General features: G+C 68.1%; 50 protein-coding genes (2 of these 50 running past the window's edge). 27 read left to right on the top strand and 23 right to left on the bottom strand.

Annotated elements, in window-relative coordinates; genetic code table 11:
- The 4 genes from JKL49_RS17900 to JKL49_RS17885 all read right to left on the bottom strand — a co-directional run.
- Positions 1-554 carry the 5' portion of an ABC transporter ATP-binding protein gene (locus JKL49_RS17900; RefSeq protein WP_215342314.1) on the bottom strand. The gene continues 202 nt to the left of window position 1, outside the view, so the window shows 554 of its 756 coding nt (coding positions 1-554); the start codon lies at positions 552-554; the stop codon falls past the left edge of the window.
- The gene (locus tag JKL49_RS17895; RefSeq protein WP_215342312.1) at positions 551-1,390 is read right to left on the bottom strand and encodes an ABC transporter permease; all 840 of its coding nucleotides are present in this window, start codon (positions 1,388-1,390) and stop codon (positions 551-553) included. Before JKL49_RS17895 ends, JKL49_RS17900 begins: the two co-directional genes overlap by 4 nt.
- Before the next feature lie 104 nt (positions 1,391-1,494).
- Positions 1,495-2,220 (bottom strand): methyltransferase domain-containing protein, encoded by a 726-nt coding sequence (locus JKL49_RS17890; RefSeq protein WP_215342310.1) that lies wholly within the window; start codon positions 2,218-2,220, stop codon positions 1,495-1,497.
- A gap of 26 nt (positions 2,221-2,246) precedes the next feature.
- Entirely contained in the window at positions 2,247-3,284 is a 1,038-nt protein-coding gene (locus JKL49_RS17885; protein WP_215342308.1) for a GHMP family kinase ATP-binding protein, read from the bottom strand.
- 104 nt (positions 3,285-3,388) lie between these two features.
- Between JKL49_RS17885 and JKL49_RS17880 the strand changes: the two genes are divergently transcribed.
- Positions 3,389-4,465 carry a glycosyltransferase family 2 protein gene (locus tag JKL49_RS17880; RefSeq protein WP_249778111.1) on the top strand — a complete coding sequence of 359 codons (1,077 nt, stop codon included), beginning with the start codon at positions 3,389-3,391 and terminating at the stop codon, positions 4,463-4,465.
- Positions 4,462-4,824, top strand: coding sequence for a DMT family transporter (locus JKL49_RS17875; RefSeq protein ID WP_215342306.1), 363 nt, complete (start codon positions 4,462-4,464; stop codon positions 4,822-4,824). Before JKL49_RS17880 ends, JKL49_RS17875 begins: the two co-directional genes overlap by 4 nt.
- Here the strand turns inward: JKL49_RS17875 and JKL49_RS17870 are convergent.
- Together JKL49_RS17870 and JKL49_RS17865 are read right to left on the bottom strand one after the other, a co-directional pair.
- Positions 4,778-5,527 (bottom strand): PIG-L family deacetylase, encoded by a 750-nt coding sequence (locus JKL49_RS17870; RefSeq protein ID WP_215342303.1) that lies wholly within the window; start codon positions 5,525-5,527, stop codon positions 4,778-4,780. The two genes, JKL49_RS17875 and JKL49_RS17870, sit on opposite strands and share 47 nt — an antisense overlap.
- 2 nt (positions 5,528-5,529) lie before the next feature.
- Entirely contained in the window at positions 5,530-6,381 is an 852-nt protein-coding gene (locus JKL49_RS17865; protein ID WP_215342301.1) for a GNAT family N-acetyltransferase, read from the bottom strand.
- Between the two features lie 109 nt (positions 6,382-6,490).
- On the opposite strand from JKL49_RS17865, the gene JKL49_RS17860 reads away from it, so the two are divergent.
- Both JKL49_RS17860 and JKL49_RS17855 read left to right on the top strand, forming a co-directional pair.
- On the top strand, positions 6,491-7,873 hold the full coding sequence (locus JKL49_RS17860; RefSeq protein WP_215342300.1) for a hypothetical protein: 1,383 nt from the start codon (positions 6,491-6,493) through the stop codon (positions 7,871-7,873).
- A 7-nt stretch (positions 7,874-7,880) separates the two neighbouring features.
- A complete protein-coding gene (locus tag JKL49_RS17855) occupies positions 7,881-8,711 on the top strand; it encodes a hypothetical protein (RefSeq protein ID WP_215342298.1) in 831 nt (276 codons plus the stop codon).
- On the opposite strand, the gene JKL49_RS17850 is transcribed toward JKL49_RS17855, so the two are convergent.
- From JKL49_RS17850 to JKL49_RS17840, 3 genes are read right to left on the bottom strand one after another with little or no spacing between them, the layout of a single operon-like run.
- Positions 8,701-9,831, bottom strand: coding sequence for a glycosyltransferase family 4 protein (locus tag JKL49_RS17850; RefSeq protein ID WP_215342296.1), 1,131 nt, complete (start codon positions 9,829-9,831; stop codon positions 8,701-8,703). The genes JKL49_RS17855 and JKL49_RS17850 overlap by 11 nt on opposite strands.
- Complete coding sequence (locus JKL49_RS21345; protein ID WP_215342294.1) at positions 9,828-13,022, bottom strand: glycoside hydrolase family 99-like domain-containing protein; 3,195 nt, start codon at positions 13,020-13,022, stop codon at positions 9,828-9,830. The genes JKL49_RS17850 and JKL49_RS21345 overlap by 4 nt, the downstream gene beginning before the upstream one ends.
- A 4-nt stretch (positions 13,023-13,026) precedes the next feature.
- A complete protein-coding gene (locus tag JKL49_RS17840; protein WP_215342292.1) occupies positions 13,027-14,058 on the bottom strand; it encodes a sulfotransferase family protein in 1,032 nt (343 codons plus the stop codon).
- Between the two features lie 129 nt (positions 14,059-14,187).
- On the opposite strand from JKL49_RS17840, the gene JKL49_RS17835 reads away from it, so the two are divergent.
- The 4 genes from JKL49_RS17835 (at position 14,188) to JKL49_RS17820 (ending at position 19,211) form a co-directional block, all read left to right on the top strand.
- Positions 14,188-16,080, top strand: coding sequence for a glycosyltransferase family protein (locus JKL49_RS17835; protein ID WP_215342290.1), 1,893 nt, complete (start codon positions 14,188-14,190; stop codon positions 16,078-16,080).
- A complete protein-coding gene (locus tag JKL49_RS17830; protein ID WP_215342288.1) occupies positions 16,077-17,102 on the top strand; it encodes a hypothetical protein in 1,026 nt (341 codons plus the stop codon). The genes JKL49_RS17835 and JKL49_RS17830 overlap by 4 nt, the downstream gene beginning before the upstream one ends.
- A gap of 77 nt (positions 17,103-17,179) precedes the next feature.
- Positions 17,180-18,043: a hypothetical protein gene (locus JKL49_RS17825; protein WP_215342287.1), complete on the top strand. Its 864-nt coding sequence runs from the start codon at positions 17,180-17,182 to the stop codon at positions 18,041-18,043.
- 13 nt (positions 18,044-18,056) lie between these two features.
- Positions 18,057-19,211, top strand: a complete 1,155-nt coding sequence (locus JKL49_RS17820; RefSeq protein WP_215342285.1) for a hypothetical protein — start codon at positions 18,057-18,059, stop codon at positions 19,209-19,211.
- On the opposite strand, the gene JKL49_RS17815 is transcribed toward JKL49_RS17820, so the two are convergent.
- On the bottom strand, positions 19,208-20,035 hold the full coding sequence (locus JKL49_RS17815; RefSeq protein WP_283816717.1) for a DUF6270 domain-containing protein: 828 nt from the start codon (positions 20,033-20,035) through the stop codon (positions 19,208-19,210). The genes JKL49_RS17820 and JKL49_RS17815 overlap by 4 nt on opposite strands.
- 173 nt (positions 20,036-20,208) lie before the next feature.
- Between JKL49_RS17815 and JKL49_RS17810 the strand changes: the two genes are divergently transcribed.
- The 4 genes from JKL49_RS17810 to JKL49_RS17795 all read left to right on the top strand — a co-directional run bounded on the left by JKL49_RS17810 (position 20,209) and on the right by JKL49_RS17795 (position 27,532).
- Positions 20,209-21,939: a type I secretion system permease/ATPase gene (locus tag JKL49_RS17810; protein WP_215342281.1), complete on the top strand. Its 1,731-nt coding sequence runs from the start codon at positions 20,209-20,211 to the stop codon at positions 21,937-21,939.
- The gene (locus JKL49_RS17805) at positions 21,936-23,303 is read left to right on the top strand and encodes an HlyD family type I secretion periplasmic adaptor subunit (protein WP_249778110.1); all 1,368 of its coding nucleotides are present in this window, start codon (positions 21,936-21,938) and stop codon (positions 23,301-23,303) included. Before JKL49_RS17810 ends, JKL49_RS17805 begins: the two co-directional genes overlap by 4 nt.
- Positions 23,304-23,526: 223 nt before the next feature.
- Positions 23,527-25,740: a beta strand repeat-containing protein gene (locus tag JKL49_RS17800; RefSeq protein WP_215342279.1), complete on the top strand. Its 2,214-nt coding sequence runs from the start codon at positions 23,527-23,529 to the stop codon at positions 25,738-25,740.
- Positions 25,741-25,843: 103 nt separating this feature from the next.
- The gene (locus JKL49_RS17795) at positions 25,844-27,532 is read left to right on the top strand and encodes a glycosyltransferase family 4 protein (protein ID WP_215342277.1); all 1,689 of its coding nucleotides are present in this window, start codon (positions 25,844-25,846) and stop codon (positions 27,530-27,532) included.
- Positions 27,533-27,785: 253 nt separating this feature from the next.
- Here the strand turns inward: JKL49_RS17795 and JKL49_RS17790 are convergent, their stop codons facing one another.
- Positions 27,786-28,841, bottom strand: a complete 1,056-nt coding sequence (locus JKL49_RS17790) for a M23 family metallopeptidase (RefSeq protein WP_215342275.1) — start codon at positions 28,839-28,841, stop codon at positions 27,786-27,788.
- A gap of 58 nt (positions 28,842-28,899) precedes the next feature.
- Positions 28,900-29,622, bottom strand: a complete 723-nt coding sequence (locus JKL49_RS17785) for a sulfotransferase domain-containing protein (RefSeq protein ID WP_215342273.1) — start codon at positions 29,620-29,622, stop codon at positions 28,900-28,902.
- Between the two features lie 221 nt (positions 29,623-29,843).
- Between JKL49_RS17785 and rfbF the strand changes: the two genes are divergently transcribed.
- The 5 genes from rfbF to JKL49_RS17760 are packed head-to-tail and all read left to right on the top strand — an operon-like array spanning position 29,844 to position 34,389.
- A complete protein-coding gene (gene rfbF, locus JKL49_RS17780) occupies positions 29,844-30,617 on the top strand; it encodes a glucose-1-phosphate cytidylyltransferase (RefSeq protein ID WP_215342271.1) in 774 nt (257 codons plus the stop codon).
- A complete protein-coding gene (rfbG, locus tag JKL49_RS17775) occupies positions 30,599-31,672 on the top strand; it encodes a CDP-glucose 4,6-dehydratase (RefSeq protein ID WP_347340405.1) in 1,074 nt (357 codons plus the stop codon). Before rfbF ends, rfbG begins: the two co-directional genes overlap by 19 nt.
- Complete coding sequence (locus tag JKL49_RS17770; RefSeq protein WP_215342269.1) at positions 31,672-32,913, top strand: class I SAM-dependent methyltransferase; 1,242 nt, start codon at positions 31,672-31,674, stop codon at positions 32,911-32,913. The genes rfbG and JKL49_RS17770 overlap by 1 nt, the downstream gene beginning before the upstream one ends.
- Positions 32,913-33,443, top strand: coding sequence for a dTDP-4-dehydrorhamnose 3,5-epimerase family protein (locus tag JKL49_RS17765; RefSeq protein ID WP_215342267.1), 531 nt, complete (start codon positions 32,913-32,915; stop codon positions 33,441-33,443). The genes JKL49_RS17770 and JKL49_RS17765 overlap by 1 nt, the downstream gene beginning before the upstream one ends.
- A 1-nt stretch (position 33,444) precedes the next feature.
- Positions 33,445-34,389: an NAD-dependent epimerase/dehydratase family protein gene (locus JKL49_RS17760; RefSeq protein WP_215342266.1), complete on the top strand. Its 945-nt coding sequence runs from the start codon at positions 33,445-33,447 to the stop codon at positions 34,387-34,389.
- Here the strand turns inward: JKL49_RS17760 and JKL49_RS17755 are convergent.
- From JKL49_RS17755 to JKL49_RS17740, 4 genes are all read right to left on the bottom strand, one after another.
- The gene (locus JKL49_RS17755; RefSeq protein ID WP_215342264.1) at positions 34,386-36,662 is read right to left on the bottom strand and encodes an O-linked N-acetylglucosamine transferase, SPINDLY family protein; all 2,277 of its coding nucleotides are present in this window, start codon (positions 36,660-36,662) and stop codon (positions 34,386-34,388) included. The genes JKL49_RS17760 and JKL49_RS17755 overlap by 4 nt on opposite strands.
- Positions 36,663-36,808: 146 nt before the next feature.
- Positions 36,809-37,084 carry a SemiSWEET family sugar transporter gene (locus tag JKL49_RS17750; RefSeq protein ID WP_215342262.1) on the bottom strand — a complete coding sequence of 92 codons (276 nt, stop codon included), beginning with the start codon at positions 37,082-37,084 and terminating at the stop codon, positions 36,809-36,811.
- A 118-nt stretch (positions 37,085-37,202) separates the two neighbouring features.
- Positions 37,203-38,255, bottom strand: a complete 1,053-nt coding sequence (locus JKL49_RS17745; RefSeq protein ID WP_215342260.1) for a sulfate ABC transporter substrate-binding protein — start codon at positions 38,253-38,255, stop codon at positions 37,203-37,205.
- Positions 38,256-38,293: 38 nt separating this feature from the next.
- Positions 38,294-39,721, bottom strand: a complete 1,428-nt coding sequence (locus tag JKL49_RS17740) for an OprO/OprP family phosphate-selective porin (RefSeq protein WP_347340404.1) — start codon at positions 39,719-39,721, stop codon at positions 38,294-38,296.
- Between the two features lie 220 nt (positions 39,722-39,941).
- On the opposite strand from JKL49_RS17740, the gene JKL49_RS17735 reads away from it, so the two are divergent.
- The 6 genes from JKL49_RS17735 to phoB all read left to right on the top strand — a co-directional run bounded on the left by JKL49_RS17735 (position 39,942) and on the right by phoB (position 46,455).
- Entirely contained in the window at positions 39,942-41,345 is a 1,404-nt protein-coding gene (locus tag JKL49_RS17735) for a sensor histidine kinase (RefSeq protein ID WP_249778109.1), read from the top strand.
- Positions 41,346-41,436: 91 nt separating this feature from the next.
- Positions 41,437-42,882, top strand: a complete 1,446-nt coding sequence (gene pstC / locus JKL49_RS17730) for a phosphate ABC transporter permease subunit PstC (protein ID WP_215342256.1) — start codon at positions 41,437-41,439, stop codon at positions 42,880-42,882.
- A complete protein-coding gene (gene pstA, locus JKL49_RS17725) occupies positions 42,875-44,167 on the top strand; it encodes a phosphate ABC transporter permease PstA (protein ID WP_215342254.1) in 1,293 nt (430 codons plus the stop codon). The genes pstC and pstA overlap by 8 nt, the downstream gene beginning before the upstream one ends.
- Before the next feature lie 34 nt (positions 44,168-44,201).
- Positions 44,202-45,047, top strand: a complete 846-nt coding sequence (gene pstB, locus JKL49_RS17720; protein WP_215342252.1) for a phosphate ABC transporter ATP-binding protein PstB — start codon at positions 44,202-44,204, stop codon at positions 45,045-45,047.
- An 11-nt stretch (positions 45,048-45,058) separates the two neighbouring features.
- Positions 45,059-45,760, top strand: coding sequence for a phosphate signaling complex protein PhoU (gene phoU, locus JKL49_RS17715; RefSeq protein WP_215342250.1), 702 nt, complete (start codon positions 45,059-45,061; stop codon positions 45,758-45,760).
- 2 nt (positions 45,761-45,762) lie between these two features.
- Positions 45,763-46,455: a phosphate regulon transcriptional regulator PhoB gene (gene phoB / locus JKL49_RS17710; protein ID WP_215342248.1), complete on the top strand. Its 693-nt coding sequence runs from the start codon at positions 45,763-45,765 to the stop codon at positions 46,453-46,455.
- A 2-nt stretch (positions 46,456-46,457) separates the two neighbouring features.
- On the opposite strand, the gene JKL49_RS17705 is transcribed toward phoB, so the two are convergent.
- Entirely contained in the window at positions 46,458-47,450 is a 993-nt protein-coding gene (locus JKL49_RS17705; RefSeq protein WP_215342246.1) for a class 1 fructose-bisphosphatase, read from the bottom strand.
- A 117-nt stretch (positions 47,451-47,567) separates the two neighbouring features.
- On the opposite strand from JKL49_RS17705, the gene purD reads away from it, so the two are divergent.
- Both purD and JKL49_RS17695 read left to right on the top strand, forming a co-directional pair.
- Positions 47,568-48,845 carry a phosphoribosylamine--glycine ligase gene (gene purD / locus JKL49_RS17700; RefSeq protein ID WP_215342244.1) on the top strand — a complete coding sequence of 426 codons (1,278 nt, stop codon included), beginning with the start codon at positions 47,568-47,570 and terminating at the stop codon, positions 48,843-48,845.
- Between the two features lie 103 nt (positions 48,846-48,948).
- A complete protein-coding gene (locus tag JKL49_RS17695; RefSeq protein WP_215342242.1) occupies positions 48,949-50,022 on the top strand; it encodes a phosphotransferase family protein in 1,074 nt (357 codons plus the stop codon).
- Here the strand turns inward: JKL49_RS17695 and lpxK are convergent.
- Genes lpxK through JKL49_RS17670 form a run of 5 tightly spaced genes read right to left on the bottom strand, consistent with a single transcriptional unit; the run spans position 50,012 to position 55,759 of the window.
- Entirely contained in the window at positions 50,012-51,022 is a 1,011-nt protein-coding gene (lpxK, locus tag JKL49_RS17690; protein WP_215342240.1) for a tetraacyldisaccharide 4'-kinase, read from the bottom strand. The genes JKL49_RS17695 and lpxK overlap by 11 nt on opposite strands.
- Positions 51,019-52,287: a 3-deoxy-D-manno-octulosonic acid transferase gene (locus tag JKL49_RS17685; RefSeq protein ID WP_215342238.1), complete on the bottom strand. Its 1,269-nt coding sequence runs from the start codon at positions 52,285-52,287 to the stop codon at positions 51,019-51,021. The genes lpxK and JKL49_RS17685 overlap by 4 nt, the downstream gene beginning before the upstream one ends.
- Positions 52,284-53,255, bottom strand: a complete 972-nt coding sequence (locus JKL49_RS17680) for a cation diffusion facilitator family transporter (protein WP_215342236.1) — start codon at positions 53,253-53,255, stop codon at positions 52,284-52,286. The genes JKL49_RS17685 and JKL49_RS17680 overlap by 4 nt, the downstream gene beginning before the upstream one ends.
- Positions 53,256-53,285: 30 nt before the next feature.
- Positions 53,286-53,987 (bottom strand): lysophospholipid acyltransferase family protein, encoded by a 702-nt coding sequence (locus JKL49_RS21070; RefSeq protein WP_215342234.1) that lies wholly within the window; start codon positions 53,985-53,987, stop codon positions 53,286-53,288.
- Positions 53,984-55,759 carry an ABC transporter ATP-binding protein gene (locus JKL49_RS17670; protein ID WP_215342231.1) on the bottom strand — a complete coding sequence of 592 codons (1,776 nt, stop codon included), beginning with the start codon at positions 55,757-55,759 and terminating at the stop codon, positions 53,984-53,986. Before JKL49_RS17670 ends, JKL49_RS21070 begins: the two co-directional genes overlap by 4 nt.
- Positions 55,760-55,847: 88 nt before the next feature.
- Here JKL49_RS17670 and JKL49_RS17665 point away from each other — a divergent pair, with 88 nt between their 5' ends.
- Both JKL49_RS17665 and JKL49_RS17660 read left to right on the top strand, forming a co-directional pair.
- Positions 55,848-56,192, top strand: coding sequence for a VOC family protein (locus JKL49_RS17665; protein ID WP_215342229.1), 345 nt, complete (start codon positions 55,848-55,850; stop codon positions 56,190-56,192).
- 72 nt (positions 56,193-56,264) lie between these two features.
- On the top strand, positions 56,265-56,930 hold the full coding sequence (locus JKL49_RS17660; RefSeq protein ID WP_215342227.1) for a fused DSP-PTPase phosphatase/NAD kinase-like protein: 666 nt from the start codon (positions 56,265-56,267) through the stop codon (positions 56,928-56,930).
- Between the two features lie 3 nt (positions 56,931-56,933).
- On the opposite strand, the gene JKL49_RS17655 is transcribed toward JKL49_RS17660, so the two are convergent.
- A protein-coding gene (locus JKL49_RS17655; protein WP_215342226.1) for a hypothetical protein crosses the window boundary here: on the bottom strand, positions 56,934-57,418 show its 3' portion. 583 nt of this gene lie beyond the right edge of the window; only the last 485 of its 1,068 coding nucleotides appear in the window; the start codon falls outside the window, past its right edge; its stop codon occupies positions 56,934-56,936.

Genomic DNA, 57,418 nt, shown 5'->3' with positions numbered 1-57,418 from the left:
ATCCATTCGTCCATCAGCAGCACGTCGGCGTCGACAGCGGTCGCCACGGCGAAGGCCAGGCGCGCCTGCATGCCGGCGGAATAGGTCTTCAGCGGCATGGCCAGGAAGGGGCCGAGGCCAGTGAAGTCGCCGATCTCCTCCAGCTTGCTCTCGATCTCGCGGGCGGTGAGGCCGGCGATGCGGCCCCGCAGGCGGATGTTGTCCAGGCCGGTGGCCGAGGGATCAATGCCGAGGTTGAGGTCCAGCAGTGAGGCGATCTGGCCGTGGATCTCGATCTGGCCCTCGTCGGGCTCATAGGCGCCCGAGAGCGCGCGGAGCAGGGTGGTCTTGCCCGAGCCATTGTGGCCGATCAGGCCCAGCCGGTCGCCGGCCTTGAGCTTGATATTGACCTTCGAGAGCGCGGTGACCTCGGTGGCGCCGGTGAGCGACGAGCCCAGGCGGCCGCCGACGGTGACCGTGGCCAGGCTCTTCTTCAGCGACTTGGCGTCCACCCCATAGACGGGGAACCGCAGGGTCAGGTCGCTGACCGTGATGGAGACCTGCGGACCCTTCATAGGTAGTGGACGATCCGGCGGCGGGTGAGGGTGAAGGCGGTGAAGACCGACAGCCAGCCGACCACGGCCAGCAGGGCCAGGATCGGATAGGTGCCCGACCCGGTTTGGCCGCCCATCAGCGGCGCGCGGATGCCGTCGATCATGTGGAAGAAGGGGTTCAGCACCAGCAGGGCGTGGGCGCGGCCGCCGCTCATCCGGCTGGGCTCCCAGAAGATCGGGGTCATGAACATGGCGAACTGCATCACCGAGCCGACGATCTGCGGCACGTCGCGGAAGCGGGCTGAGGCGATGCCCACCGCCATGCTGGCCCAGGAGACGTTGAGCAGCATCAGGAAAATGCCCAGCATTGCGAGGGGCACGTTGGCCACCTTCCAGTAGCCGAACCAGACCAGCACCACCACCACGATGACCATGTGGTGGGCGAGCGTGATCAGGTTCCTCAGCACCGTGCGCCACACGAAGGTGAACATCGGCAGGGAGGTCTGGCTGAGCATGCCCGAGGCGTGGACAAAGGTGTCGCAGCCCTCCGTGATGACCCCGACGATGACGCCCCAGAAGACGATGCCAAGCGCCACGAAGGGCATGTAGCGCTGGATCGGGACTTTGAAGATCTCGGCGTAGAGGAAGCCCATCCCCAGGACCATCAGGCCCATGGAGAGCGTGATCCAGAAGGGGCCGAGGATCGAGCCGCGATAGCGCGAGACGATGTCATGCCAGGCCAGCGACCAGGCCAGACCGATGCGCTTCGTCGACGCCTTGAGGTCGGCGAACGCCATGCCGAACTCGTGCAGGGTCCCGTGGCGACCCGTGCGCAGCATGTGTTCCGCGATTTGCATCAACTCTCCCGACCGAGGCCGCTGGTAACAGGTCGCATTTTGCGGCGCAAGCGTGGCGCGGGGCCGCGATTTCCGTGGAAATCGACTGAAATTCGCGTGGTTGGTTACAGCTCGCTCTCGTCCTCGAAGGGCGGGGGGCTGGTCTTCATGTGGGCGTGGTCGGCGCGGTACTGATTGAAGTGGCGCCGATCGGCGGGGGACGGCTGGACGGTGTCGCGCACCAGACCGCCAAAGGCCAGTTCGCGAGCGGTGCGCTTGCGCACCACGAACTCGATCCCGCACTCGCTGATGGGGGTCAGGGTCTGGTCGAACCGAGGCAGGTCATAACGGAAGGTGGAATTCAGCAGCACCAGCCGCTCGATGTCGGCGGCCTCCCCCAGGCCCGACAGCAGTTCCACCAGGTTGACGGATCGCTCGCTCCAAGAGCGCGCCTTCAGCACCGTGAAGGTCCACTTGTGGTCGAGGTTGTGGGTCGAGGCGAAGACGCCCTGCTCGTAGAGGTCCTCGTCGGGGACGGTCACCACCAGGAAGCCGCCCGGCTTGAGCACCCGGAACCAGGAGGCGAGGCCTTCCTTGGGATCGACGAGATGCTCCAGGCAGTGGCTGGAGTGGACGAAGTCCAGGCTCTCAGGCGGCACGCCGGCCAGTTGCTGGGCGTCGCCGTCCTCCCAGTCCCAGACCCGCACGCCGGTCAGGCCCGGGAAGAACTGGGTATAGAGCGACAGCGGATCGGGCTTGCCGCCGATGTCGAGACCCTCGCCCACCAGCCAGCGCCGGGCGAAGTTGGGATCGGCCATTCGCCGGGCGATGGATTTTGAAAGCTCTTTCACCCGTCGCCTCTAGCCGTTTTCGCGGCTCACCGCACCACCCAGGATTCGACGCCTGTATTGATGAAGCGGGCCGACTGGGCCGCGCCGCCGAAATTGCTCAGCAGGCGTTTGAGACCATCGCGTTTGGTGGGGTCGATCAGGAACATCATGAAGCCGCCGCCGCCGGCGCCCGAGACCTTGCCCCCGAAGGCGCCGAAGGCCTTGGCCCGCGCGTAGACCTCGTCAATCTGGGCTGAGGACATCTTGGTGGCGGTGAGCTTCTTCGAGGCCCAGCCGGAATCCAGCAGGTCACCGAAACGGGCCAGATCACCGGCCAGCAGGGCCTCACGCATGGCGTAGGCGCTGGCCTTGATGTCGTGCAGGGCCTGCAGCGAGGCCGGCGCCTGGGCGCGCATGTTGGCGGTCTGCTCCTCGATGATCGACGCCGACTCCCGGGACACGCCGGTGAAGTAGAGCACCAGCGAGGCCTCCAGCTCGTTCATCACCGTGGTGTCGACAGCGACGGGTTCGACCTCGACCCGGTTCTGGTCGTGGAAGTGCATGACGTTGAGGCCGCCATAGGCCGCGGCGTACTGATCCTGATGGCCGCCCGCGAGACCCAGGTCGACGCGCTCGATGTCGTAGGCCAGGGCCGCGACGGCGTGCGGCGTCATCGAGATGTCGAGGAACCGCCGGAACGCCTCCACCATGGCCACCACCAGGGCCGAAGAGGTGCCCAGGCCGGAACCCGGCGGGCAGTCGGCATAGGTGGTCAGGGTGAGCGGGATGGCCTGGCCGCCGGCATGCTCGGCCACAAAGCGGTTATAGACCCCCTTCAGCAGGCGCAGCGGTTCGTCGGTGGGCAGGGGGCTGGTTGCCGCGCCATTCCAGAAGTGCTCGCGGTCGGCGGCCACCAGCCGCACCTGGCCGTCGGTGCGGCGCTCCAGGCTGACATGGGCGAACAGGTCGATGGCCGCGTTCAGCACCACGCCGCCATGCTCGTCGCAATAGGGGGAGACGTCGGTGCTGCCGCCGCCGAAGCCGAGCCGGAGCGGTGCGCGGGCGCGCACCAGATCGTGGGGCATGAGTGTCGCCGGTTGGTGGACGTTCGACCACGGGGGGTAGTCGCAGGCCGCGCGCTTTGCAACCTGCCAGGAGCCGTGTATCCGACCGGGGAAGGAAAACCCTGATGCCGCCGACAGAATCCGACGCCGCGATGGTCCAGGCCCGTTCGGTCCGGCCGCTTGTCGCGCCCTCGTCGGCCTTTCCCACCCTGGAGGGCTCCGGGACCTGGATCATCATCCCCTGCTATCGGGTGCGGGACCATATCCTGAAGGTGATCGCCAAGATCCCCAGCTGGTGCGAGGGCATCATCTGCGTCGACGACGGCTGCCCCGACAAGTCCGGCGACTTCATCGAGGCGGCCAAGGCTGATTCTCGCGTCGCCATCGTGCGGCTGTCGAAGAACCGTGGAGTCGGCGGCGCCGTGCTGGCAGGCTACGCCGAGGCCATCCGCCGCGGCGCCCGGGTGCTGGTCAAGGTGGACGGCGACGACCAGATGGACCTGGGCTACATCCCCCACCTGGTGGCCCCCATCCTGCTGGGCGAGGCCGACTACACCAAGGGCAACCGCTTCACCTCCATCAGCCACCTGAAGTCGATGCCGAGCGTGCGGGTGTTCGGAAACGCGGCGCTGAGCTTCGCGGCCAAGGTCTCCACCGGCTACTGGAACGTCTTTGATCCCACCAACGGCTTCACGGCCATCGAGAGCTGCGTCGCCGACCGGGTGATGGAAAAGCAGATATCGCAGCGGTTCTTCTTCGAGACCGACCTGCTCTACCACCTGGGCACCCTCCGGGCGGTGGTGCGCGACGTGCCGATCCCGGCCCGCTACGGCGAGGAAGTCAGCAACCTGCGGATCGGGGCCATCGTCGGCCCCTTCGCGCTGAAGCACTTCACCAACTTCTGCCAGCGGGTGATGGGCCAGTACTTCGTGCGCGACTTCCACGCCGCGACCCTGGAGCTGATCTTCGGCGCCATCTTCCTGGCCTTCGGCGGGACCTACGGCATCCACTGGCTGGCGACTCGCAATCCGCACCAGAGCGCCTCGGCCGGCGTGGTCATGGCCGCCGCCCTGCCGGTGATCGTCGGCACCCAGATGCTGCTTCAGGCCATGAACTTTGACGTGCTGAACACGCCCTCGCGGCCCATCCACCCCTATCTTCGCACCATCCGCCAGATGGAAGCCTCCGAGCACGCCTCGTGAAGGCGCTCGACTACCTGCTGTGCGCCGGGTTCGCCGTGGCCCTGCCGATCGGCCAGCTGCTGTTCAAGTGGGCGGCGCTCTATCAGGCGCAGATAGAAGGCCCCATGCCCTGGAAGCTGTTGCGCAACTTCCCGCTGATGGGCGCCTTCGGCTGGTATGGGCTGACGGCGCTGGTGTGGTTCTACATCCTGACCCGGACGCCGCTCTCCACCGCCTACGCTTTCTCGATCCTGGGCTCGGCCCTGGTGCCGGTGATGGCCTGGGTGATCTTCAAGGAGCCGGCCAGCTGGAAGTTCGCGGTCGGCTACGGCCTCATGCTGGCGGGTTTCCTGGTGATCCTGCAGGCCAAGCCGTCCTGATCGAGGCCGCCACCTCGGCAAAGGTCACCCCGTACATGCGCTCATAGAGCAGGGGCCCGGCATGGGGCCGCTGGCCGACGCGGGCGGGGGCCAGCGCCTGGTGGGCGAAGCCCTTGCGCAGATAGTTCGCGAACATCACCGGCCACAGGCCAAGCCAGGTCTTGCCCTGCGACGGGAAGGCCCGCACCCCGGCGGCGAAGGCCAGCCACTCTGCGCGCGACAGCCGGGTGCGGACCAGGGGCCCGTTCTCCGCCAGCGGCGACCCGGCGCGGAACAGCCGGCCGGGCAGGCCAGGGCCATTGTAGAGGGTGATCTGGTCGATAGGTGTCGCGCCGGCCACCTGGACGGCCAGCGCCGCACAGGCGTCATGGTCCATGTGCCCACCCTCCCAGGCGGTGACAACGAAGCGCTCGATGGGCCCGATCCGCACCAACTCGGTGATCAGTCTCGGCAGCAGGTCGGGGAGGTGGCGGTGGACCTGGCCGTCGACGGCGCCGGAGCCCGCGCCGACATGGATCACCTGCTCGGGCGGCACGCCGAGGCCCGCCAGATAGGCCCGGGATTCGGCCAAGCGGCGTGCCGACACCGCCGGCGTCGCGTAGTCGGCGATGTAGAGGAACCATTGCTCGCCCGCCGCCCGCGCGATCAGCGGGGTGGCGAAGTACTCGTCGTCGAAGTGGGCCAGGATGTGGACGCGCGCCATGGTCAGTAGGGATCGAAGTCGAGGAAGCCGATGGCCGTCCGCACCGGATCGAGGCTGGCGGGCGCCGGAGCCCCCAGCCGCCGATAGATCAGGTTCAGGGGTGAGGGCCGCAGCCGCTGTGGCAGCCGCAGGAAGCCCAGGCCCGCCAAATCCAGCCGCGGCTCCAGGCCGATGAACAGCGACGCCAACCCGGCGGCCCCGCCAGGCTCGGTCAGTCCCTCCGTGACGAACCCCACGCAGCGCACCAGGGGCAGGTGGGTCGGCGCCGAGACCACCGTCAGGCCGGCCCGGTCGCGCACACCGTACCGGCTGGCGGGATTGGCCAGCCGCCAGGCGAGGCGGCGCGGGGTCCAGTCGATGCGGAAGTCGGCGTCGTCGCTCTCGAACCGCGCCGGGCGCCGCAGCAGCACGCCCGCCTCCAGCGGCGCGACACGTTGGAACTCCAGCTTCTTCAGGAAGCCGGGCGTCGAGTTGGCGTTGGCCACGCCCATGACGAAGCCGTGCCCCGCCGCCGCGCCCGCCTCATAGGTCGCCTGGGCCAGCCGGGTGAACAGGCCCTGGCCGCCGTAGTCGGAATCGGTGGCTGTGTTCAGCGACAGCAGGCCCCGCACCGAGCCGCCGCCGATTCGCGCCGTCGTCGGACAGGTGACGTAGTGGGCGACCAGCCGCTCGCCGTCCCAGGCGTCGAAGCCAACCACCCGGCCGTCGGGATTGTCGCGGTAGCGCCAGGCCAGGGCGTCGGCCGTGAACTTCTCGGCCGCGCCGAACACCTTCTGCAGCAGGGCGGAATAGGCCGTGAGCTGATCGGGCGCCACGCCGGCAGGACGAATCTCAAGGTTTGGCGCACTGCTCATCTGGCTGCGATCATGGAAGCGTCGCTGCGTCGCGGCAACGGACGCTTTTTGCACCTTCTCAGGGGGACCTGCCCGCCCTAACTCTCAAGGTGGGATTGGGAGCGGGCGCATGGCGCGACGGGGACTGGATCTAACGGCCGACGATGTGGTGCGCGGCCTGCTGATCGTGGCCTTCCTGGTCATGCTCGCCGGCGCCATGCCGGGCCATCTGTCGCCGGATTCGATCTCGCAGCTCTATGAGGGCCGGACGGGCACCCGGGAGACCTGGGGTCCCGCCGCCTACGCCTCGGTGCTGGCGGTTTTTGATTCGGTTGTTCCCGGGACCGCGCTCTACCTGATCGGCAGCGGTTTTGTGCTGTTCGCCAGCCTGCTCGGCCTGCGCGGCCTGCGGCCGAAGGCGTCCTGGGCGGCGGCCCCGGTGGCGCTGCTGTTCCTGGTCTCCCCCATCATCCTGATCTTCCAGGGCATCGTCTGGAAGGACATCCTGTTCGCCAACCTTGCCGTCGCCGGCTTCTTCCTGCTGGCCCGCGCCAGCGTCAGCTGGCCGGCGCGTCGACCCCCCTGGATCGTGTTGGCCGGCGCCCTTCTAGCCCTGGCCCTCGCCGCCCAGGTCCGTCAGAACGGCCTCATCGTGGCCCCCTTCGCAGGCCTTGCCCTGGCCTGGACCGTGCGCGGCGAGGGCTGGCGGCGCAGCCTGATCTGGGGGCTGGGCTCATTCGCCGCCATCGTCGTGGCCTCCCATCTGATCGGCGTTGCCTCCCAGCCGGCCAAGGCGGGGCCTGACACCGCAGGCGGAGTGGGCATCCGCATCCTGGAGCAGTACGACATCATTGGCGCGGTGGCCCACGATCCCACCCTGAAGCTCACTGTCTTCAACGCCGCGGATCCCGAGGCCCAAGGTGTGATCCGCACCCGTGGCGCGCCCCTCTACACCCCCGTGCGCATCGACTATCTCGACGCCGACCCGGCGGTGGGGGCGGTGCTGTGGCGCCAGAGCGACGAAGTGGTCCGCGCTCAGTGGCTGGACATCGTACTGCACCATCCCGGCGCCTATCTGGCCCACCGGTTCGACGTGTTCCGCTGGGTGTTCCTGACACCCAAGATCGACAGCTGCCTGCCGCTGTTCGTCGGCGTCGACGGGCCGGCCGACACCCTGACGAAGCTGCAGATCGCACCGGGCAAGGACGCCTCGGACCGCGCCCTCTACAATTACGGCACCTGGTTCCTGGACGGGCCGCTGTTCTCGCACCTCAGCTATGCGGTGACCGCAGTCCTGGTGGCCGGCGCCCTGCTGCTGCGGCGCGATCGCGCCGACATCGCCATCATCGCCCTGATGGTGGCGGCCCTGGCCTTCACGGCGAGCTTCTTCGCCATCTCCATCGCCTGCGACTACCGCTACCTCTATTTCCTGGACTTGGCGGCCATGACAGGTCTGCTTTACCTGGCCCTCGACCCACCGATCGCCCAGGTCCGCCGTCTGCTGAGGCGCTGATATGATCATGCTCCGCCTCCTACCCCTCGCCCTGATCCTGGCGCTCGCCGGCTGCGACAAGCCGGCGCCGCGCACGATGAAGCTGGCGCCGGTCCCGCAACCCAGCCTGCCGGTGGAGAAGGTCGTCGCCCCCTCGACGAGAACGCAGCCGATCACGTGGGACGCCACCGAGGAGACCTTCCGCCTGGGAACGACGCCGCTGAAGTCGGTGCGGATGTGGACCTTCGATGGGGCCAGCGACGGCTTCGTCCTGGCCGGCGGCGTTACCGGCCTGGCCCAGAAGGCCGGCCTGCGTCTGACCAATCAGACGCCCGATCCAGCCCTGCGCTCCCCCAGCAACCTGGAGATCAACGGTGCGCGCGGCTCCCTGGTGCTGGTGCGCCTGACCCGCAAGCAGGCCAGTCCGGCCTGGGACGGCTCGCTCTACTACACCACCGCAACCCATGGTGAGAGTCAGGGCTTCTTCGCCAAGCCGGTGATGGGCGGCAGCCCGGCGGTCAACGAGACGCTGATCTTGGCCTACGACATGACCCATCCGATGGGCGGGGGCGACGACTGGACCACCTCCCTGATCAGCCAGATCCGCCTCGACACCGACGACAGCCCCGGCGGCGCCTTCGTGATCCGTCAGATCGCTGTGACCGAGAACCCGGGCCGCGAAGCGCTGGGTCTGAAGCCGGCGCCCAAGCCGCCGGAAGCGGCCAAGGCGGAGCCGGAGAAGGCTGTGGAACCGGTGAAGAGCAAGACGGAGAAGGCCACGCCTGAAAAGCCGAAGGCAAAATCCGAGAAGGCCGAGCCGGCCAAGAAGGCCGAAACCAAACCCGCCGCTAAGCCTTAGCCAAGTCGTCCAGGCGCGCGGTGTAGCGCAGGCCCACCGCGCGGGCGCTGAAGTGGGTGCGGATGTGGCGGCTGGCCCGGCGGCCCAGGGCGCGGGCCTCGGCCGGGTCGTCCAGCATGCGGGCCATCAGCTCAACGGCGTGCTCGACGCTGGCGTCGGCCCAGACCTGGCCCTGCGGGAACAGGTAGGCGTCCTCCGGCACCGGCACGAGCTCGCAGTCCACCAGCAGGCTGGTCTCCGGTGTCATGAAGTCGAGATTGCCCGAATAGTTCGTGGCGATGGCGACGCGGCCGAGCGTCATGGCCTCCGCCGGGCCGCGCCCGAATCCTTCCGAGCGGTGCAGCGAGACAAAGGCGTCGGCGCAGCGGATCAGGTTCTTGTTCTCGTTGTCGCTGAGCTCGCGGGTGATCCCCTGGGCCCGGCCGCCGAGGGCCGCGAGCCTGGCTTCCAAGGCCTTGCGGGCCGGATTCCTGTCGTCGCCGCCCTTGTACTTGACGATGGCGTGCAGGGGCGCGGTAGGGCGCAGCGCGCAGAGCCGCTCGAAGGCGTCCAGCATGGCCAGCGGGTTCTTGCGCTCCGAAAAGGACGAGAAATCGAAGGAGAACAGCACCACGAAGGCATGCTCGGGAATGCCGAAGGCGCGCCGTCCCAGGAAGCTCGACAGGGTCAGTTCCACCGCCAGGGGCATGTGGATCACCGGCTTGCTGACGGCAGGCGCGATGGCCTGGGCGATGAAGTCGGACGGCGCCCAGACCTCGTCGAAACGCTCCAGGATGCGGGCCCAGGGCTCGGGGTACTTCGACAGCTCCCAGGCCGGATAGATGATGTTGTGGGCGCTCTCGAAAGCGGCCTTGGAGCCGGTGGCCTCCAGCACCCCCATCGCCTGCTCCACCTCATTGGCGTTGATGCAGAAGAGGTTGGTCTTGGGGCTGAGTTTCGGGACGACGTGGGGACCGAAGTCGCGCTCGAAGTCTGGGTCCTTGTTGCGGTCCAGGCCGTAGATGTCGATCAGGCCCGTGGTTATCCCGGCCGCCTTGAAGGCTCGCCAGGCCGAGCGGACGTGTTCGGCCATGCCGATGGCCGAGAAGGGGTGGCCCACCAGGACCAGGTCGTCGCTCATGGCTTGTCCAGCAAGTCGGCGTCGGCGGCGTTCTTCACCGCCTCCAGCCAGCCGTGGCCGAAGCGCTGGTCGGGCTCCAGGTGCGCGCCCTCGGCCCACTCATTCCAGGCGTTGATGAACACCAGGCGCTCGTCGCCGAAGTTCTGCCGGCGGGTCTCGGCGAACATCGCCTCCAGCCAGGCCTGGAAGGCGCCCGGTGTCGCGTAGTGGTGCGAGAGGTTGTTGTCCTGCCGGCGCGCGGTGTTGTCCCAGCCGGGCATGGCCCCACGGAAGCGGGTGTGGGGCGGGGTCGGCTCGGCCATGTAGCGACGCACGATCTGGCGGTAGTCGCTGACCTTGCCCTCGAAGCGGGCGTTGTAGAGCGGGCCGGGCGGATGGATCAGGGCGTGGGCGCCGGCCGGCGGGAACTCGACGCTGGCGTCGAAGCCCAGGGTGGTGGGGTCGGTCGCCCCGCCCGCCTTCTCGAAGCCCTCGACATAGGCCAGGTAGATATCGCCCACGCCATTCTTCGCGCACCAGTCGCGCCAATGCGCCGCCCACAGCTTAGCGTCCGGTAAGAGCCCCGGCCGGTACAGCAGCACCAGCGGCTTGCCGTTCACCCGAATGTAGTTGGGGCGTTTCAGGAACGGCCCCATCTCGGCCATCAGGGCCTCGGCGTCGCCCTCCTCATAGGTCTGGGCCAGCAGCACGTCGTTGGACTGACCGTCCCAGGTGCGGGTCCAGTTCTCGTTGGCCCAGCAGAGGCAGAAGGGGAAGTCGCCCGCCGCCCCGGTCAGCAGGTGCTCCAGCGGTTTTTCCAGCACCCGGCGGCCGCCGGAGAACCAGTAGAAATAGTGGCAGAAGCCGCCGATCCCGTACCGGGCGGCCAGCTCCCCCTGGCGCTTCAGGGCGGCCGGGTCCGACAGGTCGTAGAAGCCCAGGTCGGCGGGCAGGTGCGGCTGGTAGTGGCCGCGATAGTTGGGCAGGGCCCGGGTGACATTGGTCCACTCGGTGAAGCCCGCGCCCCACCAGCGGTCATTCTCGGGGATGGTGTGAAACTGCGGCAGGTGGAAGGCGATGGTGCGGACGGTGTTCAGTCCCTCCAGCCGCTCGCCCCAGCGCTGTACGAAGGCCTGCTGGTTCCTGGTCGCCAGCCGGTGCTTGTAGCCGACGTCGATGGAGTTGGCGGTGACCGACAGGTGGTGGACGATCTCGGAGGTGGGCTCGTAGACGATCCGCAGGCCGCGCTCGCGCAGCCGGAAGCAGAGATCGGCGTCTTCGCAATAGGCCGGCGCGAAGACGATGTCGAAACCGCCCAGGTCGGCGAACACCTCGCGGCGCAACGCCAGGCAGGCGCCCGAGGCGTAGTCCACCTCGCGCCGCACGTTCCAGCGGGGCAAGGACGGATCGTCGAACAGGCCGATCATCTCGGAGGTCCCGTCGACGCCGATCCGGGCGCCGGCCTCCTGCAAGCGGCCGTCGGGGAACAGCATCTTGGGCGCCGTGGCCCCGACACCGGTTTCCTCATCGAAGGGCGAAAGCAGGGCCGCCAGCCAGCCCGGGCGGACCTGGACGTCGTTGTTCAGGAAGATGACGAACTCGCCCTTGGCGGCTTCCGCCGCCCGGTTGCAGGTACGGATGAAGCCGAGGTTCTGGGGGTTGGTCAGCAAGGTCAGGCCAGGAACCGTGGCCAGGACGGCGGAGGTCGCATCGGCCGAGGCGTCGTCGATGACGATGATTTCGGCGTCCTCAACGCCCCCGGCGGCCTGCAGCGAGGCCAGGCATTCCAGGGTGAACTTCAGATTGTTGTAGGCCGGGATCACGATGGAGGCCCGCGGCATGGCGGGGGCTGCAAAGGCGAGCGTGGCGGCAGCTTCCTCAAGGTCCTTCTCCGCCAGCTTGATCAGCTTCAGCGGCTTGACCTTCACCTTGGCGATGCGGGCGTTGTCCATACGGCGGCGCTCGCCCGCGAGGTCGCGATAGGCTTGGACGTCATAGAGACCGGCGTCCTTGGTGCGGCCGGCGCGCAACTGCTCAAAGAGGCCGGTGTCGGAGCCTCCGGCGCGCAGATGACCCGCGCCGGGTTCTGGCTTGGGCGCACGGCTGAGCGCCCAGTGCTCGAGGGCCGAGATCGGCTGCTCGGCGGCGTCTGGATGGGCGGCGAGATAGGCCAGCTCATCGAAGTCCGGCGCGGGGGATGCGCCCTCGAAGGCACCGTCGGCCAAGTAGTGCAGGATGGGGTGAACGTCGTCCGGCGCGTCGGGGTTCTGTTCCAGATAAAAGCCGGAATCGAAATGGGCGCTGGGGTTGCGGCGGCCCGCCAGGCCGTGGGTCAGGAAGTCGGCCAGAGGGCTCGCGCCCAGGGCCGTGGCGTCGCGGTAGCGGTCGGCGTACCAGCCTGAGTCAAACAGCGGATGCGGCGGGCGGCCTTCGCCCGCGCCACTGGTGACGTAGTGCAGCAGGGGCGGGAGGCCGCGCTCGGCGACGTCGGGATTCTGTCGCAGATACCAGGCGCCGGAGAACAGCGGGTGGGGCTCGTATCCCAGCTTCCAGCCCTGCCGCAGATAGTGCAGCAGGGGGTTCTCGCCCGACCTGGCCAGCTCCTCGGACTGGCCGACATAGTGGCGCACGTCGAACAGTGGGTGGGGGTTGAAGCCCTCCCGGGCGCCCGTGAACACGAAATGCTGCAGGGCGCTCAGGCCGCTGGCGGCCACCTTCACCGCGTGACGCGAGCGATAGTCGGCCAGGTCAAACAGTGGGTGAGGGTCGCGGCCCTCCTTGTCGCCCGCCACCAGGTAGTGGGCGAGCGGCGCCCAGGCGGTGCCCACCAGGTCGGGGTTCTTCTCGATGTACCAGGTCTGGTCGAACAGGGCCTTTGGGTGGGCGTTGGAATCGGGGCCGGCGCGGACATAGTCGATCAGACCGCGCGTCTCGCCGCCCTCGCGGCCGACACCCTGGTCGAGACCGAACGTCCACAGGCCCGAGCGCAATAGGAGGGTTGCGCGGCCCGGCCATTTGCCCCGCGCCAGGACCAGGTCGAACCGCTGCTCCAGGCGGCCGCGTTCGCGGTCCCACTGGCGCTTGGCGGCGGCGGACCGGAAGCGGGCCCAGCGGTCTTCGGCCAGGCCGGCGTGGACGGCGTGCAGGCGGCGGCGCTGGGCCAGAAGCTCGGCGGCGACATTCTCGGTCTTCTTGATGGGGGGCTTGGTCACAGAATCAGCGCGCGGCCAGCATGGCGTCGATTTGGGCGTCGATCGCGGCGCGTTCACGCAGCAGCAGGGCTAGTTCGGTTTCCAGCTCCTGGGTGAAGAGGCGCTCGCGCAGGCGCTGCTGGCGCTCCTCGTCCAGCTCGGCGCTGGCGGCCGACAGGGCCGAGGTCACCGGCGAGACGAAGACCCCCATCTTCGCCTTGAGCTCGGCGATCTGCACCGCGGCGGCCTCCAGCGGCGCGAGCGGCGGGGCGGGGCCGACGGCGGCGGCCTCGAACCAGTCGTGGACGGTCTTGGCCAGGGGCCCGACGAGGGGCACGGCGGCGAGGTCACCCGCGCCGGCGTTGTGGCGCAGGTCGCCGGTCAGGAACTGATCGATCTGGCCCTCGGCGTGCGGGCTCATGCGGGGCAGGGGCGCGCCGTGGGCCGTCTCGATCCGGACGACCTCCGCCCGCCAGTCGGCCAGCAGACCGTCATAGGAGACGAAGGCGCGGGGCAGGTCGCGGGAATAGAGTTCGGCCGCCAGCATGTAGACGCACCACAGCAGTACCGACTTCTCCACCGGGAAGCCGTCGCGTCGCGCCAGGGAGCCGGCCACGGCCAGCGGCGAGCGGACCGGAATCACCGCGCGGGCCGGCATGTCCACGGTCTTCAAGACCTCGCGCCACATGGGGCCTAGCACTGAGACCCGGGGGTCTTTCAGCAGGGGGAAGCGGGCCTCGCCGAACTCCTCGCGATAGAGGGTCAGCGCCTGAGCGGTCCAGTCGGCCTCATCGGCCTTTGGCAGCGGGGCGTAGGGCAGGGCGAAGACGTCGTCCCAGGCGCTGCCGGCGGCGCGCAGGCGCGCGTCGTTGAACAGAGCGACCTTCCAGGGCTCGAAATAGCCCCTTGCATTGTGCTCGTCGCCCGGCATGACGTTCTGCGGCAGTTCCGCACCGGCCAGCGCCAGGAGCTGGGTCACGGCGGAGGTGCCGGACCGGTGCATCCCCAACACGAGGTAGGCCGCGGGCTTGGCCGATCGGGTTGTCGTTCTCGCCATCTGGCCCCATCTGGCGCTTTGGACGCGCGCGTGACCCTCGCTCTATGGCCGCGAGCGCGCGCGGGCAAGGGGCGGTTGATCGAGGCGGCGTTCTGCGGCACAGCTCCAGCCTCGTGGAGAGTTCGTCTCATGGCCGTCGGCCTCGATCGTAGCCCCCTGGTCCTGGGTCTGGCCCTGGACGCCGACTTCTATCGCGCGATCTATCCCGACATCAGTGAGACCGACTGCGACCTAGTGGCCCACTATGCCGACGCCGGCTGGGGCGAAGGCCGTGATCCCGCCCCGTGGTTTTCCACCACCGGCTACCTGGAGCGTTATCCCGACGTCGCCGAGGGCGGCGGCAACCCCTTCTACCATTACCTGACCACCGGCCGCCGGGAGGGGCGCGAAGCGACAGCTTCGGCCCAGGCCCTGGACTACCTGGTGGCCGAGAAGCTGCGCCGCGACGGAAAGGCCGATATGCCGATCACCGCCGCCGACCGGGCGCTGGCCGCCACCGAGTTCGACGCCGCCTTCTACCTGTTCAACAATTCCGACGTGGCCGCTTCCGGCCAGGACCCGCTGGACCACTTCCTGCTGCGGGGTTGGAAGGAGGGGCGCGATCCGTCGCGGGACTTCCACCTGCACGACTATCTGGAGCTCAATCCGGACGTGGCCGCAGCCGGCGTTCAGCCCTTCGTCCACTTCCTGGCCCAGGGTCGCAGCGAGGGCCGCATCGCCAAGCGTCGGCTGGGCTTCCGCCACGACGCGTTGGCGCGTCTGCGGCCGCTGCAGGAACGGCTGGCCGACTGCGAGGTCTGGGCTCGCGCCGTGCCGCTCGACGAGGCCTCCGACTTTGTGCTGGCTGATTCGGTGTCGGGCCGCCGCCACCTGCACGTCACCTTCAGCCACGACAACTACGCCGCCGTGGTGGGCGGGGTGCAGGCCAGCGTCCAGCGCGAGGCTGTCCGGTTCGGGGAGTTGGGCCGCGATCACCTGCACGTCTATCCCGCGTCCCCCTGGCCCATCGTCGCCACCGGCCTCGACGGCCCGCCGCTGGGGGTGTTGTGGAACGGGGTCAAGCTGGGCGCCTTCCGCCCCGAGACGCTGATCGAGGGCCTGCGGAGCGCCTTGGCCGACTGGACCGAGGGCAAGCGCAGCTTCGCCATCCACTCCATGCTGGGCCATTCCAGCCGCGAGGTGATCGACATCGTGCGGATCGCCGGGGCCAATGCCGGCCACTACTGGACCCACGACTTCACCAGCCTCTGCGCCGGCGTCCACCTGTTGCGCAATGACATCGTCAACTGCGGCGCCCCGCCCCCAGGCAGTCCGGCCTGCGGCATCTGCGTCTACGGCCCCTACCGCCAGCTGCACATCGACGAGCACACCCGGCTGTTCCGCCATCTGGACCTGACCGTCGTCTCCCCCTCCCAGGTGGTGATGGACACCTGGCGCGGCGCCGACTGGATGGATCCGGTAGACGCAAAGGTCGCGCCCCTGGCCCGCCTTACGCCCGCCCGCGCCAAGGCCGCCCCGCCCCGCGAGGGGCCGTTCCGCTTCGCCTTCCCGGGCACGCCGTCCCTGCACAAGGGCTGGCCGATCTTCGTCGAGTTGGCGCTGCGGTTTGAGAACGACCCGCGCTTCAGCTTCCTGCACCTGGGCAAGACCCACATCCCCGGCCTGCCGGTGATCCACCACCCAGTCTCGGCCACCGCGGCCAAGCCCATGGCCATGCGCGATGCCCTCAAGCGCCTGGAAATCGACGCCGCGATGATCTGGTCGCTCTGCCTGGAGACCTTCTCGCTCACCGCCTATGAGGCCGCCGCGGCCGGTGCGGCCGTCATCACCGGGCCTGATTCGGGCAATATCGCCGCCTTCACGCGGGAGGGGGGCCACGGGCTGGTCCTGCCCGACGAGCGGTCGCTGATCGCAATGTTTGAGAGCGGCGAGATTTTGACCCTGGCGCGCAGCCTTCGGCAGCCGCCTCTCTATAATATGGAGTTCAGCAACCTGACCGCCGACCTGGAGACTGTTTCGTGAAGGTCGTCTGCTATTCCAGCTTCACCTTCTCGTACCTGAACCGCGCCCGGGTGCTGTTCCAGACGCTGAAGGTCCACCAGCCGGACTGGGAGCGAGTGGCATTGATTACGGATTCGCCGCCGCCGGGCTTCCGCTTCGATCCGGCCGCCGAGCCGTTCGACCGGGTGGTCTACGCCCAGGACCTCGGCATCCCAGACTTCCAGGCCTGGCTGTTCAAACACGACGTGGTGGAGGTCTGCACCGCGGTGAAGGGTCCCTTCCTGCACCAGGCGCTGGCCGCCGGCGCCGACGCGGTGGTCTATCTTGACCCCGACACCGCCCTGTTCACCAGCCTGACGCCGCTGGAAGAGATGCTTGGCGTCGACGACATCCTGCTCACGCCGCACCTGCTGGACGCCAACGACACCCTGGAAGCGATCCTCGACAACGACCTCTCGGCCTCCAAGACTGGCATCTTCAACCTGGGCTTCGTGGCGGTGAGAGCCGGCGGGGAGGGGACGCGGTTCGGCCGGTGGTGGAACGATCGGCTGCTCAGCTTCTGCTACGACGACATCCCCAACGGCCTGTTCGTCGACCAGCGCTGGTGCGACCATGTCCCGGCGCTGTTCGACAAGGTCAGGATCGTCCGCGACCCCGGCTACAACGTCGCCAGCTGGAACCTCTCCAAGCGCCAGGTGGCGGTGGGCAAGGACGGGGCGATCACCGTCAACGGCCACCCCTTGCGCTTCTGGCACTTCACCAAGCTCGGCCCCACCGGTGACGCCATGACCAAGCGCTATGCCGGCGACAACCACGCGGTCTATGAGATCTGGCGCTGGTACAAGGAGGAGGTGGCCAAGACCACCGATCCCATCATCCCCGAACGCTACTGGGCCTACGAGGCCTTCAGCGACGGGACGAAGATCGCCAAGCCCCACCGGGTGCTCTACCGCGGCCGGCCCGATCTGCAGGCGGCCTTCCCCGACCCCTTCGACGCGGCGGGCTACCTTGGCTGGCTGACCCATGAAGGCCTTGCCGGGTAGATCACCGTCCGCCCCGCCAGCTTGCGTGGCCCATCCCGCTTGCCTACCGTGCCGCTCCTTTCCCGCCAGGCTCCTCTATGCGCATCCTCGTCACCATCGCCCATTACTTCTCGGCCGAGGCCAATTCCCGCCACTCCTCCACCAACGAGCGGCGGCGCGACGATCGCCAGCGCGCCATCGAGGAGGTGATCTGCGCCTATCGCGGCCAGTTCGGGACCTCCACAACCATGGATGTGGGGACCAAGAGCTTCCAGCCGGGGGTGGGGTCTGACGACGACATCGACATCATCGCGGTGACCACCAGCGAGAAGCACCTGCTGACCCCGGAGTTCTGCCGCCAGTACGGGGTGAAGGTCGCCAAGCTGGAGCTGGAGAACCCGCGCATGCTGGGCTTTTCCGCCCAGCAGATCATCGCCGAACGGGCCAACCGCTACGACCTGTTTGTGTTCAGCGAGGACGACCTGCGGATCAACGATCCCAGCTTCTTTTCCAAGCTCTTCTGGTTCAACCAGACCTATGGCCAGAAGCGGGTGCTGTTTCCCAATCGCATCGAGTGGAACCGCCGGGCGCCGACGCTCAAGACCTATATCGACGGCGACCTGAATGCGAAAATCGCCGACAACATGAACGCCTTCGTCAGTGACGACGACACCCTCTATGGCGCGCCGCTGGGCCGTCAGACTGTGTTCCGCCGGGCGCGCAATCCGCACTCCGGCTACTTCGCACTGACCCGGGACCAGCTGAACTACTGGATGCGCCAGCCCCATTGGATGGACCGTGACGTGGGGTTTATCTCGCCGCTGGAAAGCTCCGCGACGCTGGGGGTCGCCAAGACCTTCTCGATCTACAAGGCCTATGGCCGCTCTTCGAGTTTCCTGGAGATCGAGCACATGGACAACGGGTTCTCGAACCTGAAGATGCCCGTCGTTCCCCCGCTCTAGCGTGACCGCTCCCGTGACATCGAAGGACTGCCCCGATCTCGCCGCCAAGGTCGAGACCCTGGCCCTACGCCACGCCGCCCTGCGCGAGGAGGTGCAGCGGGCCCAGACCGCCGAGGCCCTGACGCGCGGGCGTTTGAGCCAGGCGCTGGCCGAGGCCCTGATCGCCGTGGCGCGGGCTGAGGCCGAGGGGCGCGCCGCCGCCGCCAATGCCTATCGCGCGGCGGCTGAAGCCAAGATGCGCGCCCGCCGCCGCAACCGCGTCAAACGCCGCCTCGACGCGGCCCTGGTGCGTCTGGGCTCGCTGGGCGGCGCCCTGGTCATCGCCCGCTCGGGTCTCTGGGCCCGGGTCGGGGGCGGCCTTTCGGCCATGGCGGCCTACGCGCGGCGCGAGGCCGATCCCGCCGCCCAGCCCGCCGCCCTGCTGGACCAGGCTTGGTATCTGGCGACCTATCCGGATGTCGCCAGCGGCCGTCTGGCCCCCCTGGTCCACTACATCGCCCGCGGCTGGGCGGAGGGCCGCTCGCCCCACCCGCTTTTCGATCGCGCCTTCTACGCCGCCCGCAACGCAGAAGACCTCGCGGCCACGGGGCTCTCACCCCTGGAACACTTCGTGCACCGCGGCGCGGCGATGGGGCGCGATCCGCATCCGCTGTTCAGCATCGACCACTATGTCGCCCAGGCCCCGGAACTGGCCCAAAGCGGCGAAAATCCCCTGGCCCACTATCTGCGCGAAGGCTGGCGGCGCGATCTCAGCCCCCATCCCCTGTTCCAGGCGGCGCGCTATCGGGCCCGGTTAGCGGGCGCGGAGGCGCAGGTCCCGGCCCTGGTCCACTATGTGACGGTTGGGTCGGCGCTCGGGCTGAAGCCCCACCGGCTGTTCGATCCGGCCTGGTATCACGACCAATATCCCGACGTCGCGGCTGGCGGCCTCGAGCCGCTGAGCCACTACGTCCTGGCGGGCGGCCGCGAGGGCCGCAATCCGGGGCCGTGGTTCGACGCCGCCCGTTACATGGCGCTTCGCGGCGACCAGCTGCGCGCCGACGTCGATCCCCTGACCGACTACCTGCAGGGCGGCGCCTGGACCGTGGCCGCGCCCCTTGTCGGGGAGGCCGCCGATCTCCGGCTGACGCCCTTGGAGCATTGGGCTTCGCTCTCCGACGACGCCTAGATCCCAAGCGCCCGCAGCTGACGCCAGATGTCGCGGTAATAGTCGGCGACATAGTGGAAGGGGCTGAGGCCCCAGCGGTGGCCGACGTCGCCCATCACCAGCTCCGGGGCCGCGCTGACCCGGGCGGCGCCCGTCATCTGCGCGAATCGCTGCTGATAGCCGGCCAGCAGGGCGTTGTGGTCGTCCAGACGCCCGACATTGCCGTCGAAGATCATCACGTCGGGGTCGAAGTCGCGCAGCTGGCCCGCACGGTCCAGGTATCGTTGCGCCCACTGAGACGCATGCAGAATGATCTGGGTGTCCCTCAGCGGCGTCAGCTGCAGGAAGGTCGCCATTTCCAGGGCGGCTTCGCGCCAGAGCTGGTCGCACTGGGTGGATGCGCGCGGCACGATCCGTGCGGAGGAAAAGGCCGGTTGAGCGAGGTAGCCGCTGGCCTCAAGCTCCCAGCTATGGGTGACCAGGGTGTCGCCCGCCGCCAGGAGATCAAAGCGTTCGTCGATGAAGTCGAAGATCAGATGGGTAGGACGGTGATCGATCAGGGCGGCCAGGGACGACTTCTTCAGATCGGCGCGCACGGCGTTGTTCTGATGCCGCGCCAGGCCGGGCGGCGGGTCGCTGGCGACCACGGCGTCCGTCAGGGGGCGGGCGAACAGGCTGGGCAGGCTGGTGCGCGAAACGTACAGCAGGTCGGCGGGCGCTTCGCCCAGGATCGGCCACAAATCCCGCGTTATGCAGCTGCCGATTATCGCCACCCTAGCCACGCGGGCACGTCTCCTATCAAACCGCTGTCCGCCATTCCTTACCACAGCTCGCCGCCACGCCATCCCGGGCCGAGCGAGCATCCCGCTGCGCGCGCTCGCCGCGGGGGTGTGGCATTGACATCACGAAGGGCGCCGATCATCTGTCGCGCGCTCTTGCCGCCTTCTGTCGTAACAGTTGGCGTATACGACTTCATTCGGCGCGGTTCACCCGCAAGTAACGAGACGGCCTGGCGCCCATGAAGATTTTCAAGCTGCTGTCGGCGGATCAGCCGGACAATCCGCTGACGCGGGCGATCCGTGAGGGCTATCCCTCCCTGGCTGTGGCCGCGGCGTTCAGCCTGGTCTCGAACCTGCTCTACATGGCGCTGCCGCTCTACACCTTCCAGATCTATGGGCGGGTGATGAGCAGCGGCAGCATTCCCACCCTGCTGGTGATCACCTTCGGCGTGCTGGCCACCTTCGCGGTCTCCGGTGTCATCGACCACTACAGGACCAAGGTGCTGGTAAACTATGGCGTGGTCATGGACCAGCGGGTCTCGGGCCACGTGTTCTCGGCCCTGTTCGACGGCGTGGTGCGCGGCAATCCGGCCCTGCGCTCCCAGGCTCTGCGCGACCTCGACACGTTCCGCCAGATGCTGACAGGCCCCACTTTCGGCGTGGTCTTCGACCTGCCCTGGATGCCGGTTTTCCTGGTCGTCCTGTGGTTCATTGACCCCCTGGTAGGCATAGTGACCCTGCTGGGCGCCGTGGTTCTGGTGGCCATCACCCTGATCCAGGACCGGGCCACCCGGCCTATGCTGGGCGAAGCCAACGATGCGGCCCTGCGCAGTTACGCCTTCACCGACGCGGCCCTGCGCAACGGCGAGGTTGTGCGGGCCATGGGCATGGTGGAAACGCTCGGCGGCCGTTGGGTCGGCTTCCGGCAGACGACCATGAACCGCAGCGCCGACGCCAGCAACACGGCTAGCGCCCTATCGAATCTCAGCAAGTGGTGGCGACAGGTCATCCAGGTGCTGATCATCGCTATCGGCGCCTATCTCGTGGTGAAGGGCAAGATTCACTCGGGCCTGCTGTTCGCCAACATGATCCTGGCGGCCCGCGCCCTCCAGCCCATCGACCGGCTGGTAGGTTCCTGGGACGGCATGCTGCAGGGCACCCGAGCCTTCGACCGGCTGATGCAGATCTTCGGTGACTACAAGCCGGCCAAGCCGGTCACCGGTCTGCCCCGCGCCACGGGCCGGCTGTCGGTGGAGGGTGTCAACTTCGCCCCGGCCGGCGCGGAGAAGTTCGTCCTGCAGGGCATCAACTTCAAGATCGAGCCGGGCGAGATGCTAGGCATCATCGGTCCGTCGGGGGCCGGCAAGTCGACGCTCTCGCGGCTGATGATGGGCATCTGGAAACCCAACAACGGAAATATCCGCCTCGACGGCGCCGACGTTTTCACCTGGGACCGCCAGGACTTCGGCCGCAACGTCGGCTACCTGCCGCAGGACACCGAGCTGTTCGCCGGCACCATCCGCGACAACATCGCCCGCTTCCAGCCCGATGTCACCGACGCCGAGGTGGTGGCGGCGGCCCAGATCGCCGGCGTCCACGAGCTCATCCTCCGCCTGCCCAGAGGCTACGACACCGACCTTGGCGAGAGCGTCCACGTGCTGTCGGCCGGTCAGCGCCAGCGTATCGGCCTGGCCCGCGCTGTTCTGAAGCAGCCGCCGTTCATCGTGCTCGACGAACCCAACGCCAGCCTGGACGCCGAGGGCGAGGACGCCCTGATGAAGGCGCTCGACACCCTCAAGGCCGCCGGCGTCACCATCGCGGTGGTGTCCCACAAGCCCAACCTGTTCCGGGCGGCCGACAAGATCCTGGTGCTGCGTGACGGACGCATGGAGCTGTTTGGTCCGCGCGATCAGGTTCTGGCCCGCTTTACTCAGCCGGCCGCCGTGCAAGCCATAGGGGCGGCCCGATGACCCGCGACGTAACCCCGATCAAGGCCTATGTGACCCCGACCTTCAGCGGTCAGGAGCAGGCTCTCGATCCCGAGCTGAAACGCAAGCTGCGCCGGCCGATGATCGTCGGCGGCGCAATCGTCGGCGTCTTCGTCGTCGCCATGATTCTTTGGGCGGCGGTCTCGCCTGTTCGCAGCGCGATCATGGCGCCGGGCCTGGTGCGGGTGGAAGCTAATCGCAAGGTCATCCGACACCGCGAGGGCGGCTCCGTGCGGGCCATCCCGGTGCGCGAAGGCCAGCATGTGGCGGCCGGTCAGCCGCTGCTCATTCTCGACGACGTGCAGCCCAAGGCGGCCGTCGATGTGTTCCAGAATCAGTCCGACGCCCTGATGGCCCAGAGCGCGCGCTTCGAGGCTGAGGCCCGCGGCGCCCGCGTGCTGAGCATCCCGGCGAGCCTGACCACGCGAATCTCCGATCCTCGGGTCGCGGGCCTGATCCAGGATCAGCAATTGCTGTTCTCGACGCGCCTACAGTTCTTCGACAGCCAAGCCGACGTGCTGAACCAGCGCCAGAGCCAGATCGAATCACAGATCTCCGGCGTACAGGCTCAGCTCGACGCGCTTGAGGAGAGCGTCCGCCTGACCAAGGAAGAACTGTCGGGCTACCAGACCCTCTATGAGAAGGGCTACGCCCCCAAGACCCTGATCCTTCGCTACGACAGGAGCTTGGCCGACCTGGCCGGACGCCGGGGCGCTTTAAACTCCGAGATCACTCGCCTGCGCCAGCAGAAGGGCGAGACCCGTCTGCAACTCAATTCGCTCCGGGATCAGAGGGTCAGTCAGGCCGCCGATGGCCTTCGCCAGATGCAGGCGGGCCTGTCGGATGTCTCGCCGCGGCTCACCGCCGCGCGCCAGACCCTGAACAATGCGATCCTGCGGTCTCCGGTCGATGGTTATGTGCTGGATCTGTCACAGTCGACCATCGGCGGTGTCGTCGGGCCCGGCGAAGTGCTGATGAATATCGTCCCGGCCAATGCGCCCCTGATCATCTCGGCCAAGATCAAGCCGGCCGACATCGACGACGTGAAAGTCGGCATGAAAGCCGAGGTCCGCCTGACCGCCTTCAACTACCGCAAGGTCTCGCCCGTGCAGGGCGAGGTGATCGCCGTCTCAGCCGATTCGCTGAGCGATCAAAAGACCGGGGAAGGCTACTTCCGCGCAGATATCCGCATCGCTCCCAAAGACCTTGCGAGCCTTCCCAAGGGGGCCAAGCTCAGTCCCGGCATGCCGGCGGCGGTCTCCATCGTGACCGGGACGCGGACCATTCTCTCCTACGTCGTCAGCCCGCTGACCGACACGATCAGAGACTCTCTGAAAGAAGATTGATCAGGGGGCGAACCGCCCTCCCAAGCGCTGCAGAAGGGGCTGGTTTCCCGCCGTTTTTACTGTTGCGCATTTTCAACGGTTCCGATACGTCTTCCTCGGGCTCGTTTAACCTTCGCCACGACCATGTTATGGCGAACGGTAAGGACTTCCTGGGACCGCGCCATTCGGCAATGGTGGCCAGGCGTTTTCAGGCGGTCCGTGTGACACATGACTGGAGAGACTCATGGCTAACTATTTCTTCGATACGATCACGGCGGCGCAGCAGGCGGCATTCACCGACGCTGACACCCTCGTGTTCGCCAACGGCGCAACGGCGACTGCCGTTTCCGTCGCCTACGTTCCGGCGGTGGGCGCGAGCCCGGCCCGGATCGACGTGACCTACGCCGGCCGCACGATCTCGCTGAATCCGGACGGCACCCACGTCAACGGTGACAACTTCCTCAGCATCTTCGGCGACAACTCCAAGCTGCTCATCGGCGGCGGCAGCGCCTCGGCCACCTCGGTGGCCGGCGGTACGGCCGGCGACGCGATGTTCGGCGCCGGTGGCGCTGACACGCTCGACGCTGCCGGGGGCGCCAACTACGTCCAGGGCAACCAGGGTTCCGACCTGATCTCGGCCGGCACGGGCGCCGACACCCTGCTGGGCGGCCAAGGCGACGACAGCATTGTCGCCAGCGACGGCGCCAACTACGCGCACGGCAACCTGGGCAACGACAGCATCACGTCGGGCACGGGCGCTGACACCCTCCTCGGCGGCCAAGGCGACGACACCTTCGCCGCGGGCTCGGGCGCCAACCTTCTGTTCGGTGACCTCGGCAACGACTCCATCGGGGCCGGCACCGGCGCTGACACGGTTGTCGGCGGCGACGGCAACGACACCATCGACGCCGGCGCGGGCGCCAACTCGATCGACGGCGGCGTGGGCAACGACAGCCTGACCGGCGGCACGGGCAACGACACCATCTCCGGCTTCGATGGCAACGACACCATCTCCACCGGCGACGGCACCACCAACACCGTGAACGGCAACCTCGGCGATGACTCCATCCTCGGCGGCGTCAACGGCGACACCCTGCTGGGCGGTCAAGGCGGCGACACCATCTCCACCGGCGCGGGCACCAACTACGCCCACGGCAACCTCGGCGATGACTCGATCCTCGGCGGCGCCGACAGCGACACCATCCTCGGTGGCCAAGGCGTCGACACCATCGACGGCGCCGGCGGCAACGACCTGATCTTCGGCGACCTCGGCAACGACTCCATCGTTTCCGGCGCTGGCGACGACAACGCTCAAGGCGGCGCTGGCGACGACACGATCAGCAACGTGGGTGGCGGTAACGACCTCACCGATCTGGGCGCCGGCAACGACTCCTTCCTCGGCGGCGCCAACAACGACACGGTCACGTCCGGCGACGGCGATGACGCGGTCAACGCTGGCAACGGCACCAACTCGGTCACCGGTGGTCTGGGTAACGACAACCTGGTCGGCGGGACGGAAAGCGACACCATCGACGGTGGTGACGGCAACGACCTGATCGGCCTGGGCGCCGGCACCAACGTCGGCGTGGGCGGTCTCGGCAACGACTCCGTGCTCGGCGGCGCTGACTACGACACCCTCTCCGGCAACGACGGTAACGACACCCTCTCCACGGGCGCCGGCACCAACTACGCCGACGGCGGTCTCGGTGACGACACCCTCCTGGGCGGCGCCAACACCGACACCCTGCTGGGTTCGGACGGTAACGACACCCTCGACGGTGGCGCGGGTTCCAACATCCTTGATGGTGGTATCGGCAATGACTCGATCGTCGGTGGCGCGAACGGTGACACCATCGCCGGTGGCGACGGTAACGACCTTATCGTCGGTGGTGACGGTGCGGGTAACATCGCGGGTGGTCTCGGCAACGACTCCATCACGACGTCCGGCACGGGCGCCAACACGCTCTCGGGTGACGATGGCAACGACACCATCGCCAGCGCCAGCAGCGGTGGCGGCATCCTGAATGGCGGCCTCGGCGCCGACTCCCTCACGGGCGGCACCGGCAACGAAACCGTCACCGGTGGCGCGGGCGCTGACACCCTCGTCGGCGGCGGCGGTACGGATCGCTTCGTCTTCGCGGCGGGTGACTCGACTTCGGCGACGCCGGATCTGATCACCGACTTCAACACCTCGGGCGCTGACAGCTTCGCTCTCGGTGTTACGGGTACGGCCGGGAACTTCCTGGTCGGGTCCTCGGCGGCCAGCTACGCGCAAGCCCTGGCCGATGCGACCTCGCTGATCGGCGGCGGTTCGCGCGACATCGTGGTGATCCAAGTGACCTCCGGCGCTGACACGGGCACCTACGTGTTCGCTGACAGCTCGGCGAACAACACTGTGACCAACGCGATCAAGCTCACGGGCCTGGTCACGCTGGCCAACACGGACTTCGTCGCCTAAGACGAAGCCGACCAAAAACTGAGTTGGGGGCCGTCCTTCGGGGCGGCCCCTTTCTTTTTGCGCTGTTTGTATCGCGCCCGGTTATCCGCTACGGCCTAGGTCGATGAGTAACGCGGCGATCTTCTTCCACCCCGACGGCTACGACACCACCGGGGTACGGCTGATGGGCCGCCACTCCGCCGGCGAGAGTTTTCTGCGCGGCTTTCTGCGCCACGCCGACGTCGAACGGCTCCACCTGTTCAACGCCAGCACCCGAAGCCCGGCCAGCCTGCAGCCTCTGCTGGACCGCATCCAGCCGAGCGACCGCCCCGTCACCTGGCTCGACCGCACCTCCCGCCATCGCGTCGCCGATCCGGGTTGCCTCTACCTTCCGCAACCGACCCTCGCGCCGGAAGCCTGGCTACGCCGGCCCTTCGGCCGAGCCCGCTATAGCCTGTGCGGTATCACCCACACCACCGCGACACACCGCGCCACCGACGTGCTGGCCGACATGATGACCGCCCCGGTGGAAGCCTGGGATGCCCTGATCTGCACCTCCGACGCGGTGCGGTCAGGTGTGCAGGTGCTGCTGGAAAAGACCCGCGAAGATCTACACGCCCGGCTCGGGGCGACTCGCTTCCCGACCCCCGAGATCACCACCATCCCTCTGGGGGTCAACGCGTCGGACTTCGCGCCGTCGCCGGAACAGAGGTCGGCCTGGCGCGCGCGGTTGGACATTCCGCAGGACGCCCTCGTCGCCCTCTATCTCGGCCGCTTCCATGCGGCGGGGAAGATGAACCCCGCCACCATGGCGCTCGCCCTGGAGGCCGCGGCCCAGTCGACCGGCAAGCCCATCTACTGGATCGTCGCCGGCTGGTCGGCCACCGATGAAACGACAGCCATCTTCCACCGTCAGACCCAGGCCTTTTGCCCCAGCATCCACTATCGCCCGGTGGACGGGCGCGCGCCGGACACGCGGTTCTCCATCTGGTCGGCGGCGGACTTCTTCATTTCGTTTTCCGAGAATGTGCAGGAGACCTTTGGCCTGACCCCGGTGGAGGCCATGGCGGCCGGCCTGCCTTCCGTCGTCACCGACTGGGATGGCTATCGCGATACGGTCCGGCACGGTCTGGATGGCTTCCGGATTCCCACCACCGCGCCGCGCCCTGGGCTGGGCCGCGACCTGGCCTATCATTTCGCCAACGACTGGATCACCTACGAGGCTTATCTGGTGGCGGGCGCCCAGATGACCGGCGTGGATCATGCCGCGGCGGTCGCGGCCATCAGCGCCCTGGTGGCAAATCCCGACCTTCGCCGATCGATGGGCGAGTCCGCCGCGCGGCAGGCGCGCGACCACTTCGACTGGTCGGCGATCATCCCGCGCTATCAGGCGCTCTGGGCGGAACTCGCGGCGCGCCGCTTGGCCGCGCAGCCGGAAGCGCCGGAGATGGCCAGGATTGTCGACAATCCGCGCCGCCTCGACCCCTTCGAGATGTTCGCCACCTATCCCACCAGCCTGCTGACCTCGGAGACCAGGTTGCGGGCGGTGTCTGGCATGAGCTGGGACCTGGCCAAGTCGCGGTTGACCCTGGAACTGGGCGCGATCGGCGGCTGGGCGCTGCCGAGCCTGGCCGAGGCGCAGGCTATCCTCACCTACCTTCAGGCTCATGCGGACTCTGCGGTGGCCGACATCGTCGCCACCTTCGCCGTCCCGCGCCGAGGGTTCGTCGAACGGGGCCTGCTTTGGCTGGTGAAGTTCGGCGTGATCGAGCTGGTGTCGCCGCCCTCGGTGGCCAATTCCACCGACTCCTGACGCGCGCAAGGCCCATCGAGGCCTGAGCCGGTCTTCGATCATCAATGTCTGAAAAGGCGAGAGGCCGGGCGGCTCACCCTGGGGCTGACCGCCCGGCCAAAGCGACACAGCCTTGGAGAGCTCGGCTGACAAAAAACTGTAATCCAATTCAACGGCAGACGAAAGAAAATCCCGCTGCAGGCGAAATCAACAGTTTGAGAGGACGAACACCCATTGTCGCCGTCCGCGCCATGCCAGTCTCAAAAACGGGCGGCTAGACGCCGAGTTCATACTCCCGATGCAGCACCGTGGCGCCGGCGCGCAGGACAGTATAGCGCGCGGTATAGACGCCCTTTGACCAGCCCGCGGCGGGACGTTTCTTGCCCGCATAGACCAGGTACTGGGCCTTGTCGCGGTCCAGCGGCGGCAGGCGGGACTGGGCCAGGACCTCGCCGTCCGGCCCTTTGACGACGATCTCCTGCACGTCCCCGCCCTTCAGGCCGATCGCGCGCACATAGGCGATCATCATGGGGCTGTCGGCCGACGGGGCCGCAATGCCGCCAGCCTCCACAGCATCGGCCGCCACCGGCCCGGCGGCGAAGCCGCCGTTCAGGACCGCCCCGGTCTGGTAGCGCAAGACCTCGCCTGTGGCGCGATCCCACAGGCTGGAGGCGGGACCCGTGGTGGCGTTGCAAGCCGCGCCCGGCGTGGGCGCGAAGGGGTCGATGGTGACGCCGTTGTGGCGCACGGTGAGGTGCAGATGCGGGTACTCCGTGTTCCCCGACAGGCCGACCTTGGCCAGGGGCTGGCCGGTAGTGACCTGGTCGCCGGCCCTCACGACGAGGCTGCCGCGGGCCAGGTGGCAGTACTGAGTCTCCCAGCCGCTCCCATGGTCCACCACCACCCCGTTGCCGCACTCCTTGTTGGCGACGTCGACGCCGGCCGTCCTCACGGAGATGTCCTCCACCCCGTCCCGCAGCCGGCTCACCGTGCCCGGGGCGGCGGCCAGGACCGCGACGCCGGCGCGCTGGGCGGCCATGTCGGGGATGCGGAAATCGATGCCGCCATGGGCCTGATAGGTGCGCTCACCGCAGCGGTAGTCCTGCACGGCGGGGCCGGGATCGCGGTCGACATAGTTCTGAATCTCGCAGGTGGCGCCGATCGCGCAGGCGATGGGCAGGGCCAGGTGCGGCGCGTCGGCGGGCGGCGGGATCGTGGGCGCGATGACAGGCGCAGGCTTGGGGTTCGGCGCCGTCGCCGCCGGCGTTCCGCGGCCGCAGCCGGCCAGCAGAGCGACGGCGGAGAGGGTGGCGCAGCGGGCGAAGGTCATCGGCGAAACTCCCAGGTCCCATGATCCTCGGTGTGGCATGGGACTGAACTATGACGTCTCAGAAGCCGATCCCGGTCAGGTCCCTGAGGCGCGCACCGTCCCGAGCGTAGAGCGCGCGGAGATAGCTGACGTCGGCGGGCTCCAGGCCTTCCATGTCCTGGCCGACGTGGACGGCGCGGGGCTCGGTGCGCGGCGGCGGTGGAACGCCCAGGAAGGCGCAGATGGACGCGAGAGCGGTGTTGGGATCAATCCGCAGGTCGTCTGCCTTGAGGAACAGGACCTGCTCGCGCGGGAAGTGCTCGAACAGCCGCGCGACCTGCTCGCCGTAGAAGCCGCGTTCGACGTAGGAGAACTCCCGGTGATGTCCCCAGGGCTCACTCTCGAACAGCCGCTGTCGGCCCTGACGGATGCACCAGCCGAAAGGCTCGCGCTCGGGTCCGCGAGAGGTCTCCATCCGCCAGTGCGACCAGGCGCGTTCCACCGGATCGCGCAGCATGACGATCAGCCGCATGACCGGATTATAGGCGGCGATGCGCTCCAGGGCGTTCGGCCAATAGAGGTAGATCGGCGTCGCTTCGCCGACCACCGCGCCCTCCGCGGACGAAAACTGCGCCTCGTAGGCGCGGTAGTCGGGCCGGACCCAGTCGACGCTCTCATCGTCGAAGAAGTGGACCTCCTTGACGGTCGACAGCGCAAGGCCGGGCACATCGCCCAGGTGGTCGAACAGGGCCGTGGTGCCGGCCTTCTGAACGCCCGGGATGATGAAGTCGACGCGCGGCATGGTTCCTCTTCAGCTCACCCGGGACGCGAGGAGGCGGAGCTGCGACCTACGCTTGGCGTGGATACGACTTCATGCGCGCGACGACACGCGATATTAGGGGGAGGACCGCGCCGCGCTGGGCCATGAAAGCCCAGGCGGCGCCATTCTAGAACGGGTTTCAGAGCCTTGACCGTGATCTTCGACCGCGCCGCGTCCGCCGGCCATGCCTCCGCGAGCGCCCGATGAAAGTTGTCATCCTGGCCGGCGGGCTCGGCACCCGCATCTCCGAGGAGAGCCACCTCAAGCCCAAGCCGATGATCGAGGTCGGCGGGCGGCCGATCCTCTGGCACATCATGAAGCTGTTCTCCCACTACGGGTTCAACGAGTTCATCATCTGCCTTGGCTACAAGGGCTACGTGATCAAGGAGTACTTCTCCAACTACGTGCTCCACAACGCCGACTTCACCGTCGACCTGGCCAGCGGGTCGATGGAATACCACGCCACCAACCATGAGCCGTGGAAGGTCACCCTGGTGGAGACCGGGCCCGACACCATGACCGGCGGCCGGTTGAAGCGGGTGGCCAAGTACCTGACGCCGGGTGAGCCGTTCTTCTTCACCTATGGCGACGGCGTGGCCGACGTGGACCTCGCGGCCCTGGCCGCCTTCCACACGTCGCACGGCAAGCAGTCGACGGTGACGGCGGTGTCGCCGCCGGGCCGCTACGGCGCCCTGGACATCGTCAATGGCGCGGTGGAGCGCTTCATCGAGAAGCCGCCCGGCGACAATGGCCTGATCAATGGCGGCTTCTTCGTCCTGCAGCCCGAGGTGGTCGGCCGGATAGCGGGTGACGAGATCCCGTTTGAGTCCGCGCCGCTGGAGGGCCTGGCCGCCGACGGCGAGCTGATGGCCTGGCGCCACGAGGGCTTCTGGGCGGCCATGGACACCCTGCGCGACAAGAACCAGCTTGAGGCCCTGTGGGCGTCGGGCAATGCGCCGTGGCACGTCTGGAAATGAGCCGGCCCGATCCCGCCTTCTGGTCGGGCAAGCGCGTCCTGCTGACCGGCCACACCGGTTTCAAAGGCTCGTGGGCGGCGATCTGGCTGTGCGCGATGGGCACCAAGGTCACCGGCCTGTCGCTCGATCCCGACCAGACCCCGGCCCTGTTCGAGCAGGCGGGCGTCGGGGGCCTGATCGATTCGCGCATCGCAGACCTGCGCGATCCGGGGGCGGTGGAGGCGGCGCTCAAGGGCGCCGAGTTCGACCTGGTGCTGCACATGGCGGCTCAGCCGATCGTGCGGGCCTCCATCGAGGACCCGATCGCCACCTTCTCCTCCAACATCCTGGGCACGGCCCACCTGCTGCAGACCCTGCGCAAGCAGCCCGCGCTGAAGGCGGTCCTGGTGATCACGTCGGACAAGGTCTACGCCAATGCCGAGACGGGCCGGGCCTTCACCGAGACTGATGCTCTGGGCGGCAAGGACCCCTATTCGGCGTCAAAGGCGGCGGCCGAGATCGTCACCCAGAGCTTCGCCCGTAGCTTCTTCGACAAGGCCCAAGTGCCGGTGGCCACCGCGCGCGGCGGCAACGTCATCGGCGGCGGCGACTATTCCCGCGACCGCATCGTCGCCGACATCGTCCGCGCCGGTCAGGCGCAAGGGGTGACGGTCCTCCGGCACCCGGAAGCCACACGCCCCTGGCAGCACGTGCTGGACTGCGTGGCGGGCTACCTTGTCTATCTTGAGCGACTGGCCACCAATCCGGCGACGCCACGGGCGATGAACTTCGGGCCGCGTCCGGGTGGGCCCGAAGTCACCGTGGGCGAGCTGGCCACCTCGGCGGTCAAGGCGCTGGGCGCCAAGCCCTGGCGCCACGAACCCGACCCCAATTCCCTGGAAGCCCAGTCGCTTGGCATCGACGCCAGCCAGGCCAAGCGGCTTCTCGACTTCGAGAGCCAGCTGGACGCGCCCGTCGCCGTCGAGTGGACCATGGACTGGTATCGCCTGCAGGCCGACGGCGGCGATGCCCTCACCCTGTGCCGGGACCAGATCTCGCGTTACGAAGGCCTTTGATGACTGTCCCCACCTGCCGCTTCTGCCGCGCGCCTCTCACCCAGGACTTCGTGGACCTGGGCTTGCAGCCGCTCGCCAACAGCTACCTGACCCAGGCCCAGCTCGACGCGGGGGCGGAGAAATCCTACCCCCTGCACACCCGGGTCTGTGGGAACTGCTTCCTGGTTCAGGCCGATGATCCCGTCGCGGCTGACGCTATATTTGACGACGGATACGCCTATTTCTCAGCCTATTCAGAAAGTTGGGTGGCTCACGCCAAGCGCTATGCAGAGGCCATGGCCAAGCGGTTCAGCCTGGGTCCGCAGTCCCTGGTGATCGAGGTGGCCTCCAACGACGGCTACCTGCTGCAGCATTTCAAGGCGATGGGGGTCCCGGTCTTAGGGATCGAGCCCACCGCCAACACCGCCGAGGTCGCGGTGAAGGAACGAGGCATCCCCACCGAGGTCTCGTTCTTCAACGACGCCACCGGCCGTGACCTGAAGGCCCGCGGGATCGCCGCCGACCTGATGGCGGGCAACAACGTCCTGGCCCACGTGCCGGACATCGGCGACTTCGTGGCGGGTTTCCAGCACGTGCTGACGCCGGACGGCGTGCTGACCTTCGAGTTCCCGCACCTGCTGAACCTGATCGAGCTGGTGCAGTTCGACACCATCTATCACGAGCACTACTCCTACCTGTCGCTGCTGGCGGTGGAGCGGGTGCTGCGGGCCAATGGCCTGCGACCCTTCGATGTCGAGCTGCTGCCGACCCACGGCGGGTCCCTGCGACTGTTCTGCGCGCACGAGGCGTCGAGCCACCAGGAGACCCAGGCGCTGAAGGACCTGCGGGCCCGCGAACAGGCCGCCGACCTCGACAAGCTGTCGGGCTATGACGGTTTCACCGCCAGGGTGGAGGCGGTGCGCGCCGACTTCCTGGCCTTCCTCGCTAAGGCAAAAGCCGAGGGCAAGACGGTGGCGGCCTATGGCGCTGCGGCCAAGGGCAACACCTTCCTGAACTATGCGGGCGTGGGGACGGGCGACATCGTCGCGGTGTTCGACGCCAATCCGCACAAGCAGGACCACTACATGCCGGGTAGCCACATCCCGATCCATGCCCCGGCCAAGGTCGACGAGATCAAGCCGGACTACCTGCTGATCCTGCCCTGGAACCTGAAGGACGAGATCATGGGCCAGCTGGCCCACATAAAGGATTGGGGCGGCCGCTTCGTCACCGCCTCGCCGGAGACGAAGGTTATCAGCTGATGCGGTTCGTGGGCACGGCCATCGACGGCGTAACGGTCGTCGAGCTCGATCCGTCTACTGACGAGCGCGGGTCTTTCGCCCGGCTGCACTGCCCCGACGAGTTCGCCGCGGCCGGCCATCCCTTCGTTCCGGCCCAGACCAGCCTGTCGCGCAACACTGCGGCTCGCACTCTGCGCGGCATGCACTACGAGGCGTCGCCACGGGCCGAGGTTAAGCTCGTGCGGGTGACGCGCGGCGCGATCTTCGATGTGGCTGTCGACCTGCGGCCCAGCAGCCCGACCTATCTGCAATGGACGGGGGCGGAGCTCTCGGCCGAGAACGGCCGGGCCCTGCTGATCGGGGCCGGCATGGCCCACGGCTTCATCACGCTCGAGCCTGACACCGACGTCCTCTACCAGATCGACCAGATGTTCGAGGCCGGTCATGGCCGGGGCGTACGCTGGAACGACCCGGCCTTCGGCATCGTCTGGCCCGCGCAGCCCACCGTGATCTCCGAGCGGGACGCGACCTATCCGGACCACGGAGCCTGAGATGGCCAGGGTCCTGCTGACCGGCGCGACCTCCTTCACCGGTGTCTGGATCGCCCGGGCTCTGGCCGACGCCGGGCACGAGGTGATCGCGCCGCTGAAGCGCGTCGAGTCCGACTATGAGGGCCTGCGCCGCGACCGCATGGACCGGCTGAAGTCCGTGGCGCGGGTGGCCTTCGACGCTCCCTTCGGATCCCCGGCCTTCCTGGACCTGCTGAAGACCGCCCGCCCGGACGTCTTCGCCCACCACGCCGCCGATATCCCCGGCTATCGCAACGCCGACTACGACGTAGCCGCCGGCGTGACCCGCAATCTGACCGGGGCCGGGGTAGTGTTCGAAGCCGCCGCGACCGCTGGCGTGCACGGCGTGATCGCCACCGGCACGGGGTTCGAAGACGCGGCGGAGGGTGGCCTGGCGGTCTCGCCCTATGGCCTGTCGAAGAAGCTCACCAATGACGGCTTCCGGCACCTGGCGCTGTGGCGGGGTCTGGCCTTCGGGCGGTTCATGATCAACGGTCCGTTCGGACCTCTGGAGGAGGGGCGGCTGGTCTGGTCGCTGTTCCAGGCCTGGTTCGCGGGCAAGGCCGGCGTGGTGCGGACCCCAGCCTATGTGCGCGACAACATCCCCGTGCTGCTGCTGGGCCGCGCCTATGCCGGGCTGGTGGCCGAGATGCTGGCTGATCCCAAGCTGGACAGGGTCTGTCGTCCGGCGGGCTATGTCAGCACGCAGGGCGAGTTCGCCCAGAGGGTGGCGCGGGAGGCCTCGGCCCGCCTGGGGCGCGACTGCCCGCTGGACTGTCTGGAACAGACGGCCTTCCCAGAGCCGCGGGTGGTGGCCAATGACGAGCCGACCCTCGACACCCCATGGAACGAGGCCGGCTTCTGGGACGCCTATGTCGACTACTACCGCGAGGTGGAGCGGCGCGGCCTACTGGGCGGGGCCGCCTAAGCCTTCTCTTTGACGGCCTTTTCCACCAGGCCGAAGAAGTCGTGGGCGAACTGGGTGGTCTGACCGATGGGGCTGGCGCGCATGCGTTCCCGCAGGCCGGCCCGCAGCTCGACGATGCGGTCAGGATCGGTCCCTAGCTTCACCGCCGCGGCGATGTAGCCCTCGGTGTCGCGGGCGCAAAGTTCCGGCAGGCCGCCGTTCATGAGGCTGGAATAGCTGAGCCGCTCGAACAGGGTCTCGCCCACCAGGGTGATGACAGGCACACCCATCCACAGGCTCTCGCAGGTGGTGGTGCCGCCGGTCTGGGGGAAGCTGTCCAGGGAGATATCCATCTCGTTGTAGAAAGGCAGGTGGGCGCCGCGCACGGCCTCGAAGCGCAGACGATCGGCGCTGACGCCTTCCTCGGCGAAGATCGCTGCGAGATTGTTGCGGAAACTCTCCGAGCCGCCCTCGGGCCGTACGAACATGAACTGCGAATTGGGGACCTGGGCGACCACCTTGGCCCAGGTGCGGACCATGTCGCGGCTGTACTTGTACGGATTGTTGGCGGTCCCGAAGGTGACGTAGCCGTTGCGGGCCACCGGCGCCGGGTTCTGCACGGCGACCCGCTCGTTGAAGGCGCCGGCCGACAGGGCGAACCAGCCGTGCGGCAGGACCAGCGGCTTCTCGATCAGCAGGCCCTCACGCTCGGGCAGCATGAAGGGATCGACGATCAGGTAGTCGATGGCCTTCAGGCCCGCGGAATGGGGATAGCCCAGCCAACTCGCCTGGATCGGGGCGGGCTTGTAGGCCATGACCGTGATCTTGTTCATGTGGGTCGAGCCGCCCAGCTCGATCAGCATGTCCAGCTGGTCGTTGGCGATCACCTGGGCGGCGTCGCGATCGTTGATCTCCGGGTTCCAGCGGAAGCCCTCGACCATGCCGGCGATACGCTTCTGCGTCGGGTCCTCCTGGCCGGTGTAGTAGGAGTAGCAATAGACCTCGAACTTATCCCGGTCGTAGTGCTCGAACAGCGGCAGGGAGAAATAGGCCACCGGGTGCGCCCGCAGGTCGGAGGACATGAAACCCACACGGATCTTGCCGTTGGGCGCGCGTGGCGCGGTATAGGTCAGCGGGCGGCGGGCCACCACGGCCTCCATGAGTTCGCCCCAGATCCGGTGCTGGTGGACCAACTCGTCGCGGTCCTGCGAGGTGCGGACGCGGGCCAGGTGGGAGAGCAGGGCGGTGTGGCGGCCGTTGGAGGCCCAGAGCCGTCCCAGGTGCTCGAAGTCCCCCAAGGCGTCGGCGGCGTCATAGTCGGCCACCCGGACGAAGATGTCGCTGGCCACCTTCACCGGCCCCGCGCCCCCGCCGACCTTGTCCACGACGGGCTTCAGCAGCTGATAGGCGCGCTCGAGATTGGCCGCCTCGTCGCCGACCCGGGTGCGCGAATAGCTCTCGGCCAGGGCCAGCTGGAATTCGGCGTTGTCAGGGGCCAGTTCATGGGCCCGCTCGAAGTGGACATTGGCCTTGGCGCGATCAAAGTCTGAAAGCGTCAGGCCGAGCTGGTAATGCACCCAGGCCTGCTCGCCGAGCTCGGTCAGCAGGCTTTCGAAATAGAGCTCCGCCTCCTTGTTACGCCCAGCCCGGCGCAGCATGACGCCCTTGGATTCGCGAATCTTGTGGTTGTCGGGCAGGGCCGCGGCGGCGCGCTCAATGATGGGCAGGGTCTCGATCGCACCTTTGGTGTCGGCGGCCAGAGAGCTGAGGTCCAGCCAGGCGTCGACATAGTCGGCCTTCAGCTTCACCGCGAGATTGAAGCGCATCTCGGCCTTGTCGAGATCGCCGGCGTACCAGTAGGCGCGGCCCAGGGAGCGCTGGTGCTCGGCGTTGGCGGGCGCCTGACGGATGATCTTGGTGAAGATGTCGATGGCGGCGGGGTTCTTCAGGTCGTTGAAGATGTTGCCGCGGTTGATCTGCGGCGTCAGGCTCTTGGGGTTGATCTTGATGGCCCGCTCCAGGGCCTTCAGGCCGTCGGCGTGACGGCCCAGCCGGCGCAGGGTGACGCCCAGGATGTTCCACAGGTCCATGTCGCGGGGATAGCGGTCGGTGGCCAGTTGCGCCCAGTGCTCGGCCTGCTCGTACATCTGGTGGCGGATCAGCATGGCGGTGAAGTTCTGATAGACGCGGGCCGGCGCGTCGGGATCGCGGGTCAATTCCTCGGCGGTGAGGCGAATGCCCTCGTCCCGATTCCCCGCCTTGAGGGCGGCCTCGGCGGGGGCAAACCGTTCCATCGACATCGCGGCGTCCTGTCACGCGTGAGGGCTCGGGGGTCCGAGGCGCCTTCGGCCGCGATTGGGGGTTGGTCATGTGCGGGCTAGGGCCCGCGGCTGGCCGGCAATCTAGAGCGCGGCGGTGGCGGCGCCAACCGGCGTGGCCGTCAGCCGCGGTTTTCGCCGAAGCGCCACTTCAGGGCCAGGATCGCCCCCGAGAGCGCCAGGCAGACGGTGTTTGAGGCCGCCACCGGCCAGCTGCCGATCAAGACGCCGTAGGCGATCCACAGCATGAAGCCGGTCACCGTCACCACGTACATGCGCAGGGAGACCGAGCTCGCGTCCCGCTCGCGCCAGATCTTGACGATCTGCGGTGTGAAACTGGCCATGGAGCAGAGGGCGGCCAACGTGCCCACGATGTCGGTGGCGGAGAGATTGGTCATGGCGCGGGCCCCCTTCGACGCCAGAGAACGGATGCCCAAGGCCCCGGTTGCCAAGCGCCCACAAGAAAGGGCGCGGGAGGGGAGTCCCGCGCCCTGGAGCCTCACGCCGGGAAGGGGATCAGCGCGGCTTGTAGATCTTGTCGAACACACCGCCGTCGGCGAAGTGGACGGCCTGGGCCTTCTTCCAGCCACCAAAGGTGTCGTCGATGGTGGACAAGGGGATCTTCGGGAAGTTGGCCGCGTACTTGGCCGCCGCCGCCGGGTTGCGCGGGCGGTAGAAGTTCTTGCCGATGATATCCTGCGCCAGCGGGCTGTAGAGGAAGTTCAGATAGCCCTCGGCGACGGTGCGGGTCTTCTTGCGGTCCACCACCTTGTCGACGATGGCCACGGGCGGCTCGGCCAGGATCGAGCTGGACGGATAGACGATGTCGAACTTGTCGCCGAATTCCTCGCCGGCCAGATGGGCCTCATTCTCCCATGACAGCAGCACGTTGCCCAGGCCGCGCTGGGCGAAGGTCACGGTGGAGCCGCGGGCCCCGGTGTCGAGCACCGGCACGTTGCGGTAGATCCGCTCGACGAAGGCCTGGGCCTTTGCGGGCGTGCCGCCTGGCGCGCGCAGGGCCGCGGCCCAGGCGGCCAGATAGGCCCAGCGGGCCCCGCCCGAGGTCTTGGGGTTCGGGGTGATGACCTCGATGCCCGGCTTCACCAGGTCGGTCCAGTCGCGGATCTTCCAGGGGTTACCCTTGCGGACCAGGAAGACGATCGTCGAATAGTAGGGGGTAGAGTTGTTGGGCAGGCGCGATTGCCAATTGGCCGGCAGCAGTTTTGCTCTGGCCGCGATCTCGTCGATGTCGGAGGCGAGCGCCAGGGTGACGACATCGGCCTGCAGGCCGTCGATCACGGAGCGGCCCTGCTTGCCCGAGCCGCCGTGGCTCTGGTTGATAACGAGGTCCTGGCCGGTCTTGTCCTTCCAGTACTTGGCGTAGGCGGCGTTGATCTGCTTGTAGAGCTCGCGGGTCGGGTCATAGCTGACGTTCAGCAGGGTGATCGGCTTGGCGCTGGCCGCGAGCGCCGGGCCGGCCAGTAGGGACGGGGCGGCCGCGGCGGCCGCGACCCCTGCGCCGGTGGCCAGCACGCCACGGCGGGACGGGGTCTTAAAGTGGTCGCTCATGGATCGAAATCCTTGTTCTGAGGCTCGGGTTCGAAGGGCTAGAAGGCGATCTGGGACCGCAGATTGAGGGCGCGGTAGTCCTGGCCAATGGCCGCCCCGGTGGTGTTCTTCCGGTCCACGCTGACGTCGTAATAGTCGAGCATGAACTTGACGGCGGGGTTGGGGAACCAGTTGACGCCCAGGGTCCAGATGTCCTGCTGGCCACCCCGAACGCGGTCGGCGGCGATGAGGCTGTCCTCCGCGTAGTTCAGATCGATGGTGGAATAACGCGCGGCGAGCTCCCAGGCGCCCCACTGACCGTTCGAAGGGTCGAAGGGCTTGTCGACGCCGGGCGCGTCGAAGGCCGCGGCGCCGATGTTGTACTTGCGGCGTTCGCCGGTCAGCACCCAGCTGCCTTCGACGTACCAGCCGTTGAAGCTGGGGTCGGAGGCGCCGACCGCCGGATTGCGGCGATCCAGCGAGATGTCGAAATACTCGCCCTGGATCAGCAGGTTCTGCTTCTGGGCCGCGAGTTCCAGGCCATAGGCCTGGGCGCCCTTGGCGTCGATCTGGCCGGTGTCTACGAGCCGCGTGCCGTCGACCCGCAGCTCGGGCCGTTCGCGCAGCTGCAGGGCGTAGCGTGTCCCGGCGCTGGCGCCCAGGTCGGTGGGCTGGGCCACGATGCTGGCGTTGGCGCCGACATGGACCAGCCAGTCGAAGCCGTGGAGCGGCATGCCGGCGACGCGCAGGGCGTAGCCCTGTTGCTCGTCGAAGATCGGGGCGTTGAAAGCCGTGGCGCCGGAGTTCAGGCTCTGGACCAGGGGGCCGGTGGCGATGGCCGAGGCGAACCAGTGGTCGCCATTGCCGATGACTCCGCCGCCGATGCGGGTGTCGGCGCCGGCCAGGCCACGGGCGATATCAGCCACGGCCGGACGTTCGGGGAAGAGCGACCCGTTGACGGAGGCCGCGTCTTCGAGGCCCAGCGGCGGGGCGAAGGCGCCGATCCGGAAGCGCAGGGGCTTCAGGCCGGAATACTGCAGCCACAGCTCCTGGACGCGGCCGGCGTCCTCGGCGCCGGAGCCGCCGAATTCGAAGAGGATGTTGTAGTCGAAGTTGCCGAACACCTTGCCGTCGACGCCGATGCGGGCGCGGCGGAAGTTGGCCCCGCCCGACAGGTCGCGGGCGGTGACGGCGGCCGGCAGACGGTCGTCCTGGTCGTACTTGGCTGTGTCCAGCTGCATCACCCCGTGCAGGGTGGCGGAAAACGTGCCGTCCGGGGTGGCGATGGTCGGCTTGCCATTAGCGATAGTGGCTGAGGTCGTTGTGGCGTCGCTGCGAAGGGCCGAGATGCTGGCGCTGGTGGACACCTTCAGGTCGGCGATCTGCGCCTGGAGGAGGGCGAGCTGTTCCTCGAGCGCGGCGATCTTGGCGTCGGTGACCGGATCGGCGGCGGCCAGGCCGGGCCACGCCAGGACGAGACCGGTCACCCCCCCAAGTAGTTTTGATTTCCAAGCCATAAGACGCTAGCCCCTCGTGTCGGAGTTTCTAAACCCCAGGCCGTAAAGACCCGAGAAAACCCATCGGACAAATAGAGATTGATTTGAAGCCGCCGCAGATTTCCTGACAGGACGCCGCCGCTTGGGCGGACGTCACGTCAGTGTCATAAGTCTCGGGCCTGCTCAAACTTTGCAGCTTCGGAGATTCGCCTTGTCGCAAACGCCGCCGCGCGGATGGCACCGGCTCTCGGGCCCGGCGCTGATCACGGGCGGTCTCGGCGTCCTGGCGGTTCTGGCGCTTGCGCCTCAGACGCCTGGGGCTGTCTGGATGGCCGGGGTCCTGGCGATCTTGGTTCTGGCCGTCGCTTGGCGCGCTGCAAGGCTCACTGAGGCGGAGGGACAGGCTCCACTGGCGCCGACCCGGCCGCGGCACGAAAACGCCCCGCCCTATGTCAGCATCATCAACGCGCTGCCCGACCCGGTCCTGGTGATCGCCGCCCATGAACCCGATGACCTCACAGGTCGACGTTTCGTCATGGTTAACGACGCTGCGCGCGATCTGTTGCGAATTCAATTCGATGCAGGCCTGCTGGTCACCGCGATCCGCGACCCGCAGGTGCTGGAAGCCGTCGACGAGGCCCTGTTCGGTGGGATGGACAGCCAGGCGGTCTATGAGATGGGCGGCGCCCAGGCGCGCGTCCTGAAGGCTTTCGCCAAGCCGCTGGGTGAGGCGCCGGACGGCTCGCGCCTGGCCCTGCTCGTGCTGCGCGACGAGACCGATATCCGCCGCGCCGAGCGGACCCGCGCCGACTTCCTGGCCAACGCGAGCCATGAATTGCGCACGCCGCTGGCCTCCCTCAGCGGCTTCATCGAGACCCTGCGCGGCCACGCCCGCACCGACGAGGGCGCGCGAGAGAAGTTCCTGACGATCATGTCCACCCAGGCCGAGCGCATGGCCCGGCTGATCGACGACCTGCTGTCGCTGTCGCGCATCGAACTCAACGAGCACATCGCTCCGCAGGGTGAGACCGATCTCGCCCTGGCGGTAATGGATGTCGTCGACGCCCTGGGGCCGTTGGCCCGCGAGCGCGGCGTGACGCTCACGCCCTGCATGCCGGCGCGTGGTGAGGCGGTGGTGTCGGGCGACCGCGACCAGATCGTCCAGGTGGTCCAGAACCTGGTGGACAACGCCCTGAAGTATTCGCCCCGCGATGGGTCGGTGGCGATCGCCCTGGTGAGCGGTCTAACCGCTGAGGCCGCCGCGGCGCCGCTACGGCCGCGATCGGCGCGGCTATCCCTGCTCACCCCCGACCACGGCCCCGACCTCTACGCCGCCCTGCGGGTCACCGATTCCGGCGTGGGCCTGAAGCGCGAGCACCTGCCCAGGCTGACGGAGCGGTTCTATCGGGTCGAGGGCCAGAAGAGTGGCGAGCGGTCCGGCACCGGACTTGGCCTGGCCATCGTCAAGCACATCATGAACCGCCACCGTGGCGGCCTGGTGGTGGAAAGCGTCGAGGGCGAGGGCGCGACCTTCAGCGCCTATTTTCCGCTCGTCCCGGGCTCCTTGGCGATGCCCGAAGCACCGGCCCCCGCCGCTGTTACAAAACCGTCGTAGAAGTGTCGTAAGCCGACTGCATTGCGCAGGCAGGTTCCGCGCGGCGTGAACCGACCCTCGCTCACGCACCTTATCTGGCTCGGGAGCCCCGATGCTCACCTGGATCGCCCTGCTGGCGCTCTTCCTGTTTTCCGGCGCGACCTATGCCTTTGGGCGCCGCAAGGCCCAGGCCCTGGCCGCGACGGGTAAGGCCGGCGCGTTACACTCCTTGCCGGGCTACCACGGCAGCTATGTCGCCCTCTGGGCCGGCCTGCCGGCGGCCCTGATCGTGCTGGCCGCCGCCATGTTCGGGGCCCGCCTGGAAGTCGCCGTGCTGCGCGCCGAATCTCCGGCCGCCGTCTCAGCCCTGACGCCCCAAGGCCAGGATGTGTTCTTCGACGACGCGCGGGCCATGGCCCACGGCGCCCAGGCCAGCGAGACCGTCTATGACGGCGACCTGAAGAGCGCCCTCGAGGCCAAGGCCGCCCAGGCCAAGTTCCTGGAACAGCTCATCCAGTACGGCGCGCTCGCCGCGGGGGTCGTGGTGGGACTGGCCGGCCTGGCGATCGCCTATCCTCGCATCAGCCCCAGCTTCCGGGCCCGCAACCGGGTGGAGGGCTGGATCGCGGTCCTGTTTATCGCCTGCGCGGTCGTCGCCATCCTGACCACAGTCGGCATCGTCGCCTCCCTGGTCTGGGAAAGCTGGCGGTTCTTCCAATCCGTCGCGCCGCTGGACTTCCTGTTCGGAACCGACTGGGATCCGCAGATCGCCATGCGCAGCGACCAATACGCCTCAAAGGGCGCGTTCGGTGCTGTGCCGCTGTTTGCCGGCACCTTCCTGATCATGCTGATCGCCATGATGGTGGCCGCGCCTATCGGCCTCTATTCGGCGATCTATCTCTCGGAATACGCCAAGCCCCTGACGCGGGCGGTGGTCAAGCCGCTGCTGGAGATCCTGGCCGGCGTACCGACCGTGGTCTACGGTTTCTTCGCCGCCCTGACTGTGGGGCCGATCTTCCGCGAGGCCTTCAACGGCCTGGGCCGCCTGCTGATCGGCGGTCCCCTGGACAGCCTGGGCCTCTATCTCAGCCAGGTGCAGAACCAGATGGCCCTGGTGGCCGGCGCGGTGATGGGGATCATGCTGATCCCCTTCGTCTCCTCGCTCTCCGACGACATCATGAACGCCGTGCCCCAGTCGCTGCGGGACGGCAGCCTGGCCATGGGCGCCACGCGCTCGGAGACGGTGAAGCTGGTGGTGCTGCCCGCCGCCCTGCCGGGGATCATGGCCGCCCTGCTGCTGGCTGTGTCGCGGGCCATCGGCGAGACCATGATCGTCACCATGGCCGCCGGGCTTCAGGCCAAGACAACCCTCAATCCCCTGGACACGGTGACGACGGTGACGGTGCAGATCGTCACCCTGTTGACCGGCGACCAGGAATTCGACAGCCCCAAGACGCTCTCCGCCTTCGGTCTGGGGCTCACCCTCTTCGTGGTCACCTTCATCCTCAACGTGATCGCCCTGCGCATCGTCCAGAAATACCGGGAACAGTATGACTGACGCCGCCCTCCCCACGGACAAGGCCGCCTTCCGCCTCGGGCTGGAGACGCGTCTGAAGAAGCGCTACGCCCAGGAGCGCCGGTTTCGCCTCTACGGCCAGCTGGCGATCGTCTTCGCCCTCGGCTTCCTGGCGCTGCTGGTGGGCCGGATCGGCCTGCAGGGCTACTCGACCTTCATCGACTACGAGGTCACCCAGACCATCTATGTCGACCCCGCCAAGGTCGACGCGGCTGATATCGGCGGCGCCAATTTCGACCTGCTGGTGGCCGACCAGATGCTGGCCAAGCTGGGCGAGAAGGACGACGAGTTCGGCGAGGCCTCGGGCAAGATGATGGACATCATCTCCAACGATTTCGGCTTCCAGCTGCTCAAGATGATCAAGGCCGACCCCTCGTTGATCGGCAAGCGGGTCACCCTGACCGGCCCGGTCAAGGCCGACGCCGCCCTCTACTACAAGGGCGAGCTGAAGCGCTCGACGCCGCAGGACGAACGCAAGCTCGACGACCGGCAACTGGCCTGGCTCGACAAGATGCAGGCCTCAGGCGCGGTCACCAAGGGCTTCAACCTGGGCTTCCTCACCAAGTCCGACTCCACCGAGCCGGAGCAGGCGGGCGTGCTCGGCGCCGTGGTCGGCTCGGCCATGATGCTGCTGGTGACGGCCGTCCTGGCCGTGCCCATCGGGGTGCTGGCGGCGACCTATCTTGAGGAGTTCGCGCCCAAGACCCGCTGGACAGACCTGATCGAGGTCAACATCAACAATCTCGCCGCCGTCCCCTCTATTGTCTACGGCCTGCTGGGCTTGGCGGTGTTCATCAACTGGCTGCACGTGCCGCGGTCCTCACCCCTGGTGGGGGGGCTGGTCCTGGCCCTGATGGCCCTGCCCACCGTGATCATCGCCACCCGCTCGGCGCTGAAGGCGGTGCCGCCCTCGATCCGGGAAGCCGCGCTGGGCGTCGGCGCCTCGCGCACCCAGACGGTGTTCCACCATGTTCTGCCGCTGGCCATGCCGGGCGTCATGACCGGGGCCATCCTGTCGCTCGCCCATGCGCTGGGCGAGACCGCGCCCCTGCTGATGATCGGCATGATCTCCTTCGTCCCCGGCGTACCCGAGGGCTTCACCGGGGCCGCCACCGTCCTGCCGGTCCAAGTCTTCATCTGGGAAAACGCCTCGGAGCGCGCCTTCCATGAACGTACGGCGGCGGCGATCCTGGTCCTCCTCGCCTTCATGATCGTCATGAACCTGGCCGCGATCCTGCTTCGCCGCCGCTTCGAACGCCGGTGGTAGTCCAATGACCCCGCGTCAAACCTCAAGGTCCCCCATGCTCAGCCAGCGCGACGACAGCCAGGCCAAAGGCTCCGCCCCCGTCCACGTCGCCGTGGAACGGGCCAGCTCCGGCGCGCCCCAGGGCGGGATCAAGATCCGCGCCCGCGACGTCAATGTCTTCTATGGCGACAAGCAGGCCCTGTTTGACGTCTCCCTGGACGTGCCGGAGAAGTCCGTCACCGCCCTGATCGGGCCTTCCGGCTGCGGCAAGTCTACCTTCCTGCGCTGCATCAACCGGATGAACGACACCATCCCCGGCGCCACGGTGCGCGGCCGGATCGAACTGGATGGCGAGGACGTCAACGACAAGTCCATCGACCCGGTGATCCTGCGCGCCCGGGTTGGTATGGTGTTCCAGAAGCCCAACCCCTTCCCCAAGACCATCTTCGAGAACGTCGCCTATGGCGCGCGCATCCACGGGCTGACCAGCAGCAAGGCCGAGCTGGAGGCCCTGGTGGAATCCTCGCTGAAGCGCGCGGGCCTATGGGGCGAGGTGGCCGACCGACTGAATCAGCCGGGCACCAGCCTCTCCGGCGGCCAGCAACAGCGCCTGGTGATCGCACGCGCCATCGCCGTCAGCCCCGAAGTCATCCTGATGGACGAGCCTTGCTCGGCCCTGGACCCGATCGCCACGGCGCGGATCGAGGAACTGATCGACGATCTGCGCAACCAGTACTGCATCGTCATCGTCACCCACTCCATGGCCCAGGCCGCGCGGGTGTCACAGAAGACCGCCTTCTTCCACCTGGGCAAGCTGGTGGAGGCCGGTCCCACCGGCGAAATCTTCACCAACCCGCGGGACAGCCGCACCCAGGACTACATCACCGGCCGGTTCGGCTAGGGAACTCCGACATGAACGAGCACATCGTCAAATCCTACGAAGACGAGCTGAACACGCTCACGGCCGAATGCGCGCGGATGGGCGGTCTGACTGAGGCGCAGGTGGGCGACAGTATCGACGCCGTGGTCCGCCGCGACACGACCCTCGCCGAGTCCGTGGTCGGCCGCGACCAACGTCTGGATATCCTCGAAGCCGACATCGAGCGTAAGGCGATCCGGCTGATCGCCCTGCGTCAGCCGATGGCCAATGACCTGCGCAAGACCGTGGCGGCGATGAAGATCGCCATGAACCTTGAACGCTGCGGCGACCTGGCCAAGAACATCGCCAAGCGCACCCTGGTGCTCACCGAGGCCGAGCCGATGAGCCCGCTGACCCGCTCCATCGAGCGGATGGGCAAGCTGGTGCTGGGCCGACTGAAGGACGTGCTGGACGCCTACACCGCTTCGGATCTTGATCGGGCTCTGGCTGTCTGGTCCCGCGACGATGAGGTGGACGAGCACTACAACAGTCTGTTCCGCGAACTGCTGACCTACATGATGGGCGATCCGCGCACGATCACCGCCTGCGCCCACATGCTGTTCGTGGCCAAGAACCTCGAGCGGATTGGCGACCACGCCACCAATATCGCTGAGATCATCCACTACGAGATCACCGGCGTCGAGACGATCGGCTCGGCCCGGCCGAAAACCGACGACCTGCTGCGGGAAGCCTGAACATGATCCCCAATATCCTGGTGGTGGAGGATGAGGACGCCCTCTCCACGCTGTTGCAGTACAATCTTGAAAAGGAGGGCTACGACGTCGTCGTGGCCACCGACGGCGAGGAGGCTCTGACCGTGGTCAGCGAGCGCCTGCCCGACCTGATCGTCCTGGACTGGATGCTGCCCAAGGTCTCCGGCATCGAGGTCTGCCGTCGGCTGCGGCAGCGCACCGAATCCCGCAACGTGCCGATCATCATGCTGACGGCGCGGGGCGAGGAGAGCGACCGCATCCGCGGCCTGGACACCGGCGCCGACGACTACATCATCAAGCCCTTCGCCATGAGCGAGCTCTCGGCCCGCATCCGCGCGGTGCTGCGCCGCATCCGGCCGGGCCTGGCCGAAGACCGCGTCCATATCGGCGACCTGGTCATTGACCGCGTCGCCCACCGCGTGAAGCGGGCGGGCAGCGAGATTCACCTCGGCCCCACCGAGTTCCGCCTGCTGGACTATCTGATGCAGCACCCGGGGCGCGTCTTCTCCCGCGAACAGCTGCTGGACGCCGTCTGGGGCTCTGACGTCTATGTCGAGGCGCGCACGGTGGATGTCCATATCGGCCGCCTGCGCAAGGCTCTGAACCGCCAGGACGCCGAGGCCGATCCGATCCGCACCGTGCGCTCGGCGGGCTATTCCCTGGACATGGACGCCTAGATTCAGGCGCTCTGGTGAAGTCGCTCGATGTGCGCAACCTCGGCGCGTGACCCCAGCATCACCGAGATGCGCTGGTGCAGGTCGGTGACCTCGGCGTCGAGGATGGCGCCGTGGCCGTCGAAGGCCGCGCCGCCGGCCTGTTCCACGAGCAGGGACATCGGGTTGGCCTCGTACATCAGGCGCAGCTTGCCGGCCCGCTCTGGCTCGCGGGCGTCCCACGGATAGAGGAAGACCCCGCCGCGCATCATGATGCGGTGGACGTCGGCCACCATGGAGGCGATCCAGCGCATGTTGAAGTTCTTGCCCCGGGGCCCGGTTTCGCCGGCGAGGCAGACCTCGACATAGCCGCGCACCGCCGGCGCCCAGTGGCGCAGGTTCGAGGCGTTGATGGCGTATTCCTTGGTCTCGGGCGGAATGGTGATCCCGGCGCTGGTCTGCAGCCAGTCGCCGGTGTCGGGATCCAGGGTGAAGGCGTGGACGCCGTCGCCCAGGGTCAGGACCAGTGTCGTCTGCGGCCCGTAGACCACATAGCCGGCGGCGACCTGGGCGCGGCCCTTCTGCAGGAAGTCGGCCAGCGCCGCCGGGCGCGGGGCGTCCGCCATGGGGGCCGGCAGGATGGAGAAGATGGTGCCGATGGAGACGTTCACGTCGATGTTGCTGGACCCGTCGAGGGGGTCGAACAGCAGCAGGTAGCCGCCCTTGGGCGTGAGGTCGCGGACCGGATGAATGTCGTCCATCTCCTCGGACGCCATGGCGACCAAGCCGGCTGAAGCCGCGCAGCGCTGCAGCAGCATGTCGTTGGAGATGACGTCGAGCTTCTTCTGAACCTCGCCCTGGACGTTCTCGCTTTCCAGGGCGCCCATGATCTCGCCGAGCGCGCCGCGGCGAACCAGGGCGCTGATCTCGCTGCAGGTGTCCACGACCGTCACAATCAGATCGGCGAGGGCCGGTTCGGCGTCGTTGGTCGCCAGGTGGTCGCGCAGGTTGGTGGGCATCGATCATCCGCTGGAAAGCGCCCGCCGGGGGCTCGCGGACCTAAGATCACAACCGGGTGCAATGGGACAAGCCCTGGCGGCTTGACCGGCGGCGCCTGACGGGCGAAAGCGCGGGCCATGAACATCCTCCTCGTCGGTTCGGGCGGGCGCGAACACGCCCTGGCCTGGAAGATCGCGGCCTCGCCGCTCCTGGGGCGCCTGGTGATCGCGCCCGGCAATCCCGGCATGGCGGCGCTGGGCGAACTGAGGGCCATCAAAGCGACCGACGTTTCGGCCCTCGTGGCCCTTGCCAAGGAGATCGCCGCCGACCTGGTGGTGATCGGGCCCGAGACCGCCGTCGAGGCGGGCCTGGCCGACGCCTTGGCCGAAGCCGTCATTCCCTGTTTCGGACCGACGGCTTTCGCCGGCCAACTGGAGAGTTCGAAGGCCTTCACCAAGGCCTTCTGCGACCGCCACGACCTGCCGACCTCGGCCTATGGCGTCTTTGACGACGCCGCCGCCGCAAAGGCCGCCCTCGACCGCTTCAAGCCGCCCTATGTGATCAAGGCCGACGGCCTGGCGGCGGGCAAGGGCGTGGTGATCGCCGAGGATCGCGCGACCGCCGAGGCCGCCATCGACGATGTGCTGGGCGGCCGCTTCGGGACCGCCGGCGCGCGGGTGGTGCTGGAGGAGTTCCTGGTGGGCGAAATCGGCTCGCTGTTCGCCTTGTGCGATGGCAAGACCGCCATGGTGTTCGGGCAGGCCCAGGACCACAAGCGCGCCTATGACGACGAACAGGGCCCCAATACCGGCGGCATGGGGACCTATTCGCCTGCCCCGGTCTTCACGCCGGACCTGATCGACGAAACCCGCGAGCGGCTGGCCGAGCGGGCCTTCGACGGCATCGCCGACGAAGGCGCGCCCTACCACGGCGTCCTGTTCGTGGAATTGATGGCCACCGCCGACGGCCCCAAGCTGGTGGAGTTCAACGTCCGCTTCGGCGACCCGGAATGCCAGGTGCTGATGCTGCGCCTGGAGAGCGATCTCGTCCCCTACCTGCTGGCCTGCGCCACCGGGACCCTGGATCAGATGTCCACCCCGGTCTGGCGCGAGGAGGCCGCCATCTGCGTGGTGCTCGCCGCCGAGGGCTATCCCGACGCGCCTAGGACCGGCGCCGGGATCACCGGCGCCGAACAGGATTTCGGCGAGGATGTCGTGGTCTTCCACGCCGGAACCTCGCGCGGCGCCGACGGAATCCTACGCGTCAGCGGCGGTCGGGTGCTCAATGTCTGCGCCCGCGGCGCGACCCTGCAGGACGCCCGAGACAAGGCCTATGCCGCAGTGGCGAAGATCGATCTGCCGGGCGGGTTCCATCGCCGCGATATCGGCTGGCGGGTGCTCGGCAAGCCGTCCTAGATTTTCGAAGTTCCGGTACGAAGATCGCCTCTTGCCTTGCCGTGGAGGCAGGGGCGTCGGTATGGTGTTTTCAAACACGCGTAAGAGAACAAGGGGAACGCTCATGGCCGACGCAGACGAGCAGGCTCGCGAGCAGCTCAACACCGGCACCAAGGACGTCGTCGAGAGCCACAGGTTCGATGAAGCCGCCCTGGCCGCCTGGATGCAGGCCAATGTCGAGGGCTATGCCGGTCCCCTGGAAGTGCGCCAGTTCAAGGGCGGGCAGTCGAACCCGACCTACCAGCTGGTGACCCCCAGCAAGAAATACGTCCTGCGCCGCAAACCGCCGGGCAAGCTGCTGCCCTCGGCCCACGCGGTCGACCGCGAGTACAAGGTGATCACCGCCCTGCACACCACCGGCTTCCCGGTGGCCAAGTCCTGGGGGCTCTGCACCGACGACAGCGTCATCGGCACCATGTTCTACGTGATGGACATGGTGGAGGGCCGCATCCTCTGGGACCAGAGCCTGCCGCAGTACGAGCCGGCCGAGCGCCACGCCATCTACATGGCCAAGCTGAAGACCCTGGCTGACCTGCACAACACCGACTACGAGGCCATCGGCCTGGGCGATTACGGTCGGCCCGGCAACTATATGGGCCGTCAGGTCGACCGCTGGACCAAGCAGTACAAGGCCAGCGAGACCGAGCACATCGAGGAGATGGAGCGGCTGATCACCTGGCTGCCCCAGAGCCTGCCCGAGCAGGAGCGCACCTCCGTCGTCCACGGCGACTACCGCCTCGACAACATGGTGCTGCACGCCACCGAGCCGAAGGTCGTCGCGGTGCTGGACTGGGAGCTCTCGACCCTGGGTGAGCCCCTGGCTGACTTCACCTACCTGCTGATGAACTGGGTCAATGGAGGCATCGCGGCCATCCCGGACCTCAAGGCCCACGGCATTCCGACCCTGGACGAATACGTCGCCGAGTATTGCCGGCTGACCAATCGCGAGGCCCTGCACGACCTCAACTGGTTCTTCTCCTACAACATGTTCCGGCTGGCCGGGATCTGTCAGGGGATCGTCGGCCGGGCCCGCGACGGCACCGCCAACAGCCCGCAGGCCGCCGCCATGGCCCTGCGCGTGCCCCAGTTGGCCAAGGCCAGCTGGACCTACGCCCAGAAGGCCGGCGCTACGGTCTAAGCGCCAAGTCCAGCAGCGCTTCGAGGGCGTCGTCGTCCTCGAAGACCGCCGCCACCGGCCAGGCCGTGATCTTCGCGCGCCACTCAGGCGGCAAGCGCGCCCAGTCCTTTTCCGTGGTCACCAGGCCCGCCCCGAAGGTCGCGGCGCGGTCGGCCAGGCTTTGCAGGGTGCGCGCGTCATAGGCCATGTGATCGGGGAAGGGCGCGAAGTCCTTCAGGTCGCAGCCCGCCGCCTGTAGCGAGCGCTCGACCTTCCACGGCTTGCCGACGCCGGCGAACCCCACCTGCGGCCCCGACGGCGGTGGGGCGGTGGGCGCCAGCCGTGCGATCAGCACCGGCTTGCCTGGGAACATCGCCAAAAGTTCCGGATCGGGCGCCTCGAGGTCGGAGGGCAGCATCAGGATCACCGCATCGGCGCGGGCCAGGCCCACGGCCAGGGGCTCGCGCAAGGGACCGGCGGGGAAGACCGCGCCGTCGCCCAGCGGCCACTCATTGTTGCGGGTCTCGCCGTCCACGACGACGAGGGACAGGGTCTTGTTGATCGAGGGGTTCTGGTGGCCGTCGTCCATCACCAGGGCCTGGGCGCCGGCCCAGGCGGCGGCCACGGCGCCCTTGGCCCGGTCCCGCGAAATCCAGATCGGCGCGTCGGCGGCGAGCATCAGCGGCTCGTCGCCCACCTGCGCGGCGGTGTGCTTGGCGGGATCCACGAGGATAGGGCCCTCCAGGGAACCGCCATAGCCCTTGGACAGACCCTGGGCGTCCACATAGCGCGCGCGCAGCCGCTTCAGCAGTTCACGCACCACCGGGGTCTTGCCGGTGCCGCCGGCGGTGAGATTGCCGACGCAGATCACCGGCACGCCGGTCTCCACCGGAACCGCCCGCGCGATCCGCAGCGCTGTCACCGCCGCCCATATCCAGGAGACTGGGGTCAGCAGGGCGCGGGCGATCGGGGCCGGCGCATCCTCGCGCACATACCACCAGCGGGGCGTGGGCAGCTTCATGTGGGCTGCAGGGGTTCGAGCAGGGCCAGGGCCTGATCGAGGGCCCCGCCCTGCCGCTCGGCATAGGCCAGCGCCGCCTCGCCCATGCGGCGGCCGATATGGGGATAGTCGTGCAGGCCCCTCAGGTGCCGGGCCAAGGCCGCGGCGTCCGGCGCCTCGATGGCGGCGGCCTCCGCCAACAGGTCGGCATAGAGGGGGGCGGCGTTGAAGCTGTGTGGCCCGGTGAGGATCGGCCTTTCCAAGCGCGCGGGCTCCAGGGGATTGTGCCCGCCGATCCCCGGCAGGAAGGCGCCGCCCATCACCACCACGTCGGCCAGGCTGTAGAGCAGGCCCATCTCCCCCAGGGTGTCGGCGACATAGGCGGTGGTCCTGAGCGTCACCGGCTGGCTCGCGGCGCGGCGGGCGACGTTGAACCCGGCCAGGGTCAGGAGGCCTCCGACGGCGTCACCGCGCGCAGGATGGCGCGGGGCGACGACCAGCAGGGTGTCGGGCAGCGCGGCTTGGCGGAAGGCGTCGATGACGATCTCGTCCTCGCCAGGATGGGTGTTGGCGGCCAGCACCACGCGGCGATCGCCAAGGACGGCTTTGAGTGTGGCCAGTTCGGCGGCGTCGACGGGCAGCACCTCGCCGACGGTCTTCAGGTTCAGCAGCGGGCCGGTGCGGACGCCCAGGCTCTTCAGCCGCCCTTGCGTCTCCGCCTCCTGGGGCAGGATCAGATCGAAGGCGTCCAGCACCACCTTGGCGGCTGCGGGGACCCGTGCCCAGCCCTGGGCGCTGGCCTGCGTCATCCGCGCCGAGATCAGGGCCAGCTTCACCCCCCGCTCATGGGCGCCCAGGATCAGGTTGGGCCAGAGCTCGCTCTCCACCAGGACGCCTAGGTCGGGCTCCCAGTGGTCGAGGAAACGGGTGACGGCGCGTGGCGAGTCCACCGGCGCGTACTGGTGGATGACGCCTGCGGGCAGGCGCTGGGCCAGGAGTTCGGCGGAGGTGCGGGTGCCGGAGGTGACCAGCAGGGCCAGATCCGGCCGCCGAGCCTTCAGGGCGCCGACCAGGGGCAGCAGGGACATGCTCTCGCCGACGCTGACCCCGTGCAGCCAGACCAGAGGCCCCTCGGGGCGCTCGACGGTGGAGCGGCCAAGGCGCTCTTCCAGCCGCGCAGGGTCTTCCTTGCCGGCCTTCACGCGCCGTTCCAGCAGCGGCCGTACGAGCGGTTCGGCGAGGCGCAGGACAGAGGCGTAGAGCTCGAGGGCGAGCGGGCGTCTCACACGGCTTCCGCGGGCGAGAGCCGGCAGAGCTCCGCCCCGCCGGTCTCCACCTGCAGGGTGCAGTGGCCGATCTTGAACGTCTTTTCCAGGCCCTCGCAGGCGGCGTGCAGGAAGGCGTCGCAGTCGGGGTTTTCGGGCCGGGTCACGTGGGCGGTCATGGCCGTCTCGGTGGTGCTCATGGCCCAGACGTGCAGGTCATGGACATCGGTGACGCCGGGCAGGGCGTTCAGCCAGGACCGCACCTGGCCGACATCGATCCCCTTGGGGGCGGCGTCGAGGGCCAGGTTCACCGAGTCCTTCAGCAGCCCCCAGGTGCCGAGCACGATGACGGCCGCGATGGCCAGGCTCAGCGCCGGGTCGATCCACCCCAGGCCCGTCAGGGCCATGACGCCGGCGCCGATCACCACGGCCAGGCTGACGGCGGCGTCGCTGGCCATGTGCAGGAAGGCGCCGCGGACATTGAGGTCGTCGTGGCCGCGCATGAACATCAGGGCCGTGGCGGTGTTGATGACCACGCCCACCGCGGCGACGATCATCACCGGCAGGGTGGCGACGTCGGCGGGCTCGGCGAAGCGGCGGACCGCCTCTGTGCCGATCACGCCGACCGCCACCAACAGCAGGACGGCGTTGGCCAGGGAGGCCAGGATGGTGGCCTTGCGCAGGCCGTAGGTGCGGTTGGCGCTGGGCGCCCGGCGGGCGAGCACCGTCGCGCCCCAGGCCAGCAGCAGGCTCAGCACGTCCGACAGGTTGTGGCCGGCGTCGGCCAGCAAGGCCAGGGACCCCGACCACAGGCCCGCGCCGACCTCGGCCAGGACGAAGCCGAAGTTCAGCGCCACCCCGATGGCGAAGGCGCGGCCGAAATCCTTCGGCGCATGGCTGTGGCCGCCGTGCGCATGGCTGTGCGCCCCATGATCGTGATGGGCGTGATCATGATCGTGGTCGTGGTGATCGTGATTGTGATGGGCCATGACCCTATGTCTCACCGGGAGCGCGCCGGATCAATCGCCCGCCACGAGTCCTTCGGCCTTTCGGGTGGCGGCCGAAAGTCTGGCCGCCCAATCGGCGGTGAGGGCCTCGATAGCCGCGTCGTCGGCGTCGGCCGGCACGTAGTAGGGGCCTTCCCAGATCGCGGAGCCCTTGCCGAAGGGGGTGGCGACCATGGCGGTGTCCCAGCTGCCCAGCCGTGCGGCGGGGGAGGCGGCCAGGCCCACCAGCAGCACCGGCGCGCCCGTCCGCTTGGCGATCTGCAGGGCGCCAGGGGCCATAACCTCGTTGGGACCGCGCGGGCCGTCAGGGGTGACGATCAGCACCCCGCCGCCCTTCACCCAGGCCATTGCCTCGCGGAAGGCGGCGACCACGGCGCGGGCCTTGGCCGAGTCGCCCTTCTTGGCCGAGGAGGCGCGGATGGAGGGGAAGCCGTTGTGGGCCATGGCCTGGGCGAAGAACTCGCCGTCGGCGGAGGGCGACACCAGGCAGTGGGCCAGCTTGGCCTGTTTCAGCACCGGCGCCACCGTCAGCGCCACCGGGATGCGGCCGTGCCAGAGCAGGGCTATGACCCCCGGCTCGGCGGTGAGCACGGCGTTGGCGCTCTCCAGGCCTTCGTGCCGCCAGCGGACGCTGTGGCGGATCAGGCTCATGTAGCCGGCCAGGACCCAGCCCAGGAAGGCCTGCACGGCCGGGCGGCGGATGAACTTCTTCACGCCGCGGTCTCGGCCTCGAGGTCCTGGCTGCGGGCCAGGCGGGCATAGAGGCCGCGCTTCTTGATCAGGGCGTCGTGGTCGCCGGTCTCCACCACCTGGCCCCGGTCGATCACATAGATGCGGTCGGCGCCGCGCACGGTCGACAGGCGGTGGGCGATGAGGATGGTGGTGCGGCCGGCCATCAGGCGGGCGAGCGCGGCCTGGACCTGGGCCTCGCTCTCGGTGTCCAGGGCGCTGGTGGCCTCGTCCAGCAGCAGGATGGGGGCGTCCTTCAGGAAGGCCCGCGCAATGGCGATCCGCTGCCGCTGGCCGCCCGACAGCCGGGCCCCGGCCTCTCCCACCAGGGTGTCGTAGCCGGCGGGCAGGGACAGGATGAAGTCGTGGGCGGCGGCGGCGCGGGCGGCGGTCTCGATCTCGTCCTGGCTGGCGGCGGGACGCGCATAGGCGATGTTGGCGCGGATACTGTCGTCGAATAGGAAGGGTTCCTGGGTGACGAGCGCGATCTGGTCGCGCAGGGAGGCCAGCGTCACATCGCGGATGTCGGTCCCGTCGATGGTCACCCGTCCGGCGGTGGCGTCATAGAAGCGCGGGATCAGGTTCAGGATCGTGGTCTTGCCACCGCCGGAGGGGCCCACCAGGGCGACGGTCTCACCGCGATGAACCTCCAGGGTCACGTCCCTCAGGGTGGGCGGGCCGCCGGCATAGGCGAAGCCGACGTTCTCGAAGGCGATGGTGGTCTCGCCGCGCGCCAGCGGCGCGGCGCCCGGCTGCTCGCGCACCTCGGGCTCGACATCCAGGGCGGCGAACAGGCGGCGCGCGGCGCTCATCCCCTCGGCCATCACGGTGGCCAGGTTGGAAAGCTGGCGCAGGGACTGGGAGGCGAGGCCGAGCGCCAGGATGAAGGCCATGAAGGCTCCGACGTTCATGGCGCCCGATTGCGAGCGCCAGCCGGCATAGGCGATGACCGCCGCCGTGATCAGGGTCATGACCAGTTCGGTGGCCGGCGCGGCGCGGGCCCGCGCATTGGCGCCCTTCACCAGGTGCTTCTGCCGGCGCTGCACCACCTCGGCGACCCGGGCTTCCTCGTAGGATTCGCGGTTCTCGATCTTCACCACCCGCACCCCGTCCAGGCTCTCCATGATGGCGGTCGACAGCGCCGAGGTCTCGGCCATGGCGCCCTTGGCGGCTTTCGAGGTCTTCTTGGAGAACCGGCGCATGATGAAGGCGGTGATGGGGGCGGCGGCGACCAGGGTCAGCGACAGCAGCAGGTCGTTGGAGACCATCACGGTGACGGCGCCGATCACCGTCAGGGCGTGCTGGGTATAGTTGATCACGCCCGAGGTCGCCGCCTCGCGGATCAGGCTGGCGTCGTAGAGCACCGAGGAGACATAGGCTCCGGAATGCTGCGTGCGCAGGTGGGCCAGGTCTGCGCGGACCAGCTTGCCGAACAGCTGCACCTGGACGTCGCCCACCACGGCGTTGCCGATCTGGTTGACCAGGGAGGCCTGGATCACCTGGGCCAGGGCCCGGCCGATGGCCAGGGCGCCGATGGTCAGCGGCACCATCACCAGGGCGCCGGGCTTATGGTTCACCAGCAGGTCGTTGATGGCCGGCTCGAAGATCTGAACAAGCTTGGCCGACAGCACCGCCACGGCGATGGCCGCCAGCATGGCGCAGGTCCAGGCCTTCCAGCGAGGCCGCATATAGACCCCTGCGATGCGCGCGATCAGGGCGCGGGCCGAAAGCTCGGGCTCGGGGGTGGGGCCGGTCATCGTCCTGGGGTCGGCTGTCAGGGGCGGGAAGTCAAGCTTCCGGCGATGCGCTAAGATGTGGCGCCGCATGGTTGAGGGAGTGGGCCACGTGAAGATCTACGGACTGCGAATCTGGGTCGATGACATGGCTGCAGCCAAGCGGTTCTATGGAGAGACCCTGAGTCTGACAGCCAAGTGGGACATGGAGATGGCCGTCGGCTACGACCTTGGGATCGACCTGATCGTCGAGCGCGATGATGGGAGCCACGAGGGCGAGAACCTGGTGGGCCGCTTCGTTGGGACCTCGATCCAGGTGGACGATATCCAGGCGACCTACGAGGCCCTGAAGGCCAAGGGCGTGCCGTTCGTGGGGCCCCCGGAAAAGATGCCCTGGGGCGGGATCCTGGCCCACTTCAAGGACCCGGCCGGCAATACGCTCACCCTGCTGCAATAGGTGGGACCAGCCGCCGCGCTTCCGTTTGGCGGCGTCACGTCCTAGTTAGGGGCCGAACACCCGGAGCCCCCCTTGGCCGATTTCGATCTCTCCACGCCCGGCGGGCGGCTGTCGACCACGCTGAACTATCTGTGGAACGACCACGCCTATCTGCGGCTGGGCTTCTCCAACGCCCACTGGATCAGCGACGAGCTGGTGCGCACCAACCAGCCCTGGCCCTTCCAACTCGCCGAGTGGAAGCGCCGCGGCGTGAAGACCATCGTCAACCTGCGCGGCGGGTTCGACGCCAGCTTCCATGCCCTGGAGAAGGACGCCTGCCAGCGGCTGGGCCTGACCATGGTGGACTTCACCATCACCAGCCGTGAGGTCCCCAGCCGGGCGCGCGTCCATGGCGCCCAGGCGCTGTTCGAGACCATCGAATATCCGGCCCTGATGCACTGCAAGTCGGGCGCGGACCGGGCCGGGATCATGAGCGTCTTCTACATGCACTTCCGGCAGGGCAAGACGATCCGCGAGGCCCTGGAACAGCTGTCGCTCAAGTACCTGCACATCAAGCAGGGCAAGACCGGGGTGCTGGACTACACCTTCGAGCGCTACCTGGCGCAGGGCGAGCCGGCCGGCCAGAGCTTCCTGGAATGGGTCGACAGCCCCGCCTATGACGAGGCCGCGATCAAGGCCGACTTCCGCAGCCAGATGTGGGGCCGCCTGCTCACCGAGGGCGTGCTGAAGCGGGAATAGGCCTCAGCGGCCCTTGTTGAGGTTCAGATATTCCACCAGCCGCTCCTTATCGCGGCTGATCTGGTCGCCGATGGTGTTGTCCAGATCGAGCGTCGCGTAGCGGATCCAGGCCTCGGACCCCAGCTTGTCGCGGGCAAGGTTCAGGGGCGTCTTCCAGAAGTGATAGGTGGCCCAGGACAGGCCGAGGCCCAGGACCACGGCCAGGCCCTCGAACAGGCGGAAGGCCCAGGGGGCGGCGGGCATGGGGCTGCCGGTCTGGATCAGCAGCAGGGCGGCCCAGGTTCCCAGGATCAGCACCACCAGGAAGCCGCCGGCCCAGTTGATCCAGTAGCGTTCGCGGCGCACCCGCCACATCTCCACCTGGATGAACTTTTCCAGATATTCCATGCGCTGGGCCACCCACATCATCAGCCGCACCAGGTAGGCCGAGCGTGCGCCCCAAGCCTTGCCGGCGTTGACGTGGCGGGTCTCCTCCTGATCGGGGAGGG

It is taken from the genome of Phenylobacterium glaciei (genome assembly GCF_016772415.1).
Taxonomy (GTDB): domain Bacteria; phylum Pseudomonadota; class Alphaproteobacteria; order Caulobacterales; family Caulobacteraceae; genus Phenylobacterium; species Phenylobacterium glaciei.
This window is presented reverse-complemented; position numbering and strand designations above follow the sequence as displayed.

Coding starts and splice junctions, on each gene's coding strand:
- JKL49_RS17825 (WP_215342287.1), top strand. CDS start 17,180: ATGCGCATCCTCGTCACCATCGCCCATTACTTCTCGGCCGAGGCCAAT.
- pstA (WP_215342254.1), top strand. CDS start 42,875: ATGACTGACGCCGCCCTCCCCACGGACAAGGCCGCCTTCCGCCTCGGG.
- JKL49_RS17885 (WP_215342308.1), bottom strand. CDS start 3,284: ATGCCCCACGATCTGGTGCGCGCCCGCGCACCGCTCCGGCTCGGCTTC.
- JKL49_RS17745 (WP_215342260.1), bottom strand. CDS start 38,255: ATGAGCGACCACTTTAAGACCCCGTCCCGCCGTGGCGTGCTGGCCACC.
- JKL49_RS17865 (WP_215342301.1), bottom strand. CDS start 6,381: ATGAGCAGTGCGCCAAACCTTGAGATTCGTCCTGCCGGCGTGGCGCCC.
- JKL49_RS17880 (WP_249778111.1), top strand. CDS start 3,389: ATGCCGCCGACAGAATCCGACGCCGCGATGGTCCAGGCCCGTTCGGTC.
- JKL49_RS17695 (WP_215342242.1), top strand. CDS start 48,949: ATGGCCGACGCAGACGAGCAGGCTCGCGAGCAGCTCAACACCGGCACC.
- JKL49_RS17790 (WP_215342275.1), bottom strand. CDS start 28,841: ATGACCTTCGCCCGCTGCGCCACCCTCTCCGCCGTCGCTCTGCTGGCC.
- JKL49_RS17815 (WP_283816717.1), bottom strand. CDS start 20,035: ATGGCGTGGCGGCGAGCTGTGGTAAGGAATGGCGGACAGCGGTTTGAT.
- JKL49_RS17800 (WP_215342279.1), top strand. CDS start 23,527: ATGGCTAACTATTTCTTCGATACGATCACGGCGGCGCAGCAGGCGGCA.
- JKL49_RS17705 (WP_215342246.1), bottom strand. CDS start 47,450: ATGCCCACCAACCTGCGCGACCACCTGGCGACCAACGACGCCGAACCG.
- JKL49_RS17855 (WP_215342298.1), top strand. CDS start 7,881: ATGCTCCGCCTCCTACCCCTCGCCCTGATCCTGGCGCTCGCCGGCTGC.
- pstC (WP_215342256.1), top strand. CDS start 41,437: ATGCTCACCTGGATCGCCCTGCTGGCGCTCTTCCTGTTTTCCGGCGCG.
- JKL49_RS17870 (WP_215342303.1), bottom strand. CDS start 5,527: ATGGCGCGCGTCCACATCCTGGCCCACTTCGACGACGAGTACTTCGCC.
- JKL49_RS17785 (WP_215342273.1), bottom strand. CDS start 29,622: ATGCCGCGCGTCGACTTCATCATCCCGGGCGTTCAGAAGGCCGGCACC.
- lpxK (WP_215342240.1), bottom strand. CDS start 51,022: ATGAAGCTGCCCACGCCCCGCTGGTGGTATGTGCGCGAGGATGCGCCG.
- JKL49_RS17680 (WP_215342236.1), bottom strand. CDS start 53,255: ATGGCCCATCACAATCACGATCACCACGACCACGATCATGATCACGCC.
- JKL49_RS17835 (WP_215342290.1), top strand. CDS start 14,188: ATGGCCGTCGGCCTCGATCGTAGCCCCCTGGTCCTGGGTCTGGCCCTG.
- JKL49_RS17760 (WP_215342266.1), top strand. CDS start 33,445: ATGGCCAGGGTCCTGCTGACCGGCGCGACCTCCTTCACCGGTGTCTGG.
- JKL49_RS17810 (WP_215342281.1), top strand. CDS start 20,209: ATGAAGATTTTCAAGCTGCTGTCGGCGGATCAGCCGGACAATCCGCTG.
- rfbF (WP_215342271.1), top strand. CDS start 29,844: ATGAAAGTTGTCATCCTGGCCGGCGGGCTCGGCACCCGCATCTCCGAG.
- JKL49_RS17795 (WP_215342277.1), top strand. CDS start 25,844: ATGAGTAACGCGGCGATCTTCTTCCACCCCGACGGCTACGACACCACC.
- JKL49_RS17860 (WP_215342300.1), top strand. CDS start 6,491: ATGGCGCGACGGGGACTGGATCTAACGGCCGACGATGTGGTGCGCGGC.
- JKL49_RS17895 (WP_215342312.1), bottom strand. CDS start 1,390: ATGCAAATCGCGGAACACATGCTGCGCACGGGTCGCCACGGGACCCTG.
- phoB (WP_215342248.1), top strand. CDS start 45,763: ATGATCCCCAATATCCTGGTGGTGGAGGATGAGGACGCCCTCTCCACG.
- JKL49_RS17805 (WP_249778110.1), top strand. CDS start 21,936: ATGACCCGCGACGTAACCCCGATCAAGGCCTATGTGACCCCGACCTTC.
- JKL49_RS17750 (WP_215342262.1), bottom strand. CDS start 37,084: ATGACCAATCTCTCCGCCACCGACATCGTGGGCACGTTGGCCGCCCTC.
- phoU (WP_215342250.1), top strand. CDS start 45,059: ATGAACGAGCACATCGTCAAATCCTACGAAGACGAGCTGAACACGCTC.
- JKL49_RS17670 (WP_215342231.1), bottom strand. CDS start 55,759: ATGACCGGCCCCACCCCCGAGCCCGAGCTTTCGGCCCGCGCCCTGATC.
- purD (WP_215342244.1), top strand. CDS start 47,568: ATGAACATCCTCCTCGTCGGTTCGGGCGGGCGCGAACACGCCCTGGCC.
- JKL49_RS17765 (WP_215342267.1), top strand. CDS start 32,913: ATGCGGTTCGTGGGCACGGCCATCGACGGCGTAACGGTCGTCGAGCTC.
- JKL49_RS17850 (WP_215342296.1), bottom strand. CDS start 9,831: ATGAGCGACGACCTGGTCCTGGTGGGCCACCCCTTCTCGGCCATCGGC.
- pstB (WP_215342252.1), top strand. CDS start 44,202: ATGCTCAGCCAGCGCGACGACAGCCAGGCCAAAGGCTCCGCCCCCGTC.
- JKL49_RS17770 (WP_215342269.1), top strand. CDS start 31,672: ATGACTGTCCCCACCTGCCGCTTCTGCCGCGCGCCTCTCACCCAGGAC.
- JKL49_RS17755 (WP_215342264.1), bottom strand. CDS start 36,662: ATGGAACGGTTTGCCCCCGCCGAGGCCGCCCTCAAGGCGGGGAATCGG.
- JKL49_RS17840 (WP_215342292.1), bottom strand. CDS start 14,058: ATGGCGAGAACGACAACCCGATCGGCCAAGCCCGCGGCCTACCTCGTG.